This window comes from Pseudarthrobacter sp. MDT3-1 (genome assembly GCF_054510755.1).
This window is the reverse complement of sequence record NZ_JBTNDX010000009.1, coordinates 56,798-113,775: the sequence shown is the minus strand read 5'-3', so window position 1 is coordinate 113,775 and position 56,978 is coordinate 56,798. Positions and strand designations below refer to the sequence as shown.

The 56,978-nt window shown below is 65.8% G+C and carries 48 protein-coding genes and 2 pseudogenes (2 of these 50 running past the window's edge); 15 read left to right on the top strand and 35 right to left on the bottom strand.

Annotation, left to right across the window (positions count from 1 at the left end; translation table 11 throughout):
• Positions 1-400, top strand: partial view of a gluconokinase gene (locus tag ACX80X_RS09230; RefSeq protein WP_252601241.1) — the 3' portion only. 164 nt of this gene lie to the left of the window's left edge; only the last 400 of its 564 coding nucleotides appear in the window; its start codon lies beyond the left edge, outside the window; it ends in the stop codon at positions 398-400.
• Between the two features lie 81 nt (positions 401-481).
• Positions 482-1,885: a GntP family permease gene (locus ACX80X_RS09225; protein ID WP_252601239.1), complete on the top strand. Its 1,404-nt coding sequence runs from the start codon at positions 482-484 to the stop codon at positions 1,883-1,885.
• 94 nt (positions 1,886-1,979) lie between these two features.
• Here ACX80X_RS09225 and ACX80X_RS09220 read toward each other — a convergent pair whose 3' ends face one another.
• Positions 1,980-2,357: a TfoX/Sxy family protein gene (locus tag ACX80X_RS09220; RefSeq protein WP_252601236.1), complete on the bottom strand. Its 378-nt coding sequence runs from the start codon at positions 2,355-2,357 to the stop codon at positions 1,980-1,982.
• 140 nt (positions 2,358-2,497) lie between these two features.
• Between ACX80X_RS09220 and ACX80X_RS09215 the strand changes: the two genes are divergently transcribed.
• A complete protein-coding gene (locus ACX80X_RS09215; RefSeq protein ID WP_252613118.1) occupies positions 2,498-3,316 on the top strand; it encodes an SDR family NAD(P)-dependent oxidoreductase in 819 nt (272 codons plus the stop codon).
• Between the two features lie 111 nt (positions 3,317-3,427).
• Here ACX80X_RS09215 and ACX80X_RS09210 read toward each other — a convergent pair whose 3' ends face one another.
• Positions 3,428-4,045 carry an FMN-binding negative transcriptional regulator gene (locus tag ACX80X_RS09210; protein ID WP_252613116.1) on the bottom strand — a complete coding sequence of 206 codons (618 nt, stop codon included), beginning with the start codon at positions 4,043-4,045 and terminating at the stop codon, positions 3,428-3,430.
• A gap of 4 nt (positions 4,046-4,049) precedes the next feature.
• Positions 4,050-5,042: a DMT family transporter gene (locus ACX80X_RS09205; protein ID WP_252613114.1), complete on the bottom strand. Its 993-nt coding sequence runs from the start codon at positions 5,040-5,042 to the stop codon at positions 4,050-4,052.
• Here ACX80X_RS09205 and ACX80X_RS09200 point away from each other — a divergent pair.
• Positions 5,041-6,453 (top strand): aminotransferase-like domain-containing protein, encoded by a 1,413-nt coding sequence (locus ACX80X_RS09200; protein WP_252607772.1) that lies wholly within the window; start codon positions 5,041-5,043, stop codon positions 6,451-6,453. The two genes, ACX80X_RS09205 and ACX80X_RS09200, sit on opposite strands and share 2 nt — an antisense overlap.
• Positions 6,454-6,456: 3 nt before the next feature.
• Here the strand turns inward: ACX80X_RS09200 and ACX80X_RS09195 are convergent, their stop codons facing one another.
• Entirely contained in the window at positions 6,457-6,984 is a 528-nt protein-coding gene (locus ACX80X_RS09195) for a hypothetical protein (protein WP_252601221.1), read from the bottom strand.
• Between the two features lie 254 nt (positions 6,985-7,238).
• On the opposite strand from ACX80X_RS09195, the gene ACX80X_RS09190 reads away from it, so the two are divergent.
• Entirely contained in the window at positions 7,239-10,208 is a 2,970-nt protein-coding gene (locus ACX80X_RS09190) for an AfsR/SARP family transcriptional regulator (protein ID WP_459311801.1), read from the top strand.
• Positions 10,209-10,223: 15 nt separating this feature from the next.
• Here the strand turns inward: ACX80X_RS09190 and ACX80X_RS09185 are convergent.
• Positions 10,224-10,752, bottom strand: a pseudogene (locus ACX80X_RS09185) (dihydrofolate reductase family protein).
• A gap of 244 nt (positions 10,753-10,996) precedes the next feature.
• Here ACX80X_RS09185 and ACX80X_RS09180 point away from each other — a divergent pair.
• On the top strand, positions 10,997-11,503 hold the full coding sequence (locus ACX80X_RS09180; RefSeq protein WP_252613104.1) for a hypothetical protein: 507 nt from the start codon (positions 10,997-10,999) through the stop codon (positions 11,501-11,503).
• Positions 11,504-11,533: 30 nt separating this feature from the next.
• Here ACX80X_RS09180 and ACX80X_RS09175 read toward each other — a convergent pair whose 3' ends face one another.
• The 11 genes and pseudogenes from ACX80X_RS09175 to ACX80X_RS09125 form a co-directional block, all read right to left on the bottom strand.
• Positions 11,534-12,442 (bottom strand): GGDEF domain-containing protein, encoded by a 909-nt coding sequence (locus ACX80X_RS09175; protein ID WP_252613101.1) that lies wholly within the window; start codon positions 12,440-12,442, stop codon positions 11,534-11,536.
• Entirely contained in the window at positions 12,439-15,945 is a 3,507-nt protein-coding gene (locus tag ACX80X_RS09170; protein ID WP_252613098.1) for a response regulator, read from the bottom strand. Before ACX80X_RS09170 ends, ACX80X_RS09175 begins: the two co-directional genes overlap by 4 nt.
• Before the next feature lie 102 nt (positions 15,946-16,047).
• Positions 16,048-17,373, bottom strand: coding sequence for an MBL fold metallo-hydrolase (locus ACX80X_RS09165; protein WP_459311799.1), 1,326 nt, complete (start codon positions 17,371-17,373; stop codon positions 16,048-16,050).
• 58 nt (positions 17,374-17,431) lie between these two features.
• Positions 17,432-17,959, bottom strand: a complete 528-nt coding sequence (locus tag ACX80X_RS09160; RefSeq protein ID WP_308293065.1) for an EAL domain-containing protein — start codon at positions 17,957-17,959, stop codon at positions 17,432-17,434.
• A 176-nt stretch (positions 17,960-18,135) separates the two neighbouring features.
• Positions 18,136-19,509, bottom strand: coding sequence for a UDP-glucose dehydrogenase family protein (locus ACX80X_RS09155; protein ID WP_252601203.1), 1,374 nt, complete (start codon positions 19,507-19,509; stop codon positions 18,136-18,138).
• Entirely contained in the window at positions 19,506-20,711 is a 1,206-nt protein-coding gene (locus tag ACX80X_RS09150) for a glycosyltransferase family 4 protein (protein ID WP_252601201.1), read from the bottom strand. Before ACX80X_RS09150 ends, ACX80X_RS09155 begins: the two co-directional genes overlap by 4 nt.
• 88 nt (positions 20,712-20,799) lie before the next feature.
• Positions 20,800-21,048 carry a hypothetical protein gene (locus ACX80X_RS09145; RefSeq protein WP_252601198.1) on the bottom strand — a complete coding sequence of 83 codons (249 nt, stop codon included), beginning with the start codon at positions 21,046-21,048 and terminating at the stop codon, positions 20,800-20,802.
• Positions 21,049-21,087: 39 nt separating this feature from the next.
• A complete protein-coding gene (locus ACX80X_RS09140; protein ID WP_252607894.1) occupies positions 21,088-21,336 on the bottom strand; it encodes a flotillin domain-containing protein in 249 nt (82 codons plus the stop codon).
• Between the two features lie 542 nt (positions 21,337-21,878).
• A pseudogene (locus ACX80X_RS09135) lies at positions 21,879-22,382 on the bottom strand (flotillin family protein); the annotation flags it as partial.
• 296 nt (positions 22,383-22,678) lie between these two features.
• Positions 22,679-23,536 carry an HNH endonuclease gene (locus tag ACX80X_RS09130; RefSeq protein WP_252613095.1) on the bottom strand — a complete coding sequence of 286 codons (858 nt, stop codon included), beginning with the start codon at positions 23,534-23,536 and terminating at the stop codon, positions 22,679-22,681.
• Positions 23,537-23,901: 365 nt separating this feature from the next.
• Positions 23,902-24,360, bottom strand: coding sequence for a DUF4383 domain-containing protein (locus ACX80X_RS09125; RefSeq protein WP_374209870.1), 459 nt, complete (start codon positions 24,358-24,360; stop codon positions 23,902-23,904).
• A 427-nt stretch (positions 24,361-24,787) separates the two neighbouring features.
• Here ACX80X_RS09125 and ACX80X_RS09120 point away from each other — a divergent pair, with 427 nt between their 5' ends.
• Positions 24,788-26,104, top strand: a complete 1,317-nt coding sequence (locus ACX80X_RS09120) for a cell division protein PerM (protein WP_252607895.1) — start codon at positions 24,788-24,790, stop codon at positions 26,102-26,104.
• A gap of 42 nt (positions 26,105-26,146) precedes the next feature.
• Here ACX80X_RS09120 and ACX80X_RS09115 read toward each other — a convergent pair whose 3' ends face one another.
• Positions 26,147-26,575 (bottom strand): hypothetical protein, encoded by a 429-nt coding sequence (locus tag ACX80X_RS09115; protein WP_252613090.1) that lies wholly within the window; start codon positions 26,573-26,575, stop codon positions 26,147-26,149.
• Between the two features lie 39 nt (positions 26,576-26,614).
• Here ACX80X_RS09115 and purN point away from each other — a divergent pair, with 39 nt between their 5' ends.
• Complete coding sequence (purN, locus tag ACX80X_RS09110; protein WP_252607779.1) at positions 26,615-27,181, top strand: phosphoribosylglycinamide formyltransferase; 567 nt, start codon at positions 26,615-26,617, stop codon at positions 27,179-27,181.
• 149 nt (positions 27,182-27,330) lie between these two features.
• Positions 27,331-28,272, top strand: a complete 942-nt coding sequence (locus ACX80X_RS09105) for a DUF559 domain-containing protein (RefSeq protein WP_459311795.1) — start codon at positions 27,331-27,333, stop codon at positions 28,270-28,272.
• Positions 28,273-28,346: 74 nt separating this feature from the next.
• Here the strand turns inward: ACX80X_RS09105 and ACX80X_RS09100 are convergent, their stop codons facing one another.
• On the bottom strand, positions 28,347-29,699 hold the full coding sequence (locus tag ACX80X_RS09100; RefSeq protein WP_252601184.1) for an MFS transporter: 1,353 nt from the start codon (positions 29,697-29,699) through the stop codon (positions 28,347-28,349).
• Between the two features lie 142 nt (positions 29,700-29,841).
• Between ACX80X_RS09100 and purH the strand changes: the two genes are divergently transcribed.
• Positions 29,842-31,536: a bifunctional phosphoribosylaminoimidazolecarboxamide formyltransferase/IMP cyclohydrolase gene (gene purH, locus ACX80X_RS09095; RefSeq protein WP_252601181.1), complete on the top strand. Its 1,695-nt coding sequence runs from the start codon at positions 29,842-29,844 to the stop codon at positions 31,534-31,536.
• A 259-nt stretch (positions 31,537-31,795) separates the two neighbouring features.
• On the opposite strand, the gene ACX80X_RS09090 is transcribed toward purH, so the two are convergent.
• Positions 31,796-32,758, bottom strand: coding sequence for a trypsin-like serine peptidase (locus tag ACX80X_RS09090; RefSeq protein WP_252601178.1), 963 nt, complete (start codon positions 32,756-32,758; stop codon positions 31,796-31,798).
• A 145-nt stretch (positions 32,759-32,903) separates the two neighbouring features.
• On the opposite strand from ACX80X_RS09090, the gene ACX80X_RS09085 reads away from it, so the two are divergent.
• On the top strand, positions 32,904-33,230 hold the full coding sequence (locus ACX80X_RS09085; RefSeq protein WP_252601175.1) for a hypothetical protein: 327 nt from the start codon (positions 32,904-32,906) through the stop codon (positions 33,228-33,230).
• A 228-nt stretch (positions 33,231-33,458) separates the two neighbouring features.
• On the top strand, positions 33,459-35,678 hold the full coding sequence (locus ACX80X_RS09080; protein WP_252613087.1) for an NADP-dependent isocitrate dehydrogenase: 2,220 nt from the start codon (positions 33,459-33,461) through the stop codon (positions 35,676-35,678).
• A 120-nt stretch (positions 35,679-35,798) separates the two neighbouring features.
• Here ACX80X_RS09080 and ACX80X_RS09075 read toward each other — a convergent pair whose 3' ends face one another.
• The 11 genes from ACX80X_RS09075 to ACX80X_RS09025 form a co-directional block, all read right to left on the bottom strand.
• Positions 35,799-36,284 (bottom strand): hypothetical protein, encoded by a 486-nt coding sequence (locus ACX80X_RS09075; RefSeq protein ID WP_252601170.1) that lies wholly within the window; start codon positions 36,282-36,284, stop codon positions 35,799-35,801.
• The gene (locus ACX80X_RS09070; protein ID WP_252607896.1) at positions 36,281-37,495 is read right to left on the bottom strand and encodes a serine/threonine-protein kinase; all 1,215 of its coding nucleotides are present in this window, start codon (positions 37,493-37,495) and stop codon (positions 36,281-36,283) included. Before ACX80X_RS09070 ends, ACX80X_RS09075 begins: the two co-directional genes overlap by 4 nt.
• 267 nt (positions 37,496-37,762) lie before the next feature.
• Positions 37,763-38,458: an LPXTG cell wall anchor domain-containing protein gene (locus ACX80X_RS09065; RefSeq protein ID WP_252607783.1), complete on the bottom strand. Its 696-nt coding sequence runs from the start codon at positions 38,456-38,458 to the stop codon at positions 37,763-37,765.
• A gap of 123 nt (positions 38,459-38,581) precedes the next feature.
• Positions 38,582-39,247 (bottom strand): hypothetical protein, encoded by a 666-nt coding sequence (locus ACX80X_RS09060; protein ID WP_459311792.1) that lies wholly within the window; start codon positions 39,245-39,247, stop codon positions 38,582-38,584.
• Between the two features lie 380 nt (positions 39,248-39,627).
• Positions 39,628-40,698 carry a Gfo/Idh/MocA family protein gene (locus tag ACX80X_RS09055; protein ID WP_252607785.1) on the bottom strand — a complete coding sequence of 357 codons (1,071 nt, stop codon included), beginning with the start codon at positions 40,696-40,698 and terminating at the stop codon, positions 39,628-39,630.
• Between the two features lie 34 nt (positions 40,699-40,732).
• Positions 40,733-41,422 (bottom strand): ABC transporter ATP-binding protein, encoded by a 690-nt coding sequence (locus ACX80X_RS09050; protein ID WP_252613081.1) that lies wholly within the window; start codon positions 41,420-41,422, stop codon positions 40,733-40,735.
• A gap of 2 nt (positions 41,423-41,424) precedes the next feature.
• Complete coding sequence (locus ACX80X_RS09045) at positions 41,425-42,729, bottom strand: ABC transporter permease (protein ID WP_252613079.1); 1,305 nt, start codon at positions 42,727-42,729, stop codon at positions 41,425-41,427.
• Positions 42,730-42,978: 249 nt separating this feature from the next.
• The gene (locus tag ACX80X_RS09040; RefSeq protein WP_252603689.1) at positions 42,979-44,073 is read right to left on the bottom strand and encodes a substrate-binding domain-containing protein; all 1,095 of its coding nucleotides are present in this window, start codon (positions 44,071-44,073) and stop codon (positions 42,979-42,981) included.
• A gap of 50 nt (positions 44,074-44,123) precedes the next feature.
• Positions 44,124-45,407, bottom strand: a complete 1,284-nt coding sequence (gene mmsB, locus ACX80X_RS09035; RefSeq protein ID WP_252607787.1) for a multiple monosaccharide ABC transporter permease — start codon at positions 45,405-45,407, stop codon at positions 44,124-44,126.
• 45 nt (positions 45,408-45,452) lie between these two features.
• The gene (gene mmsA / locus ACX80X_RS09030; RefSeq protein WP_252603695.1) at positions 45,453-47,009 is read right to left on the bottom strand and encodes a multiple monosaccharide ABC transporter ATP-binding protein; all 1,557 of its coding nucleotides are present in this window, start codon (positions 47,007-47,009) and stop codon (positions 45,453-45,455) included.
• Positions 47,010-47,139: 130 nt separating this feature from the next.
• Positions 47,140-48,330 carry an ROK family transcriptional regulator gene (locus ACX80X_RS09025; protein WP_252607788.1) on the bottom strand — a complete coding sequence of 397 codons (1,191 nt, stop codon included), beginning with the start codon at positions 48,328-48,330 and terminating at the stop codon, positions 47,140-47,142.
• A 207-nt stretch (positions 48,331-48,537) separates the two neighbouring features.
• On the opposite strand from ACX80X_RS09025, the gene ACX80X_RS09020 reads away from it, so the two are divergent.
• Positions 48,538-49,332, top strand: coding sequence for a carbon-nitrogen hydrolase family protein (locus ACX80X_RS09020; RefSeq protein WP_252603698.1), 795 nt, complete (start codon positions 48,538-48,540; stop codon positions 49,330-49,332).
• Here ACX80X_RS09020 and ACX80X_RS09015 read toward each other — a convergent pair.
• Positions 49,311-50,960, bottom strand: coding sequence for a PucR family transcriptional regulator (locus tag ACX80X_RS09015; protein ID WP_459311789.1), 1,650 nt, complete (start codon positions 50,958-50,960; stop codon positions 49,311-49,313). The genes ACX80X_RS09020 and ACX80X_RS09015 overlap by 22 nt on opposite strands.
• Positions 50,950-52,164: an alanine racemase gene (gene alr / locus ACX80X_RS09010; RefSeq protein WP_252613074.1), complete on the bottom strand. Its 1,215-nt coding sequence runs from the start codon at positions 52,162-52,164 to the stop codon at positions 50,950-50,952. The genes ACX80X_RS09015 and alr overlap by 11 nt, the downstream gene beginning before the upstream one ends.
• Before the next feature lie 100 nt (positions 52,165-52,264).
• On the opposite strand from alr, the gene ACX80X_RS09005 reads away from it, so the two are divergent.
• Both ACX80X_RS09005 and ACX80X_RS09000 read left to right on the top strand, forming a co-directional pair.
• Positions 52,265-53,803 (top strand): amino acid permease, encoded by a 1,539-nt coding sequence (locus ACX80X_RS09005; RefSeq protein WP_252603704.1) that lies wholly within the window; start codon positions 52,265-52,267, stop codon positions 53,801-53,803.
• Complete coding sequence (locus tag ACX80X_RS09000) at positions 53,800-55,494, top strand: flavin monoamine oxidase family protein (RefSeq protein WP_252603706.1); 1,695 nt, start codon at positions 53,800-53,802, stop codon at positions 55,492-55,494. Before ACX80X_RS09005 ends, ACX80X_RS09000 begins: the two co-directional genes overlap by 4 nt.
• On the opposite strand, the gene ACX80X_RS08995 is transcribed toward ACX80X_RS09000, so the two are convergent.
• The 3 genes from ACX80X_RS08995 to purU all read right to left on the bottom strand — a co-directional run.
• Complete coding sequence (locus ACX80X_RS08995) at positions 55,491-56,009, bottom strand: gamma carbonic anhydrase family protein (RefSeq protein WP_252603621.1); 519 nt, start codon at positions 56,007-56,009, stop codon at positions 55,491-55,493. The two genes, ACX80X_RS09000 and ACX80X_RS08995, sit on opposite strands and share 4 nt — an antisense overlap.
• Before the next feature lie 83 nt (positions 56,010-56,092).
• Positions 56,093-56,770 carry a class I SAM-dependent methyltransferase gene (locus ACX80X_RS08990; RefSeq protein WP_252603624.1) on the bottom strand — a complete coding sequence of 226 codons (678 nt, stop codon included), beginning with the start codon at positions 56,768-56,770 and terminating at the stop codon, positions 56,093-56,095.
• 26 nt (positions 56,771-56,796) lie between these two features.
• Positions 56,797-56,978: the 3' portion of a formyltetrahydrofolate deformylase gene (gene purU / locus ACX80X_RS08985; protein WP_252603627.1), read on the bottom strand. Its footprint extends 679 nt past the window's final position; only the last 182 of its 861 coding nucleotides appear in the window; its start codon lies beyond the right edge, outside the window; its stop codon occupies positions 56,797-56,799.

The window sequence follows — 56,978 nt, the reverse complement described above, 5'->3', positions numbered from 1 at the left end:
GGACGGGGACCGCTGGCCCTGGCTGCGGGAAATCCAGGGCTGGATGACCGCCCATGCCGCTGCCGGGAAGAGCACCGTGCTCACCTGCTCCGCCCTTAAGCAGAGCTACCGTGAGCTGCTCTCCGACGCGCAGGGACGGGTCCTGTTCATCCACCTCGACGGCGGGGCCGACCTGATCGGCCAGCGCATGCAGGGCCGCGAAGGCCACTTTATGCCGCCCACGCTCCTGCCCAGCCAGCTGGCCACCCTGGAACCGCTGACCGGCAACGAACTTGCCGCCGGCAGCCAACGCCTGGACATCTCCAATTCCCCGGAGGAGATCGTCACCGCCGTTCTGGCTGGCCTCGAGCTTCCCGCGGGCCTGGCGACGGGTGCTCACCTGGAGCTCAGCGCCAGCTGAGCTCAGCGCCTGCTGAGCCGGGCCGCTGAGCCCGCCCGATTTTCCCCCAATATTTCATTAGTTCTGTTTCAAAGGAGAACCATGGTCATCGAAGGATGGACCCAAACGCTGGGCGCAGGACCTCTGCTGCTCATCGCCGCGGCATCGATTGTTGTGCTGCTGTTCCTGATCATCAAGCTGCGGATGCACGCACTCGTCGCCCTGATCGTGATCAGCCTCGCCACCGCATTCGCCACCGGAATCCCCGCCAACCAGGTAGTTCCTGTGCTGATCAACGGGTTCGGCACAACCTTGGGCACCGTGGCCCTCCTTGTGGGCCTGGGCGCCATGCTCGGCCGCATCGTTGAGACCAGCGGCGGCGCCAAGGTGCTGGCCGACTACCTGATCGGCGTGTTCGGCGAAAAGCGTGCCCCGTTCGCCCTGGGCCTCGCCTCCCTGATCTTCGGCTTCCCCATCTTCTTCGACGCCGGCCTGGTGGTCATGCTGCCCGTCGTCTTCGCCGTGGCCCACCGCCTGGGCGGGGGAGTGCTGCGCTACGGCCTCCCGGCCGCCGGTGCGTTCTCCGTGATGCACATCTTCCTCCCGCCGCACCCTGGCCCGGTCTCCGCTGCTGCCTTCTTTGATGCCAACATCGGCCTGGTCCTGATCGCCGGCCTCATCACCGCCATCCCCACCTGGTACGTCACCGCCTACCTGTTCGGCCTCTGGACCGGCAAGAAGCTGGTCCTCCCGGTGCCGGAAATCCTGGGCCACGCCAGCGCTGAAGCCGAGTCCCACCCGCCGCGCTTCCGCACCATCATCGGCCTGCTGCTCCTGCCGCTCGTCCTGATCTTCATCAACACCGGCCTGAACACCCTTGCGTCCTCCGGCGTGCTGTCCGACTCGGTCAAGAGCGAGCAGTGGTTCCAGGTCCTGCGCACCATCGGTGAAACCCCGGTGGCCCTGCTGATCGCCGTACTGGTGGCCGTGTTTGTCCTGGGCGCCCGCCGCGGCAAGGACGCTGGCGCCATCGAGAAGCTGCTCGAATCCTCGCTGGGGCCGGTCTGCTCCGTCATCCTGATCACCGGCGCCGGCGGCATGTTCGGCGGCGTCCTCCGTGCCTCCGGCATTGGCGACGCACTGGCCGATGTCCTGGGCAACCTGGGCATCCCGCTGATCCTGGCCGGCTTCCTGATCGCCGCCATCCTGCGCATCGCCCAGGGTTCCGCCACCGTGGCCCTGACCACCACCGCTGGCCTGATCGCCCCGGCAGTGGCCACCGCCGGACTGACCGGCATGCAGATCGCCGCCCTGGTTATTGCCGTGGCAGCAGGCTCCGTGGTGGTCTCCCACGTCAACGACTCCGGCTTCTGGCTGGTGGGCCGCTTCTTCGGCATGGACGTCAAGACCACCCTGCGGACCTGGACCGTCATGGAAACCCTCATCGGTGTGATGGGCTTCGCCATCGCCGCGGTCCTCTTCCTGCTCGCTGGCGTGGCGGGTTAGCGCTCTGATTCCAGCCACGGCTGACTGAAGTACGGCGGCGGGGCGTCCAGAGAAATTCTGGGCGCCCCGCCGTCGTCGTACTCCTGGTCCGCCGCTACTTGCGCGGTTTGGCCGCCTTGGGCGCTTTCGGCGGGAGCTGCGCGACGTACTCGAAGGCCTTCTCCAGCCAGGCGCTTGCCCGCGCGTCGTCGCCGTCGCCCTCGGCGTTCCAGACCTCCGGCAGTCCGGTGTAGCCGCCCATCGGCCGCTCCGCCGGGCCGAACGGGACGGTCCGCTCCGTGCTTTCGAGCACCTGCCTGTCGGCGTCGGAGAGCTTCACCCCGATGGTGGAACCGAACAGTCCGGCGAACATGTTGCCGTTGACGAAGGCGCCCAGGTTGCCGAACATCGGCTTGACGACCACCTCGGGGTTGTCCGGCACTACTGAGCGGAACCGCTCCTTGGCTTCGTCGGACGCTTTGGCCATCTCCATGGTGCTTCTCCCAGGGTTGCGGTGTGATTCTTTGTGCAGCTTATGCCCGCTCAGTCGACTGGGACAGAATTTCCGTACCGCTAGGCTTGCAGGAGTCCGCACTCACCTCCCAGGTTCCCACCTCAACCAAAGGACACCCCTTGACCCAACGCACCATCGTGATCACCGGCGCCAGCGACGGCATCGGCGCGGCAGCCGCGCGGACGCTGACGCAGGCAGGCGACCGGGTGGTCGTCGTCGGCCGTTCCGAGGAGAAGACGCAGGCCATCGCGAAGGAGCTCAATGCCGACTATTTCGTCAGCGACTTCGCCGACCTGGATCAGGTCCGCACGCTCGCCGCGCAGCTGAAGGACGACTACGAGCGGATCGACGTCCTGGCCAACAACGCCGGCGGCATCATGGGCAAGCACCAGCTCACCGTGGACGGCAACGAGTCCACCTTCCAGATCAACCACCTGGCGCCGTTCCTGCTCACCACCGAGCTGATGGACGTCCTCACCGCCAGCAACGCCAAGGTCATCAACACCGCCAGCGCGGCCAACGGCTTCGGCAAAATGGACCTCTTCGACCTCAAATCGGAGCACACCTACTCCACCAACCGCGCCTACGGCACCGCCAAACTCGCCAACATCCTCTTCACCAGCGAGCTGCACCGCCGCTTCGGCGAGCAGGGAATCACGACGGCGGCGTTCCACCCGGGCGTGGTCCGCACCAACTTCGCGGCAGAGTCCACCAGCCCCATGCGGCACGCCTACAAGACGCTCCTCAACCGCTTTATGCTCACCCCGGACCAGGGCGCCGACACCCTCCTCTGGCTCAGCAACGGCACCGCCGGCACCGACTGGATCTCCGGCGCCTACTACGCCAAGCGCGCCCTGGCCAAGGCCAACGCCCAGGCGTACGACGCCGAGCTGGCGCAGGGTTTGTGGGAGGCCAGCGAGGCGCTCGTCGCCCGCTAGGTTCTGGCGTGCCGGGTTCAGGATCCCAACTAGGTAGCGCTAACTGTCGTTATGGGGCCTCAAAACGACAGTTAGCGCTACCTAGTTGGGCTGGACCGGGCCTGAACCGAGTCAGCGTGCCCGCTCGACGTCGGCGGCGCTTTCTGTCTCCCCGCGTTCGCTGAGCCCGGCCACGACGCCTTCCACATCCGCCGCGGACCGGTTCTGGCTCAGCTTGGTCTTCGCCTCAATCCTGGTGATGACCAGTTCAATGCCCACAATGGCGCGCAGCTGGCCCGAGATATAGCGCTCCGGCGCGTCATCCACGCTCCACGGGTGCTCGAAGTCTGCTTCGTTGATGTTGGTCAGCCGCCTGACCTGGCCGGCGAGCCAGGCCGGGTCGTCATGGATCACGAGCTGGCCGTACACGTGTGCCGTGGAGTAGTTCCACGTGGGCACAACGCGTCCGTGCTCGGCCTTGGACGCGTACCAGGACGGCGAAATGTAGGCGTCCGCGCCCTGGACGATCATGAGGGATTCCCCGATGGCCGGTTCGGACCACTGGGGGTTGTTCCTGGCGACGTGCGTGTGCAGCGCGCCGTGTTCGCCCACCGAGGGGTCGTAAACAAACGGCAGCAGCGTGGCGAGCAGGCCTCCCGGCGTCATGGTGACCAGGTTCGCTGCGCCGGGCCTCGTGAGTAGTTCCTGGATGGCGTCGGGGCCGGCTTCGAAATGGGCTGGCGTGTACATGGTGCTAATCCTTTGCAGGTTCGAGGGTTCTTGTGGCGAGAGGCTCGGCAGGGTGAGGGACGGCGGGCTGCGAGGATGCCGGCTTGAGCCGGACCCGGACCGCGGCGCCCGCGCAGAGGATGACAGCCAGGCCGCCGACGATCGTGCTCCACGTCAGCGACTCGCCGAGCAGTAGGCCCGCCCAGCAGATGCTCAGCACGGGCTGGACAAGCTGGATCTGGCTGACCTGCGCCATGGGGCCGATGGCCAGGCCGCTGTACCAGGCGAAGAAGCCGAGGAACATGCTGACCACGCCGAGGTACGCAAAGGCCAGCCACTGGACCGGTGTGCCCGACGGCGGCTGCTGCGCCACGGACACCGCCACCAGGAACAGCATCAGCGGCGACGCCAGCACCAGCGCCCACGACACCGTCTGCCAGGCGCCCAGCTCGCGGGCCAGCAGGCCGCCCTCCGCGTAGCCGATGGCCGCGGCCACCACCGCGCCCAGGAGCAGCAGGTCCGCCGAGTGCAGCTGCCCGAATCCGCCGGACTGCATGGAGGCGAAGGCGATGGCCGCCAGCGCTCCCACGCCGGTGATGAGCCAGAACGCCAGGCGTGGACGCTCGCGCCCCCGAAGAACTGCAGCTACTGCCGTCGCGGCGGGCAACAGGGCGATCACGACGGCGCCGTGGCTGGCCGGTGTGGTGGTGAGTGCAAAGGAGGTCAGCAGGGGAAACCCGACGACGATGCCGCCGGCCACCACGGCGAGGCGGACCCACTGCGTGCCGCGGGGGAGCCGCTGCCGGGTGAGGGCGAGTGCGAAGGCGGCGAGAATGGCGGCTACGACTGCACGGCCTGACCCGATAAACAGCGGGGACAGGGACTCGACGGCCACCTTCGTGAAAGGAACCGTGAAGGAGAAGGCCGCTACTCCGGCGAGGCCCCACCAGAGGCCGGTGGGCTGGCCGGGCGGTATCACTGGCCGAATAAGTGTAGTAGCGCTACTATTGTCTCTCATGAACAACGATAGCAGTTCCCGGATTGTGGCGCACCTGAAGAAATGGATTTCTTCGGCCGCGCCCGGTGCGAAGCTGCCCTCCACGCGCTCGTTGGTGGCCGAGTACCAGGCCAGTCCCGTCACGGTGCAGAAGGCGCTGCAGACGCTCACGGCACAGGGACTGATCGAGAGCCGGCCCGGCGTCGGGACCTTTGTGCGCGCCGTCCGGAGCGCCCGTCCCTCCGACTACGGCTGGCAGACGGCGGCCCTCCGTTCCCCGCTGGCGCCCCCGCCCCCGGCGTCCAGCACCATGCGCAACGTGGCCAACGATGCCATCTCCTTCCACTCCGGCTATCCGGACCGCGAACTCCTGCCCGAGCGGCTGGTGCGGGCCGCTATTGCCCGGGCAGCCCGCGGTGACGCTGCCTTGTTCCGTCCGCCCGCGGCCGGAATGCCCGAACTGCAGTCGTGGTTCGCGCACGAACTCGGTGCCTCCACACCGGCCGGGACCACCCCGCCGAACCCGAGCGACGTCGTCGTACTCCCGGGAAGCCAAAGCGGGCTGAGCTCCATCTTCAGCGCGCTCGCCGGCCGCGGACAGCCGCTGCTCATGGAATCGCCGTCCTATTGGGGCGCCATCCTGGCCGCAGCGCAGGCCGGCGTGCGCGTTGTCCCGGTGCCCAGCGGACCGGACGGACCGGACCCGGCGGAGCTGGCCCGCGCCTTTGACGAGTCCGGGGCGCGGCTGTTCTACGCGCAGCCCAACTACGCCAACCCCACGGGCGCGCAGTGGTCTGCCGAACGGCGTGAACAGGTCCTGGACGTGGTCCGCGCGAAGGGGGCGTTCCTTGTGGAGGACGACTGGGCGCACGATTTCGGCATCACCTCCAACCCCGTGCCCGTCGCCTCCCGCGACGACTCCGGCCACGTGGTCTACCTGCGCTCGCTGACCAAGAGCGTGTCACCGTCGATCCGCGTCGCCGCGGTCATCGCCCGCGGCCCGGCGCGGGAGCGCATCCTGGCGGACCGGGCGGCCGAATCGATGTACGTCAGCGGGCTGCTCCAGGCGGCAGCGCTCGACGTCGTGACGCAGCCCGGGTGGCAGACGCACCTTCGCAGCCTCCGCCACCAGCTCGAATCACGCCGGGACCTGCTGGTCACCAGCCTGCGCCAGCACGCCCCGCAGGCGCATATCGAGCAGGTGCCCAAGGGCGGCCTGAACCTGTGGGCGCGGCTGCCCGACGGGACCGACCTCGAACGGCTGACCCGCGATTGTGAAACCGCCGGGGTGATCATCGCCGGGGGAAACGAATGGTTCCCGGCCGAACCGGCAGGCCCGTTCATCCGGCTTAACTACTCGGGGACAAATCCGGGCGCCTTTCCCGAGGGCGCCCGGATTATTGGCCAGGCGATTGAACGCAACGGGGCCTAGGCCTCAGCTGGCCAGTTTGGCGCAGACATCAACCGCCGATCCCTTGGTACTCACCAACGTGAATATTCCTGTAACAAGGTCGACGTTGAAGACGATCCTTCCGACATACTGAGTGGTGGACGGTCCGGCTGGCACGTCACCTGGGAACATGACGAGCCCTTGATGACCCGTGGCCGTGTAGGTCAGGGTATCGTCCGGGTTGACCTTGATTGACGTCACTGATCCATCGGTCCGGAACGTGACTGACTTGCCCGCAACCGGATTCCCTAGGTCCGTTCCATAGTTGGTGTAGGTGAGGAGGACGCCCTTGCCTGCCGTGAGGATTCGAACGATGTTGCCGTCCTTGTCGAAGAATTCCTTGGTGTGAAGTTTGCCTCCCGTCCCACTCACCCCGAGGTTGAAGTCGGCACATCCGACTCCGACCGGGAGGATTAACGGTTCGTCGGCCAAGGCCGGCTGCGCGGGTGCCACAAGGGCTGCTGCTGCAAAGGCCGACAACGCCAGTCCGCGAGTAATGCTGTTTGTTTTCATGGGATTTCCTTTCGAACGTATATCGGGTGGGTGAATCAAGCGTGGCTCCCGGGCCTTAACCGGTCCTTAATCGCGGACGGGACTCCCCGAGGACTCTGGACCCTCTGCCCGCCGCAGGAGCATGATGGGGTTGATGTGGCTCCTCGGGGCCATCTCGTGTCAGGGCGGGCATATGGGCTCGCTGGTCGATGAGCTCCGCGGTACCGGGCCGACCAGGTCCGGGCCAGCGGCCGGTCGGTGAGGGGTGCTTGGCGATGGGCGCACTGTGGATCAGGACCCTGGGCCCTCTGGAAGTTGTTGCCGACGGGGCGCCGGTCATTGTGGGCAGCGGGAAGCTGCGGATCGTCCTGGAATGCCTGGCCCTGCGGGCAAACTCGGTGGTCTCCACTGACTTCCTGACTGAAGCCGTCTGGGACGGCCGCCCGCCCGCGCAGCCGGGCCCGCAGCTGCAGGTGTACGTGGCCAACCTGCGGCGCCTGCTCCAACCGGACCGGTCCAAGGGGATTGCTTCCCAGCGCCTGGCAAGCCGGCCGGGCGGTTACCTGCTGACAGTCACCGAGGACGAGCTCGACCTCCTGCAGTTCCGTGAACACGTCACCGCCGGTGAACTGGCCGTGCAGGCAGGAGATTTGGCCGGAGGCACCGAATATCTGCGCCAGGCTGTAGAGCTCTTCAAAGGGGCCGCCTTCCCGGACCTTGCCGACGTCGAGCTTCTGCGCCCGGACCTGGACGCACTGGAGGAAGCCCAGCTGGACGCGCACCAAGACCTCATCGACGTCGAGCTCGCTTTGGGCCGACACGGCACTTTGGTGGGGGAACTGCAGCGGCTCGTGTCCCGGCATCCATACCGGGAACGCCTGTGGGCCTCACTTGCGCTCGCCTTGTACCGCTCTGACCGGCAGGCCGATGCTTTGGCGGCATGCCGTAAAGCGCGGAGCATCTTCGTCGAGGAACTGGGTATTGATCCCGGTGCACGCCTGCAGGAACTGGAAGGCCAGGTCCTTCGGCAGGAAGCCTTGCTTGCGGCCCCCGCCGCTGACGGACACCGCAGGATCAGGCAACGGCTGGACAACCTCCCGGCCGAACTCACCCCGCTGGTCGGGCGGGCGGCAGAAATAAGAGAGCTGTGCTCAATGTATGCCGCGGAGGGGTGCAGGCTGGTTACCGTAACGGGCGCCGGCGGGACCGGCAAGACCAGGTTGGCCTTGGCAGCAGCGGCCCAGCTCGGTGAGCGAATGGCCGACGGCGTGGGCTGGGTCAATCTCGCCCCGCTCACCCAGACTCAACAAGTGCCGGCCGCCATAGTTGCTGCGCTCGGCTTGCAGGACCGGGCCGGAGAAGACCCGCTGAAGGTCGCGGCTCGCTTCTTACACTCGCGCCGGCTGTTGTTGGTCCTGGACAATTTCGAACATCTGGAGGAGGCGTGGCCGGTGGTGCTTGGCATGCTCACCGCCGCCCCCGACCTGCGGATTATGACCACCAGCCGACGAAGACTGGGACTGCGCGCCGAATACGAATATGAGCTCGCACCGTTGGCCCTGCCCCCGATTGACCAGCCCCTCCCGCCGACACTGCTACGGGAGGTGCCGGCCGTGAAGCTGCTCCTGGCCCGTGGCCGGGCAGTCCGTCCGCATTTCGATCTTAACCACGGCAACGCGGCTGTTCTCACCCGTCTGTGCCACCGCCTGGACGGCCTTCCGCTGGCAATCGAACTGGCAGCCGCCCAGTTGCGGGATCACAGTGAGGCTGAGCTCCTGGACGACTTGGAGGTCAGCCTTGCCGCGCTGCCGGCAGCCTTCCGCGACCTTCCGGACCGCCAGCGGACCGTCACGGCCACGATCGAGTGGAGCCACCAACTGTTGCGTAAGGCTGAGCGGCGGCTGTTCGATCAGCTCGGCGTCTTCGCTGCTGATCCGACTATGGCGGCAGTCAATAGCATCTGTGGTCAGCCTCCGGGCACGGAAACGATGCCTGAAGACTTGCTCATCTCCCTAGCCCGCCATAGCCTGCTGCATCGCTATACCGATCCCGCGGGACAAAGCCGCGTGTCGATGCTGCATTCGATTCGCGAGTTTGCCCGTGACCGGCTCCGGGTGCTCAACGATGGGTCGGCCGTTCGGCGCCGGCATGCCGAGTACTACCTCGGCCTCGCTGAGTCTGTCGGCCCACAGCTGTGGGGGCGCGAGCAAGTGGACGCCTTCCGGCTGCTGAATGCTGATACACCGGATTTACGCGCCGCACTGTTGTGGGCAACGGGGCCGGATGGCTCCACGGACCTGGCGCTTCGAATGGTCGGGCAACTCTGGCATTACTGGGAGCTCACCGAGGACGTGGCCGAGCAATGCGAGATCGCTCTCAAGCTGGTCGCGGGCACACCCGACGCTCCACCTTCGCTCCAAGCCCCTGCACTCAGTGGAGCAGCGACTCTGTGTTGGCTCCTCGGTCGCAACGACGCGGCGGCCGACCTTCACCACCGCGCGCTTGAGGCATTCCAGAGCGCTGGCAACGACGAAGGCGCCGCCTGGACCACGATGTGCCTGGCAGTGCAGGCGATGGAGATCAACGACACTATCACCGCCCACCGACTCGCTGCAGAAGCATTGGCCATACCTCATGCCAGCCCCCGGACTCGCGCTGCCGCATTCGTTGTTCTGGAGCGGTTAGCCTTCTACGCCGGTGACCACGCGCGAGCCCTTGACCTGAGCCGCGAGAGCGTCAGGCTTGTACGACCGCTCGGCGATCGATGGGCCCTCGGGGTAGTTTTGACTAACCTGGCCGAAAACGCAGAGCGGGCCGGCGACTACGACGCCGCGGAACGGCTGCTCCTCGAGGCGGTCGACGCTGGATTCGAGTTGGGTGCACAGGGCAACCTTGTGGGTTTCCTCGAGTCATTGGCCGGCGTCTACGTGGCCGGGCATGGCGTCGAGCTTGCCATTCGCGTGCTGGCGGCCGCCGACTCCTACCGTACCGACCGGGGCATTCCGCTCTACCCCGCAGAACAGCACCGCATCGAATCGATCATCACCAGGGCGCGCTCCGAGGCCGGTGCGATCCGTTTCGGCCTGGCCTGGACGGCCGGGCAGGCTCTGACCCTCACCCAGATCGTCAAGGACGTGCTCCGCACTAGGCAGGAGGGTAAGCAGCAGGAATTCGTTGCCGACCAGCACATTTATTCATCTTCAGACCAATCTGCAGAAAGTGCCCTGAGCGCGGCGCCGTGGTGACCGCCGCTTTGCCCGTTATTCGCCCAGCAGTCCGTAGGTGCTGACGACGTTGCCCTTCGTGGTCCGGTACTGGCCCTTGAGGCCGAGCCGCGTCACGGGGCCGCCGTCCTGGAACAGCTTCCGGCCGCTGCCGGCCACCACGGGGTGTGTGATCAGGGTCAGCTCATCCAGCAGCCCGGCGAACAGCAATTGGCGCACCACGGAAATGCTGCCGGTGACGGCGATCTCGCCGCCGTCGCGCTCCTTCAGGCCCGCCACGAAGGTGGGAGTTCTGCCACTCGAGCGGCTCCGTCAGCGTCCGGGAGGCCACAAACTTCTCCACCGGGTTGATGAAGCCGGCGAAGTCCTCGTCCACCGACGCTGTGGGCCAGTACCCAGCCCATTCCTGGTAGCTCACCCGGCCAAGCACCACGGTGTCCACGCTTTCCATCATGCGGGTCAGGGCCTTGCCGAGGTCGTCGTCGAAGCTGTCGAATTGTCAGAGGAACGGGTCCGAGACCACGCCGTCAACGGAGTGGAACAGGCCGGACGTAACTTTGCGCATGAGGACCTCCAAGATCAGGGCGGGTGTCATCCACGGTATTGGCAATGCCCGCAGCTCGGAAGCCCCCGCCGGTGGTTGAGCCGGGCGAAACCTGGATCTCGACGGGCTCGATCACCGCTCTCGAGCGGGCCGCAGTTAGGTTCGTCACCACCGCCTGCGTGTTGCGCGAATCCGCGGGCCTGCAGCCGCATACTGGTGTTCATGCGGCCTCTCACCGCACCCCGGCCAGGCAGGAGGAAAATGCATGGAAACCCTGAAGAAAATCGTACGCAACCAGTACTTCCCCGCGGCCGCGGTGTTGACGGCAGTATTGCTTTTCTGGATCATCGCCATGTTCGGCGGGCTCTCCCTGTTGAACAACAACCAACCTCCCATGGCCACCCTGACGTGGATGCTGTTCGTCTATGCCGCGGCTGTCCTGACGCCGCTGGCAGGCATCCTTGCCGGTGTGGACCTGGTCCGCCGCTGGCGCCGCAACCGGATGTATGCGTTGATTGAGCTGGAGCAGGACGGGACCGCCCAGTACGAAGCCGCGCAGGATGAACGGGTGCAGGACGAGGAAGCTGAGGCCCCGGTGCAGCCCGCCGAGCCCGAAGCCCGAAGGCAGTCCGCCCCGAAACAGCCCGCACAGCACCGCCCGGTAACCCAGCAGCAGCCCGCCAAGCGCCATCCGGTGCAGCAGCAGCCTGCTCAGCAGCAGACCGCGAAGAAGCAGCCGGGTCAGACCAAGCAGCGCAAAAAAGCCGCGTAGCCACCGGCCAATACAGGCCAAGGCTAAACGCTACAGCGCCAGCTCCACCCGGTTCCGGCCGGCCGCCTTCGCGGTGTAGAGGGCGGCGTCGGCTTCACCCAGGAGGGTGTCGGCGTCTGCCCGGTGCTCGGCCGTGAACGCGGAAATCCCGGCGCTCAGCGTCAGCTGCCCCAGCGGATCCCCGGAGTGGACAATTTCCAGCTCGCGCACGGTATCCAGCGCCCGCTCCATAAAGGCCTTTGCGCTCAGCTGTGACTGGTTCGGCAGGACCAGCAGGAACTCCTCGCCGCCGTACCGGTACACGCCGTCGGTTTTCCGCGCCGCACTCACCAGCGCCCCCGCCACGGCACGCAGCGCGAGATCGCCTGCCTGGTGCCCGTAGATGTCGTTGTAGCTCTTGAAGTTGTCCACGTCGCACATGGCCACGCAATACCCCTCCGTGTACCGCTGGCTGCGCGCATGCAGCTGCTCGAGGTCCTCGGAGAGCTTGAGCCGGTTGTGGAGGCCGGTCAGTGGATCGGTCCGCGCCTGCTGCGAGAGCACCTTCCGGTAATGGGCCAGATCAGCGTGCAGCGTGGTCACGCGGAGCGCCACCAGCAGCCGGGCATGCAGGACAAACGGATCCAGCGGCTTGGTGACGTAGTCGTCCGCCCCGGCTGCGAGCCCGGCGAGCACATCGTCCCGGGATCCTTGCGACGTCAGCAGCACGATGTACGTGTACAGGTCCGCCTCGCGCGCCCGGATGGCCCGGCACAGCGCCAGCCCGTCCATCCCGGGCATCATCCAGTCCGTGACCACCACATCGGGCTGGTGTTCCAGGTACAGGGCCCACGCCTCGTCACCGTCGGCCGCCGTCAGGCAGTCATGCCCGGAGCGTTTGACGGCGGCGCGGGCCACCAGGAGCGAGCCCGGATCGTCATCTGCCACCAGGACTTTCACTGTGCCACCTCCAGTGCTAGATCGAGTTCAAAGTCCACACGCACCAGCTCAGCTTCCAGCCGGCTGACCAGCTGCCGGCCGCCGTCGAGCTTTCCGCTGCGTCCCATGTCCTCCAGCTCGCCGCTCAGACTTGCGACGGCGGTAGCTCCGATGTTGGCCGCCGCACCCTTCAGGGCGTGCGCGGCCTGCGCCAGAGCCGGCCCGCCGCCGTTGGTCACCGCTTCGCGCAGTGCCGCGAGCCGCGCGGGAACGTCCTTCCGGAACGCCTCCGTCGTTGCGGGCAGCAGGCCCAGGCCGTCCTCGGGGCCGAGGTCGCGCAGCATGGCCAGCCGGTCCGCATCCAGCGCCGGCGGACGTCCACCGGTGACGGCCAGCAGCTGGGGAGCCTCCTCCCGCTGAGGAGCCGTCGGCTCCGGCGGCGCAGAACGCTCCGTGGCCTGCTCGGGGACCCAGCGGGCCAGGGCGGCTTCAAGCTCGGCGGCATCCACCGGTTTGGAGAGGTAATCGTCCATGCCGGCGGCGAGGCAGCGTTCCCGGTCCCCGTCCAGGGCGCCGGCGGTCATGGCGATGATGGGAAGGTGGCTGGCCCCGCCGTCGCGCCGACGGATGATGCGCGTGGCCTCGAACCCGTCCATCACCGGCATGTGGCAGTCCATCAGGACGGCGGCGTACCGCGTGCTGGCGGTGGCGGCCACGGCTTCGGCGCCGTCGGCAACCACGTCCACCGCGTAGCCGAACTTGGTCACCGTGGCGCGGGCCACCAGCTGGTTCACCTCGTTGTCCTCCACCACCAGGATGCGGCCCCGCAATGCGCCCCGAAGGGAGGACTCAGGCGACGACGCATCGGACGACTCCGGGGAGGACTCGGGCGACGAACCGGACGACTCAGCCGACGGCTCAGCGTCGGAAGGCCGGCCGGACCCAGAAGCCGCCGGGGCATGGTGTTCACTCGTGGACATCAGCCGGATCAGGCGGTTGTAGAACTCGGAGCTGCGGACCGGTTTCATGAGCCATTCGCGGACTCCCGCGTCGGCGATCTCGGCGGCGTTGACCTGCATGGTGGACGTGAGCATGATCAGCTCGATGTCCGCCAGAGCGGCGTCGGCCTTGAGTTCGCGGGCCAGCTCCAGGCCATCGGTATCCGGCATGCAGAGGTCCAGTACAGCCAGGTGGAAGGGCACTCCGGCCGTTGCGGCTTCGTGGGCGCGGGCCAGCGCGGCGCGGGCATCCGGCACGGCCTCCGGCTGCAGCTTCCAGCCGCGCAGCTGGGATTCCAGCACCAGACGGTTGGTGGCGTTGTCGTCCACCACCAGGACGCGCAGCCCGGTAAGGAAACCGGCGGCCGGCACGGGATCCGTGGACGGCGGTGCCACAGGCACGGGGATGCGGAACCAGAACGTGCTGCCCTCCTCCGGGACGCTTTCGAGCCCGATCTCACCGTCCATGGCCTCAGTGAGCCGGCTGCAGATGGCCAGGCCCAGCCCGGTGCCGCCGTAGCGCCGGGTGGTGGAAGCATCAGCCTGCGAGAAGGATTCGAACAGCCGCGCGTGGTGCGAAGGGTCGATCCCGATTCCCGTATCGCGGACCTCGAAGCAGACCATGGCGGTGGCCCCGGGTTTCGCGTCAGGCGTCTCCGTCGTCACCCGGATGGACACCTCACCGGCCGCCGTGAACTTCACGGCGTTGGAGGCGAGGTTGAGCAGGATCTGGCGGATCCGGCCGGAATCACCCTGCAGCCTGGCCGGAACGTCCGGTTCGCAGTAGGCGATCAGCTCCAGGTTTTTGGCCTGCGCGGGCTCGGTCAGCAGGCCCGCCACTTCCTCCACGAGGACGCGGGGATCGAAGGCGCGGATATCCAGGTCAACCTTGCCGGCTTCCAGTTTGGAGAAGTCCAGGATGTCGTTAATGAGGGACAGCAGCGCCTCGCCGGCGCCTTTGACGCCCTGGGCGTACTGCTTCTGCGTCTGGTCCAGAGGCGTCGTCTCAAGCAGCAGTGCGGTCAGCCCCACTACGCCGTTCATGGGGGTGCGGATTTCATGGCTCATGGTGGCCAGGAACTCGGACTTGAGCCGGCTGGATTCCAGCGCCGCTTCCCTGGCCGCCTTCAGCTCCAGTTCGGCGGCCCGGCGCAGCGTGATGTCCCTGGCGATAACGGCGATCCCGCGGACTGTCGCTCCTTCACGGATGGGGGAAATGGTCAAGGACACGGGGATGATGGCGCCGTCCTTGCGCAGGTGCTCCGTTTCGAAGCTCATGGCCTCGCCGCCGTCGCGGAGCTGCTCGAAAACCTCGTCGCCGCCGTCCGTACTGCCCGGCGGCAGGAGGAAACGCGCGTCCCGGCCGATCGCTTCCGCGGCCGTGTAGCCGTACTGGTGCTGCGCTCCCGGGTTCCAGCTGGTGATGATGCCGTCGGGCGTGGTGCTCAGGATGGCGTCCGTGGAGGAGTTCACGATCGCGCCCAAGCCCTCCAGCTCAGCCGTCCTGGCCGCCACTTCCTGCTCCAGCCCGGTGGTCAGGGTCAGGTTCTCGATGACGATCAGCACCTGGCGGACCAGGACGAGAGCCATGGTGACTCTTGCCACCACCAAGAGGAAAGTACTCATTTCCTGCACATGCGGGGCCGCGAGCACCACCACAGCCACCAGGATGGGTGCGTAGGGGAGCAGCTCCAGGGCCAGCGCAAACGCCCTGCGGTCCGGCCGCGGGTTTTCCGCATAGGGGACCAGCGGTGCCAGCGCAATCAGGAGGAAGGCGATAATCCAGCCCAAGGCGAGCGGTGAACCGGTGACTCCCGTGACGCCGTCGGACGTCAACCGCACGTAGCTGCTGTCCGTGACAGTGAGGACCAGCAGGCCGCCGCCGAAGCACAGCCAAGGCAGCCGTTCGCCGGGCTGCCGGCGCATCCCCAGGACCAGCACCAGCGACGTGATGATCACGTCCACCACAGGGTAGGCCATGGTGGTGAGCCGGGTCAGGAGGTTGCCCTCGGCGCTGAGGGCCGGGCCCAGCGTCACGTACCAGCTGATCGCCAGGACCGAGCCTGCGATGACCGCTGCGTCCAGCACTGGCCGGAGCAGTCCCACGCGGGTGGTGCCGCCTGGGCGCTTAAAGCTGAAAAGCGCGACGGCGGCCGGCACCGAATGCGCGAGGAACAGGGCATCGGCCAGGGAGGGGAACGGGTACACGTGGTTGTTGGCGAGCCCGAAGTAGGTCCAGACCGCCTGGCCGGCGGCCCAGACATAGGCGGCCACCGACATCAGGGTCCATGCGCGCGCGTTCACCCCACCGCGGCGAGCGGCCCGGGCGCAGCTGCGACCTGCCAGCGCGGCGGCCACGAGGATGGCGAAGTCGCCCGCCACCATCGCCGCCGGAGTGCCGCTGTTGGCAGCAAGAAACAGTCCGAGCACGCCCAGCACCACGGCAGAAAACACTATGAGCCAACCCCAGATGGCCATTCTCTTGCCGATGGCGGGACGTTGATTCAGAAGACCGGTCTGAGACACGCGGATCCTTCCCCATAGGTGCGCCCGTCACCCACAAAAAACCGAGACCTGGGCCCGCCCGAGACCTGGGCGGAGACGCATCCTTATGCTATCCCTCACAACTCAAGAAGGACCGTACTTCGCGTCCACATGAACTACCCGCCGGCCCGCGCGCTGCAACAGGCTTGCAGCCACCCCGGAGCGGTATCCGGTGGCGCAGTGCACCCACACCGTGCCCGCCGGAATCTCGGCCATCCGCGTCAGCAGCTCATGCAGCGGGATGTTCACCGCCCCGGCGACGTGGCCGGCGTCGTACTCTTCCGTCCGGCGGACATCGAGCACCACGTCCCCGGCGCTTCGCCCGTGCAGCAGATCTTCCCAGCCCACACGCGGATAGTGCACGACGGCGGTGCCAGGCGCGAGTGCCGACGGCTCCGCTCCGAGGGCGGCGTCGGGGGAGTCGATGCCGATGCGGCAGAGGTCCCGGATGGCCTTTTCGACGTCGTCCTCTGCACCGACCAAGGTGAGCTGCTGGTTCCACGGCAGGACCCAGCCCAGGTAGGCGGTGAAACTGGAGCCGCGGCCGTACTCGAAGCTCACCGAGCCCTGGAGGTGGCTGCTGGCGAACGCCACCCGGTGGCGCAGGTCAACCACCCATTCGCCGTCCGCGAGCCGGCGCGAGAGCTCTGTTGCGTCCAGTGATTCGGGCAAGGTGAGGTCCGCCGGGCCTGGCCCCTGCCGGTTCGCCGGGGCCATGTGCGCGTAGTAGGACGGGTAGGCGGTCAGGTTGTTGATGAGCTCCTGCACAAAGTGGTCCTCATCGGCGTCGGTGAACGCGTGGTTGGTTTCCTGCTGCTCGGCGATGGTGGACCATCGGGCGCTCGACGCCGGCCCCGACGAGCAGAACGAGCCGAACCCGTGCGTGGGGTACAGGGCAGCGTCCGGATTGGCCCCGGCGGCCAGGCGGCGGACCGAGGAGTACTGGTCGTGGGTGAGCTGTTCGGTGTCCTCGTCGCTGACCAAATCAGTCCGGCCCACTGACCCGTAGAGCAAGCTTCCGCCCGAGAACACGGCCTGCTCCTCGCCGTCGCTGACAACGTAGCTGAGGTGGTGGTGGGTGTGGCCGGGCGTGGCCACCGCCTTCACGGTGAGCCGGCCCACATGGACCGTGCCGCCGTCGGCTATTGGCGTGCGTTCAAACGCGACGTCGTCGTTTGCGCTCACCAGGTACAGGGCACCGTGCGCACGGGCGAGGATGAGGCCGCCACTGAGGTAGTCGTTGTGCAGGTGGGTTTCGGCAACATGGGTGATCCGGACGTTGGCTGCCGCCGCCGCAGCCTCCACCCGGTCCATGTCCCGCTGCGGATCGATGACCAGCGCCACCTCGCCGTCGTGGACCAGGTAGCTGCGGTCCCCGAGCGGGCGGGTTTCGATGACAACGACGTCCATAGATCCATTGTCCTCGCCTTGCCGGACGCGTGCCCGGATTCCCATTTGGCAAAGATGCTTAGCCTGGGCCGGAGCGGCTCGCCAACGCATAGAGCGCATGTCCGGCGTTCTTCAGCGCGTGCTCGAAGCGGTCGGCCGGTTCCGGGTGCGAGAACAGGTAGCCCTGCAGCGAATCGCATTCGAGTGCGATGAGGTAATTCGCCTGCTCGTCGGTTTCGATGCCTTCTGCTGTGACGGTCAGTCCCAGGCTGTGCGCCATATTGATCATGGAGTTCAGGATGGGCAGGCGTTCCGTGCCGGTGCGAATCATGGAGACAAACGTCTTGTCGATTTTGACGATGTCCACCGGCAGCTCCTGCAGCCGTCCCAGCGAGGAGTAGCCCGTACCGAAATCGTCCAGCGCCACCCGGGCACCGGCCTCCCGCAACCGGCTGAGCTGTTCGATCACGTTGCAGTCGGCGTCGAAGAACACGCTCTCGGTTACCTCGAAAACCAGCTGGTAAATGCCCACGCCGCACGATTCCGAAAGGTCCAGGACTTTCTCGGCAAAGTCGAGTTCCTGCAGCTGGACCCCCGAGACGTTCATGGACAGCGCCTGGATCCCCCCATGCGTTACCACCCCCAAGGACATCATAAAGTGCACGTGCGGATCGTGGAGCGAAAATGCGTGACCTTCGCGCGGCCGCCGGAATTGGAGGTCCGGGAATTGGCGCTTCTGCTGGTGCGCGGTGCGCGAATCCGGCTAAGAGTTACGCACTTCTGTCAGGCCCGCGTCGGCAATGTGATGGGAGCCGCCCCCGCAGGCCTACCCAGCCCGCGGACCACCCAGCCTTCCGCCTGCCAGGCAGCGGCGTCGAGCACGTTCCTGGCGTCCAGGATCATCCGCCGCCGCACCAAAGCGCCCGCAGCGGCAGGGCTCAGGCGCAGGTACTCGTCCCACTCAGTGAGGAGGAGCACCAGCTCCGCACCCTCCAAGGCCCGTGTTGCCGGGGTCTCGAACCGCAGTTGCGGATACCGCAGCCAGGCGTGGTTCACGGCCTTGGGATCGGTCACTGTCACGTGTGCGCCGGCGGCTGCCAGCCGGGCCGCGACGTCCAGGGCGGGGGAGTCGCGGATGTCATCGGTCTCGGGCTTGAAGGAGGCTCCGAGGATGGTGATCGCGCGTCCGGCGAGCCCGCCCCCGCACAGTTCCGCGGCAAGCGACACAGTCCGGGTCCGCTGGCGGACGTTGATGGCATCCACCACACCCATCCAGTCGTTCACCGGATCCACGCCCAGAGAGGCGGCCTGGCTGCGAAGGCTGCGGATGTCCTTGGGCAGGCACCCGCCGCCGAAGCCCAGCCCGGCATGCATGTAGCGGTTGCCGATTCTCGGGTCCATGCCCATGGCCTCGCTGAGTTCGGCCACGTCCGCGCCGGACGCGTCGCACAGTTCGGAAATGGCGTTGATGAAGCTGACCTTAGTGGCCAGGAACGCGTTGGCGGCCGACTTGATCAGTTCAGCCGTGGCAAAGTTGCACACCAGGCGCGGAATCCCGGCGTTCAGCAGCGGCTCATAAACGGCATCCAGCGCGGCCGTCACGGCACGCGGCGCCCCGGTCTTGGGGTTGAAGGCCGCGGCGCGTCCGCCCGCCACACCGTAGACCAGCCGGTCCGGGACCAGCGAGTCCTTCACCGCTGTGCCCTGCCGCAGGAACTCCGGGTTCCACCCCACCTGCACGTCCGGCCGCCCCGCGAGGACGCCCTGGAGCATGTCCACCGTGCCCACGGGCACGGTTGATTTACCGACGACGACGGCGCCCCTCGCCAGGTGCGGGAGCAGCGCCTCGGTGGCGGAAACGAGGAAGGTGAGGTCGGCGCCGTCGGACGTCTTGGACTGCGGCGTCCCGACGCACAGGAAGTGGACCTGGGCGCCGGCGGCAGCGGCGACGTCGGTGGAGAACGTGAGGCGGCCGGTGCTGCGTCCGTCGCGGAGCAGTTCGTCCAGGCCGGGTTCGAAGAAGGGGGCCTGGCCACGGCCCAGCTGGTCCACTTTGGTGGCGTCCACGTCGATGCCCACCACGGTGTGGCCCATGGACGCGAGCGTGGCGGCGTGCACGGCGCCGAGGTAGCCGCAGCCGATCACCGATATTTTCACAGGGACGCTCCACTTTTGGTTTGGGCAGGCTCAACCACCGGGCGGCGGCTCTTGGTTTCGACGGTTTCAGCCAACGGTTCTCCGGCGATTACTGATTGGTACTGACGCACCAGCTCGGCGCTGAGCACCGGCCACGTCCGCGGCTGTACCGAGGCGTGCGCTGTCCTGGCGAACGCGCGGCGCTTGGCGTCGTCGCCCATCAGGTCCATCACCCGGGCCCGGAAACCGGCCAGGTCGCCGGGCTGGTACAGCCAGCCCGTACGGGAGTTTTCCACCAGGTCCAGAGGCCCGCCGCGGCCCGTGGCCACCACCGGCACCCCCGATGCCATGGCCTCCTGGATGGTCTGGCAGAACGTCTCGAACTCGCCGGGATGGACAAAAAGGTCGAAGGACGCCACCGCCTTCGCCAGCTCCTCACCGCCGAGGAACCCGGTGAACACCGCGTCCGGCAGGGCTTCCTGCAGGGCGGACTTTTGGGGTCCGTCGCCCACAATCACCAGCTTGGTGTTCGGGACGTTGGCGAGCGCGGCGAGGTCCTCCACCTGTTTTTCGATGGCCAGCCGGCCGACGTAGCCGATGATCCGCTCACCGCCGGGGGCAACCCTTGCCCGCCACCCGGCGTCGCGCTTTTCCGGCGAAAACCGCGCGGTATCCACACCGCGCCGCCACATGCCCACCCGCGGAATCCCGCGGCCGCGCAACTGGTTCAGCGCGAAGGTGGACGGCACCAGGGTGCGGGTGGCCAGCAGGTGGATGTTCTCCACCCGGTTCCATGCCCAGTTCTCCAGGAACGGCACACCATAGCGGGCGGCGTAGCTGGGAACCTCGGTCTGGTAGATGGCTATGGTGGGGATCCCCAACTGATGCGCGGCCTGCACTGCCCGCCACCCGAGGATAAACGGCGATGCGAGGTGGACAACGTCGGGTGCGTAGTCGGCAAGGATTCGCTTGACCCGGTACACACCGCCCATCGCCACTCGAACGTTGGTGTAGCCGGCCAGCGGAACCGCGGGAACCCGGTGCACCGTCGCGCCGTGAACCACCTCGGCCGGTCCCACGAACTCGGAGACAGCATAGGTGGAAGGGGCGATGACCAGGACGTCGTGGCCCTGGTCCTCCAGGTGTTCAAGCACCCTCAGGATGGAGTGGGTCACTCCGTTCATCAGCGGCAGGAATGACTCGGCAACAATTGCGATCCTCACCCCTCCACGGTGGGCGCGTCGCCTGTCGGGGCGGGGTCACCTGGGTTGAGTAGAGGGAAAGGTTGGGTTAACAGATCAGCGCTTGGGGTCAGCCGCCTTCGCCGTGCCGCAGCACGTCCGGGAGTTCGTCCACATAGACCGTTTGCGGCGGCTCGAAGTAGATGACCAGCACTTCGTCGCCCACCGCGAAGATGCTCGTCTTGTCGAATGGGTGGGCGTGGAACGCGTTGGTGCCGCCCAGGTAGGGCAGCATGACCTCGCCGAGGGTTCCGGGCCCAATGCGCCCGGTCACGCGGCCGATCTTGCCGGTAAGGCTCCGGTCAACGTTTCTATGCATCGGGGCCTTTCGCGGGGCGCTTGCCTTCCCGGCTGTTCTTCAGTGCCGAGGACAAGGCAGGAAGGTAGTCACCCACTGAGCCAGGATGCCGCCCAGCATCTTGTTGACGCCCTCGCCGCCGTTCAGCACGGTCATCTGGCCCACGTGGGAGAAAGGCTCGGCCGCTGCGGCGATGATGGCCGGCATGTTTTCGGCCAGCTGCTGCGAAATGACGGCGTCCTGGTTGGTCCCGAGTGCTTCGGCCCGCGCCTTGATGCCGTCTGCCTCGGCCAGCGCCTTGGCCTTGATGGCGGAGGCCGCGGCGTCACCGCGGGCCCTGGTGGCAGCGGCTTCGGCCTCGCCGGTACCTTCGTGGCTCCGGCCGCGGCCGCCGCGGCAGTGGCGTTCGCCTGGGCCTGCAGCTCCGTCCGGCGGGCGTTGGCCTGGGCCTCAAGTTCCGTGCGGCGGGCCAGCGCTTCGGCGGCGCTGATGTCCGCCGCTTTCTGGCCCTCCGCGTCTGTGCGCTTGGCATACGCCCTGGCGTCGGCGGGCTTCCGGACCGTGGTCTGGAGCTTCTGCTCCTCCCGGTCCGCCTCAAGCTTGGCCACTTCCGTTTCCTGAACGACGACGTGCTGCCGCGCGGTCGCATCCGCCAGCGGTCCCGCCTGGGCGGCCTCGGCTTTGGCCCGCTCGGCGTTCGCCTGCGCCACCGACTGCCGGATGGCCGAAACGCTCTGCGCGTCCGCGATCATTGCAGCCGCCTCGGCCTCCTTCTCGGCCGCCTCACGGTTCCGCGTGGCCTCCGCGATCCGGGCCTCCATTTTGACCTGGGCGATGTGGGGCTTGGCGATGTTCTGGATGTACCCCGTGGGGTCCTGCAGGTCCTTGATCTGCAGCGAATCCACCACCAGCCCCAGCTTCTCCATTTCCACTCCGCTGGCGCTGCGGACCTGGGACCCCATCTTGTCCCGTTCGCGGATGATCTCTTCAACGGTCATGCTTCCGATGATGGACCGCAGGTGGCCCTCAAAGACGTTGTAGACCTGGCTTTCCATTTTGGGCTGCTGGCCCAGGAAACGCCTGGCCGCATTTGCGATAAACGGCGGGGCGTCACCGATTTTGTAAATTACCACGCCTTCCACAATCACCTGGATGCCCTGCCAGGTCACGCAGGAAACCTTAAGCTCCGTTTCATTCAGCGTCAGGGAAAGCGTGCGGACGGTCTGCAGGCCCGGAAATACCAGGGCGCCCTTTCCGGTGACAATCTTGAAGTCCATCCCGGCCCGGGTTTCCAGGGTTCCGCGGGTCAGGCCGGAGATGATCAGGGCCTCATTGGGCTCCGCCACTTTCCACATCAGTTTGATGGCCCCCCAGACAAAGCCGACCACCAGCATTGCCCCGATAATCGCGGCAAGAAGCGGGAAGAATGCTGACAGATCCGGCATGACGAGGTCCTTTCGCGCGTGCGGAACAGGCCTCCCAGGAAAGCCCCAATAATGGCAGCTGCTCAGTCCCTGCCGGTATTGCGTGTCTCCAATTCCGGCCAGCCGGCCAGCTGTTGTAGACAGTCTGGTTGGCGCCCGCCCAAGAGTCCAGGGCGCGGGCTGTTGCGTGGGGGTTTCAACAGGCTGGATCTCGACCGGCCAGGCTCCTATTTGCCGAGGATCTCGCGGGCAACGCGCTGGGCCTCAATCTCCTCAGGGGCAACGGTGGTTCCGCGGAGGTATCCGGCGGTGGCCATGATTTGCCGCAGCTCGGCCTGCGTGCGCGGCGTGCTGACTCCGTGGTGGGCCATGCCATGGCAATTGGCACAGAGCGGAACCAGATCCGTGAGCGGATCCAGCTGGTAGCCGCCGCCGAGTTGGGCCGCCGGCACCACATGGTGGACGTCGATGAAGTCCTTGCCGAGCTCCCCGTACGCCAGTTCGAAGGAGAACCCGCAAGCCGCGCAGCTGTTGCCGCGGTGCGCGATACACGCCCGCCGGGCCTCGGGGTCACGCTCGTAGCGGTTGGCGGCGACGCGCACGACGGCGGTCTCGGGGTATGTGCCGGGCACAGGTTGGGTTGGGTCGGGTCCTTGTGCCGGTCCGTGAGTGGCCCAGAGCGCAAGGACCGCGGCTTCGTCGCCGGACTCCAGCGCCATGCCCCCGGTTTCGGCGCTGTCCCAGACGACGCCGGGCACCGCTGCGTCGAGGACCGCCGCAGGCACGTGGTCGCCCAGCGGCAGGAGCGCATCGAACGCCACCTGCGCGGTGAACTCAGGCTGGCCCGACGACGTGGCCGCTTGATCCGGGTGCCCGGGCTGCCCCGACAGGACAACGCCATGGCCGATCAGGCCGGGGCCGTGCGCTCCCAGCAGGAGCAGCCACACGCCGGTGCCGGGGGCAACGCTCTGGCCCACGCTCCAAGGCTCCAGGTGCAGCCCTGTCACGGCGACGTGTTCAGTAACAGCCGCGTAGTTCCAGCGGTTCCAGCCGGCCGGGTCCCAGCCCAGGATGATGGCGCTCATGGGGCCATTGTTGCAGGCTCCATGGCCCGTGCCGCCTTTGGCGCGAACGGACACTTGGGGGCCCTGACTTCCAAGCGCGAACTTGCAGGTAATACCGTCAAAACCGAGTTTTGAGGGTATTACCTGCCGGTTCGCGCCACGGCGGGCAACAAGTGACCGTTCGCGCTGGACCCATTGCGGGGCACTAAGTTGCCACGCGATCAGAACGTGGCCACGCGCCGCCGTCGGCCGCTAAGAAGCCCACAAAGAAGCCGGTGCAGCTGTTCGCGGAACGCGGCAACTGCACCGGCGAGTAGGACGAAAATTCAGAACTTATTGATCATTTCTCATTCGCGGCTCCTGTATCCCGGCCTGTCATTTCCGGGCTATTTCCTCTCGCCGGACATGTTCCTGGAGAACAGCCAGCCAGCAGCTACCATCGCTACGCCCAGCACCAGGTGGGTCCAGTTGTCAGCCATGTTGAACGACAGGAAGTTGGCCGCCGAGTCAACGCCGACACTGAGCCCGAAAATGCTGAGGATGATGTACAGCGCGCCTGCTCCGATGAGGAAGTTCCGTGCGCCGTGTTCGGTCCGGGACATCGCCCAGCCCGTTGCGCCAATGACCAGCTGCACAATATTGAGCAGCATGGACACCTGGAACAGCCCAAGGAACATTGCATGGGAATCAGGTCCCAGGAACATCAATTCGCTGTACTGGGTGGTGACGCCGGGGATAAAGCCCAGGGCACCCACCACCAACAACAGGATACCTACTCCCATGCCCGCATTCTGGACGTCTGCGCGCCCAAAATGAACGTGTGCATGTGGGGATGCGGTAGTCATTTTTTCTGCCTCCAACCACTGATTGCGGACATTCCAATCTTACGGCGGACCCGCGGAAAAAGCGCCGAATCAGGCCCGGATGGGGACATCTGCCCAGCGTCATGAGCGACCCGGACGAGGCGCCCCGACACTCTGAACGCCCGACGACGGCGCCATCACCGGCGGCGGCCGTCCCGCCGTCGTCGTCCGGTTCTTCGCCTGCCACGGGCCCCGCCGGCCGGTGATGGGGCAGTCGGTGAACAAGGACAGGCAGCGCAACATCGTGTGCTCGCGGGAGCCGGGCCGGATGGCCTGCGCCCACCTCCGGACCGGTCACGGGTTCACGATCAGCGCGGCGGACTACAAACTCTGGTGAGGCGCGTCTCGCATGGAGAATGAGCCTGTCGAAGCCCGGTCCGAAGCCCCGGCCGTGACACCATGGGACACGATGAAACTGCGCGCTGATCAGACCGGAGACCGAGGCCTTCCCATGCCCTTGTGGCTGCAGGGAGGCCTCGAAACGGCGCAGGCTGCCATCATCTCCGCGCTCCTGGCGGTGGTTCCCATTGTGGCCGTGTGGGCCACCGCGGGCTTCCAGAACACCGCCTTTGATGCCCTGGCCCGACTCGCCGGCCAAGGCTGGCTGCTGATTCACGGGGTGCCGCTGCAGCTCGCCGTGGTCTCCGGCGAGGCTGGTGCGGCCGGCAGTCCAGGCTCCGGCCTGCTGACCCTGGTGCCCCTCGGCCTGACCCTGATCCCGTTTTTGCTCGCCTGGCGTGCGGGGCGGCGCCTGGCCCGGGCCTCCTATACGGACCAGCTGTGGCAGGCGCTGCTCGGGTCCTGGGTGGTCTACTCGGCGTTCGGCGCTGCCACCGGCTTTGTGTGCCGCACGGCCGACGTCGTCATTAACATCTGGTTGGCAATGCTCATCCCGCTCATCCCGTTCGCCCTCGGCATGGTGATCGGTGCCCGCCGCGAGGCAGGCTCATGGAGCCGGCTGATCGGCGTCGACGCCGTCGACTGGATCTCGCGCACCAGCCAGCATTCCCGCTGGGCCGGCTCCTATCTGGGCTCCGCGGCGAAGGCGGGCTGTGTGGCCCTTCTAGCGGCGTTTGCGCTCGCCGGTGTGCTCCTGGCCGTGGACCTTTTTATCCACTGGAACCTGGTGATTGCTGTCTATGAAGCGCTCGACGCCGGCGCGGTAGGGGGTGCCGCCCTCACCATCGCGCAGCTTGGGTATCTGCCCAACCTTGTGGTTTTTGCGCTGGCCTGGGTCTCGGGCTCGGGCCTCGCCCTGGGCGTGGGCTCGCAGGTGGGGCCGCTTGGTACAGCCACCGGGCCGCTGCCGTCCATCCCGGTCTTCGCCGCTATCCCTTCGGGTCCGCTGGACTACGGGTTCATGGCGCTGGTGCTGCCCGTTCTGGCGGGGATCCTGGCCGGCTGGTGGTTCCTGCGCGAAGGCGAAAACCACTTCGACGAGTGGCTCTCCATCAAGATTGACGCGCGCTGGTTCACGGCCACGGTGTCCACCCTTGCCCTCGGCGCGCTGGTGGGCGTTGTGTCCGGGCTGCTGGCCGCGGGCCTGGCCTGGCTGGCCCGCGGCTCGGCCGGGCTGGGCCGCCTCACGGCCATCGGACCCGACCCCTTGTGGATGGGACTCTGGATTGCCGCAGAGGTGGGCATCGGCGTAGTGATCGGTTACGCAGCCGGACCGTGGCTGGAACGCCAGCAGCACGTGGATGAGGAAGCGGAACTGGCCCGCTGACTTTCGTGGCTGTTGCTGGCGTGGCTGTTGCTGGCGTGGCTGCTACCGGAGACCCGGCAGCGAGCTTTCCAACTGGACCCGGCAATTGGAGAGCGCCTGGTCAGTGAGGGCCTCGCGTGAGCAAGTCTGGAAGTCCTGGACCTGGCGGAAAAACAGCGCCGTGGCCAGGATGACCAGCAGGATGATCAGGGAGACCACCAGCCCCGAGATGGTGCCGAACAGGACCAGCTTGGACTCCTTGAGCCGAGCCGACCGGACCAGCAGAAGGATACCCAGCACAAAGCTCGCGGCGGTCAGGATGCCGGTGAGCCAGAGGTAGCTGACGTCGAGCTGGTAGACGAAGAAGGCGCCCAGCACGGTGACAATGAAGATTCGGAACAGGTTGCGGGTTTTGGTGAGCGAGTCCTTGGCGGCGTCGCTGAGCGGCTGTTTGGTCCGTTGCTGGCCAGCCGGTTCCGGGGTGTTGTTCATGTTTTCCAGCCTACGCGAGCGTGCCCATAAGCTAGACCCATGCGCATCGTAGTCCTCGTTTCCGGCACCGGGTCCAATCTCCAGTCAGTCATCGACGCCGTCAAGGCAGGGGAGCTGGACGTGGAAATCGCCGCGGTGGGTGCCGACCGGGAGGGGACCTACGGCGTCGAACGATCCTCGGAAGCCGGGCTGGAGACGTTTGTGGTCAACTTCAACTCCTTCCCCACCCGCGACGAATGGGATGCCGCGCTGACCGCCCGCGTGGCGTCCTACGCCCCGGACGTGGTGGTCTCCTCCGGCTTTATGCGCATTGTCAGCGCCGACTTCATCGCTGCATTCCACGGCAAGTACCTCAACACCCACCCGGCCCTGCTGCCCGCCTTCCCCGGCGCTCACGGCGTCCGCGATGCCATGGCCTACGGCGTGAAGGTCACCGGCTGCACGGTGCACTGGGCCGACGCCGGTGTGGACACCGGGCCCATCATCGCCCAGGAAGCGGTCACGATTGAACCGGGCGACACCGAGGAATCCCTGCACGAACGCATCAAGGTGGTGGAGCGCCGCCTCCTCGTCAACACCCTGGCAGCCCTCGCCGCCGCTTCCTAACCCCAACAACCCCAACCCTCCCCCAACTAAGTAGCGCTATCTGTCGTTTTGACCGCCAAAACGACAGATAGCGCTACTTAGTTTGGCAGGTGGGCAGGAACCTGTGGATAACTTCAGCGGCGTTTTCGCGGGGCTGCCAACATGGGCACATGAAAGTCCCCCGTTCTCTGCCGGAGCCGCTGGCTGTGCTGCCGTTCACCTTGAAAGAAGCGGCCGACGCCGGGATCACCGAACGGCAGTTACGTCACCAAGGTCTGGGGCGGCCCACCCGTGGAGTCCGGGTGCCAAGGGCGGACGACGTGGCCGTGTACGGCCTGGCGCCCAACATTCGGCCGTACACCCAGGTCACGGAGTTCGCGGCAGCTTCGCACGCCTCTGCGTTCTTGCTGTGGCAATTCCCCGGGTTCCTGCCGGGGAGCGATGATCCACTGATTCATATCTCGCGCCCGGACACGGTAGCCATCATGCGCCGACCAGGGGTGAAAGGTCACAGGGGTCAGTTCTTTGCCGACGAAATTGTCACCCTCAACGGCCTGTTGATCACGTCCCGGGCGCGGACGTGGCTGGATTGCGCCCGGAAGATGAGCATTGACGAGCTAACTGTGGTTGCCGATCACATGCTGAGGATTCCCAGGCCTGATTTCGAGGGCAGATCCGAGCCTTATGCCACGCCGGCGGATCTGGCGGGAATGCTCGACCGGCACAAAGGAACGCCCGGCATTCAAAAGGCGCGCCTTGCCCTTGAGCAGGCCCGGATCGGGTCCGACTCTGCCCCGGAAACCAAACTTAGGCTGGCCCTGGAGAACCGCGGGCTGCCAGAACCGCGACTGAACGTTCCCGTGTTACTGGGCGCCGGCGTCGTACGTCAACCGGATCTCGCCTACCCGGAACAAAAAGTTGCAGTGGAGTACGACGGCGAAGGCCATTCCGAGACGGCGCAGATCGTCCGTGACATTGCCCGCGAAGAGGACTTTGCCAGGGCGGGGTGGTTGCTGGTCCGGATCTCGAAACGGCACATGGAGAACGAAGCCCGGGCCGCCGTCGCCAAAGTCCGCTCAGCGCTGATGAACCGCGGCTGGTCGCCCAACTAAGTAGCGCTAACTGTCGTTCTGAGCGCTCAAAACGACAGTTAGCGCTACTTAGTTGGGTGGGGCGACGCCGGGGGCTACTCGAGGCGGCGCTGCTTGGTTTCGGGGGAGAAGAACGCCATCCACAGGACGGCCACCAGCACCAGCCCGCCGGCCAGGGCGAAGGACGTGGCCAGGCCGAGCTCGGGCCAGAAGTAGTTCGCAAATATCAGGGGCCCAAAACCAGCCCCCAGCCGCGAAAATGTTGACGCCCAGCCGAAACCCGTGCCGCGGAGCTCGGTGGGGTACAGCTCAGACACATAGGCGTAGAGCACCGGAATCGCTATCTGCACCACAAATCCGAACACCAGCAGCCAGAACACCGCCGCCGTGGGGATGTCGACCACAATCGCCACGATCACCAGGGTCAGCGCGGACAACGGGCCGGTGATGGCCAGGATCCATTTGCGGCCCACACGCTCCACCAGCAGCGCGGCCACAACCACACCCAAGAGCCCAACCGCGGCCATGGACGCCGTGGTCACAAACGCCTTGTACTCGGCGAAACCAGCGCCGATCAGGATCCGCGGCATCCACGTCAGGGACAGGTAGTAGACCAGCAGGATGCTGAAGAACAGGGCCCAGGCCGTGGCCGTGATCTTCCAGTTGAACTGCCACACCAGCCGCAGCTGGTGCCACGCGCTGCCGGCGGAGAGCCGCGGAACTTCCTGCGCGTCGGGCAGGCTGTAGGCGCGGGGTTCGGCGCCGGTTGCCGCCACGAGGTCGTCGATGACCTTGGCAGCTTCCTCGCGGCGCCCCTTGCGGATGAGGAACAGCGGCGACTCCGGAACGCTGCGCCGGACCCAGAACACCAGGAGCGCAGGCAGCACCATCACCAGCATGGTCAGCCGCCAGTCGCCGAACACCGCCACGAGGCCGGCGGACACAAAACCGGCAAGGGCCGCGCCCACCGGCCACCAGCCGTCCATCGCGGTGAGGACCTTCCCGCGCTGCTTGCGTGGTGTGAACTCACCCACCAGCGCGTAGTCCACGGGAATGCAGCCGCCCAGACCGAAGCCGGCCATAAAGCGGAACGCGCAGAACCAGATGAAGTCGGGGGAGAAGGCGCCCAGGACCGTGAAGAGCGAGAAGATCAGCAGCGTGGCCGTAAACGCCTTCTTCCGCCCGATCGTGTCCGCGATGGTTCCCCACACAAACGCGCCCAGGGCCATGCCGATCAGGTTGGACGTACCCACCCAGGCCACCTCGCCGGGAGCCAGGGCCCAGTGCGTCGAGAGCAGCGGGATGAGGATGCCATTAAGCGTCACGTCCCAGGCATCGAACATAAAGCCGAGGCCGCCGATCACGAAGATCCTGCCCTGGACTTTCCAACGCCAGGGCAGTTCCTGGACCACTTGTTCGCCGCTGGGCACAGTGGTGTAAGTATTCATCGCAGCCTCCTGTGAAAACTCTAACCGTGCCCACTGACGTTCACACTGCCGCCGGCAAGCGGGGCAAACCGCACAACACGATAAACTGGGCCCATCCCCACCAACCGCGGCACTGTTCCGCGAGATCAGACGGAGACTTTTTGTGAGCGTCACGCAGCCTGACCGTGTATCCATCGACCGTGTTCCCATCCGCCGGGCGCTGATCTCGGTCTACGACAAGACCGGTCTGGAGGATCTCGCCAAGGGCCTGCACGCAGCCGGCGTGAAGATCGTCTCCACCGGTTCCACGGCCAAGAAGATCGCCGCGGCCGGTATCCCGGTGCAGGAAGTCGAAGAAGTCACAGGGTCTCCGGAAATGCTGGACGGCCGCGTCAAGACGCTGCACCCGCGCGTCCACGGCGGCATCCTGGCGGACCGCCGCGTCCCCGCGCACATGGAAACCCTCGCCGGCATGGAAATTGAAACCTTCGACCTGGTGGTGGTGAACCTCTACCCGTTCGTTGAGACCGTGAAGTCCGGCGCCGCGCAGGACGATGTCGTTGAACAGATCGACATCGGCGGCCCCGCCATGGTCCGTTCGGCAGCGAAGAACCACGCCGCCGTCGCCATTGTTGTGGACCCCACGTACTACGGCTCCGTGGTCACCGCCGCCGCTGAGGGCGGCTTTGACCTGAAGACCCGACGGCGGCTGGCCGCCAAGGCGTTCGCCCACACCGCGTCCTATGACAACGCCGTGGCCACCTGGACTGCCAGCCAGTTCCTGGATGAAGACGGCGACGGCGTCATCGACTGGCCTGCCTACGCCGGCCTCTCGCTGGAGCGCTCCGAGGTTCTCCGCTACGGCGAAAACCCGCACCAGCAGGCCGCGCTCTACGTGGACAAGGCCGCCCCGGCCGGAATCGCGCAGGCGGACCAGCTGCACGGCAAGGCCATGAGCTACAACAACTTTGTCGACGCCGACGCCGCCCTCCGTGCCGCGTTCGACTTCGCCGAGCCCGCCGTCGCCATCATCAAGCACGCCAACCCGTGCGGTGTCGCCGTTGGTTCCGCTGATGCTGCAGACCCGATCGCCGACGCCCACGCCAAGGCCCACGCCTGCGACCCCGTCTCCGCTTTCGGCGGCGTCATCGCTGCCAACCGCACGGTCACCGCCGCCATGGCGCAGACCGTTGCCGGCATCTTCACCGAGGTTGTCATTGCCCCGGACTTCGAGCCGGAAGCCGTGGAGATCCTCGCCAAGAAGAAGAACATCCGCCTGCTGGCCCTGCCCGAAGGCTACGACCGCTACCCGGCAGAAATGCGCCAGGTTTCCGGCGGTGTCCTGGTACAGATGAGCGACAAGGTGGACGCCGACGGCGACAACCCCGCCAACTGGACCCTCGCCGCCGGCGAAGCCGCTGACGAAAAGACGCTCGCGGACCTCGCCTTCGCCTGGACTGCCTGCCGTGCCGCCAAATCCAATGCCATCCTGATCGCCGATCACGGCGCAGCCGTGGGCATCGGCATGGGCCAGGTCAACCGGCTGGACTCCTGCCGCCTGGCCGTCGAGCGTGCCAACACGCTGGGCGTTTCGGTGGAGTCCGACGTCGAAGGTGCTGGCGGCGCGGCTGGTCCGTCGACGACGGAGGCGAGCGTTGCACCCGAGCGTGCCCGCGGCGCCGTCGCAGCCTCCGACGCGTTCTTCCCGTTCGCTGACGGCCTGCAGATCCTGATCGACGCCGGCGTCCGCGCCGTGGTCCAGCCGGGCGGTTCCGTCCGGGATGAGGAAGTGGTCGCCGCGGCCAGCGCGGCCGGCATCACCATGTACTTCACGGGTGCCCGCCACTTCTTCCACTAAGCGGCTAAACGTCGACGGCGCCTGTCCCCGCTGAGGGGACAGGCGCCGTCGGGCCTTAACGGGCAGCTAGGAAGGACGTGGTGCCGGGTCCGCGCCCCGCTGCATGAGGCGCGGACCCCCTTCCGGAAGCCGAAGCTCCCGGGGCTTGGCATCGGCCATTCGCGGTTTGGTCCAGTACTCGAGGATCTCCCCGTGGGTCTGGTCCGATTCGCTGTGGCTGACGGATCTGCTCCCGGATTCCGCGACAGGTGAGGATTTCCTAAGCTCGTGCGGCACGGACATAGGTCTCCTGGATGGCCGCGCCCCAGTACGGGCCGTACATCACGGGTTTCTGGCTATAGCCGTAACTGTTGACGGAGTTCTGGAAGCCGTCGGGGCCGCTGCCGATGAACCACGGGCCACCGGAAGAGCCACCGTTCATGTCGCATGGGATGCCCTGGGTATTGAACTGCGGGTTGTTGGTGTCTTTGGTGGCCGTGCCAGTGCAGCTCCAGAGCCGTTCGCCGCTGAAGGGCTTGGCGGCAGGGTAGCCGTAGGAGGTGTACTGAAGGCCGCGGTCTTCATTGAATGCCACGCCGGAGCCCCCGACGACGTCGGTCAGGAACGCGCGGCCAAGCTGATTCATGACCGCAAAGCCGGTGTCGTAGCTGATGTCCCCGGAGCCCTCCCACTGGGCCGTGGTGTAAAGCGCCTTGGCTGTCCAGGTACCGTAAGGCCTGGCGCCATTCTCGTAGGCCGGTACAAAGACGAAGTTAGTGGCATGCGAGTTGGGGCCATCACTGACGCAGTGCCCGGCGGTGGCCACGGTGCTCTTGTTCGTCGCCGCAACGGCGTTTCCGGAACAGACGTAGTTCGCGCCGCCAAGGGTGAAGAACACCTTGCCGATGTGGGCTACCGGGTTCGCAGGCTGAGCGAGTGAGGGCTTTCCCGTGGTGCCCGCCACCTTGGTTTTGGGTCCCTTCAGCACACTGGCCGCACTGGATGATTTACCGCGTTCCAGCGCCTTGCCGGCCAGGACATCACCGGGAATCGCGGCGCGCATGCGGTCTGACGTCCAGTAGTCCGCCGCCCCAGTGCTGTCTACGATTGCGCTGGCCACCGAAGGAGCTGCTTTATCGCTCGACGACGAGGCAGCATGGGCACTTCCGGCGCCAACCAGCGCCAGGACGGCAGCCGCCGAAAGGCTCAGGAGGGTGGCAGCCAAGGACCTGGTACGCGTCATTATCGTCCTGTCTAAACGTGTGAAGGCGTGCCCGGGAGAGCCAGCCGCGTGACCCATGTAACCTATCGAGACATGACAAATTTGTAAATAGTAGTGACGCCAAAAGTATGGTCCGCAAACGTGTCCTGGATTCGCTGGAACTAGTGTGCCGCTCTGGTCAAAACCGTTGCCGAAGGGTATTTTTCTCCTATACAGTGGCACGTCCGATCTGGGCTCCGGACTCTATGCGAATTGGGGCCCCATCGTGATTGCTTTCTGGAAGTCCGCCAAGAAGTCGGCCGTACATGGCCGGCATTTTGCAGCCGAAGGGAGCGCCCAGGGCGCTTCGCCGGAAATTGAGGCCTACGCCGCAGCCGTGCAATTGCGCGACGTCGACCCTATCCATTCGTTTACGGCGACGGAGGAGCTGCGCCGTCAGGACACCAAATACGTGCAGCTCTGGCCCAGTGATATTCCCCACAAGCGGCGCTGACCGGATCCTTACCTGCGCCGGTGGCTCCCGGAGGTAAAGCGCTACGGCGGCTGGCCGCCCCGGGTGCGCACCGCCGTCGGGCGTTATTGCATGCCCCAATCCGCTGTAATGCGGGACCGTCCGGCCGCCCCGGTACGGTTCAAAGCCGTGTCCTCAGGTAAGTTAGGGGGTGGTGAAATAGAACAAAATTTCCAAAAAATCAGCCGACCTCCAGGGAGACGCCCGCGCATGTCCAAGATTATCTATACCCACACCGACGAAGCGCCGATGCTGGCTACGTATTCGTTCTTGCCGATCATCGAAGCATTTGCTTCGACCGCAGGTGTGGAGGTGGAGACCCGTGACATTTCGCTCGCAGGCCGCATCATCTCCGTGTTCGGTGACTACCTCACCCCGGAACAGCAGATCGGCGACGCCCTTGCTGAACTGGGTGAGCTGGCAAAGACGCCGGAAGCCAACATCATCAAACTGCCCAACATCAGCGCTTCCATCCCGCAGCTGAAGGCCGCCGTCGCCGAGCTTCAGGGCCAGGGCTACAACCTGCCGGATTACCCGGACAACCCCTCCTCGGACGAGGAAACGGCCGTCCGCTCCCGCTACGACAAGATCAAGGGCTCCGCTGTGAACCCGGTCCTGCGCGAGGGAAACTCGGACCGCCGTGCACCGCTGTCCGTCAAGAACTACGCCCGCCAGAACCCGCACTCCATGGGTGCCTGGTCCGCGGATTCGAAGACCAACGTTGCATACATGACGGCTGACGACTTCCGCGCGAACGAGAAGTCCGTGGTCATCGAGTCCGACGGCACCATCGCCATCCAGCTAGTCCGCGAAGACGGCTCGGTCAAGGTCCTGAAGAAGGCCTTCCCCGTGCTGGCCGGCGAAGTCATCGACGGCACTGTTATGCGCGCCGCAGCACTGGACGAGTTCCTGGCAGCCCAGGTAGTCCGCGCCAAGGAAGAGGGCGTCCTGTTCTCAGCGCACCTGAAGGCCACCATGATGAAGGTCTCGGACCCCATCATCTTCGGCCACGTGGTGAAGGCCTACTTCTCCGAACTGTTCGAGACCTACGGCAAGCAGCTCAAGGCCGCCGGCCTGAGCCCCAACAACGGCCTGGCCGCCATCCTGAGCGGCCTCGAGGAGCTGCCGGAGGACGTCCGTGAAGGCGTGAAGGCACTGATCCAGAAGGGCCTCGACGACGGCCCGGCACTGGCCATGGTGGACTCGGACAAGGGCATCACCAGCCTCAATGTGCCCTCCGACATCATCGTGGACGCATCCATGCCCGCCATGATCCGTTCCTCCGGCCACATGTGGGGCCCGGACGGCAAGGAAGCCGACACTCTGGCGGTCCTTCCGGACAGCTCCTACGCCGGCATCTACCAGGTTGTTTTGGACGACTGCCGCGCCCATGGCGCCTTCGACCCCACCACCATGGGCACAGTCCCGAACGTAGGCCTCATGGCCCAGGCCGCCGAGGAATACGGCAGCCACGACAAGACGTTCGAGATCCAGGAAGCCGGCACGGTACAGATCGTTGACGGTTCCGGCGCCGTGCTGATCGAACACGAAGTTGCTCCCGGTGACATCTGGCGCGCCTGCCAGGCCAAGGACGCCCCCATCCGCGACTGGGTCAAGCTCGCCGTCACCCGCGCCCGCGCTTCCAAGACGCCCGCCGTCTTCTGGCTGGACGAGACCCGCGCCCACGACCGCAACCTCATCGCCAAGGTGCGCGAGTACCTCAAGGACCACGACACCGAGGGCCTCCAGATCGAAATCATGTCCCCGGAGAAGGCAACGGCCTTCACCCTGGAACGCATCCGCAAGGGCGAGGACACCATCTCCGTCTCCGGCAACGTGCTCCGCGACTACCTCACGGACCTGTTCCCCATCCTGGAACTGGGCACCAGTGCCAAGATGCTTTCTGTGGTTCCGCTGATGAACGGCGGCGGACTCTTCGAGACCGGCGCCGGCGGATCTGCCCCCAAACACGTCCAGCAGCTGCTTAACGAAAACCACCTGCGCTGGGACAGCCTGGGCGAATTCCTCGCTCTGGCCGTCAGCTTCGAGCACCTGGCCACCACCACGAACAACGCCCGCGCGCAGGTCCTGGCAGACACCCTGGACAAGGCGACGGGAACTTTCCTGCTGGAAAACAAGTCCCCGAGCCGCCGCGCGGGCGAACTGGACAACCGTGGCAGCCACTACTTCCTCGCCCGCTACTGGGCTGAGGAACTGGCCAAGCAGACCGAGGATGCGGAGCTGGCGGCATCGTTCGCGGCTGTGGCCAAGGAGCTTTCCGCCAACGAGGACACTATCGTGGGCGAGCTGGCCGCGGTGCAGGGCTCAGCGGTGGACGTCGGCGGTTACTACCGTCCGGACGAGGCCAAGGCCTCGGCCGTGATGCGTCCGTCCGCCACGCTGAACAATGTCATTGCGACGCTGAACTAAGCGGAAACGAACGTTAGGAGGCGGCGCCCCGGGAAACCGGGACGCCGCCTTTCTCGTATGGCCGACGGGAGCGGATGAAGCACGGGTGAGTTAATACACAACGGGCCGTCCGTCTGCCCGTCAGTCGTCGTCCTTGCCTTTGCCTCTATTTCCCTTGTCGTCTGTGGGCGCGGGAGCTACCGGCGCGGTGGCTGCTTTTTGGGCCGCATCGGCGTCCGCCTGCCTTTGCGCTGCGGCCGCGTCCTCCGCAGCCTTCGCTGCTGCGGCGTCGGCTACGGCCTTGGCCGCCGTCAGGTCTGCCCGGACGGCAGTGGCGGCCGTCGTGATGCTGCGCCGGCGTTCCTCGGAAACCTGCCCGGTCCGCGCAGCGGACGCGAGGTCGGCCTCGAGGCTATCCAAAGCTGCCAATCCGCCAGCGGGGTCATTATTCGCTGAGGCCTGGGTGACGCCGAGGACTCGTTCCTGGAGTTGGCGGGCGGCATCACGTTGAAGGCTGGCCTCAGCCGGACCGCACGCTGCCAGTGAACCGGCGAGCAGAAATGCTGCTGCAGCTGTCAGGCATTTGGCAGTGGCCGAACGCCCGCGGTGCTTCGGTGCAGGGCTCATGGTTCCACGCTCTCCTGAAGTTCCTTGAGGTGGTCGCCCAAGGTGCCGGTGACGGCGGGGTAAGGAACGACGTCGGGCGTTGGCTGAGGTGCCAGGCCCAAGGTCAGCGCCGCCGCGGCTGCTCCAGCGGCGAGCATGCCCAGTGCGGTGACCGTCCAGAACCGCCTTCCGGCGTGGCGGAGACGAGACAAGTCCGGGACCCAGCCCCGCGCGTCAGGACCGCGGGTGATGTCCAACTGGCCCTTGCTGGACCGGACTACAGGCAGATCTGATTCCGCGGTGATGGCGATGGACGGCGGCCTGAACGGCATGGCCGGGAGTACACGGGTTGTCTCCGCCGCGAGCTCGCCCGGTGCGGACACGGGTGACACCAGGGCCTGACGCAGAGCGGATTCAACATCGGACGCCACGGGACGTTCCAGCGGTTCGATGGCAGTCATTGAACGGATCAGATCAGCCCACTCCGCCGGAAGGTCAGCGGGGATCTCGGGTGCCCGGTGCAACCTGGCCACTGCGGATTCCACGGCGCTGCCCGGGAACTCAACGGTTTGCTTGACGCATTCCAGCAGTACCAGACCCAGCGAGTAGATATCCGTGGCGGGCGACAGGGGAGAACCCATGGCCTGCTCCGGACTGAGATATGCGGCCGTCCCCACCATGGTTCCCGTGGCGGTCAGCCGGGCTGAATCCGCCATCCTGGCGATGCCAAAATCCGTGAGTTTTGGTCGTAAAGGTTCGCCCGGACGGATCTTCACGAGCAAGATGTTCCCGGGCTTGATGTCGCGGTGGATGATGCCCAGGCTGTGCACGTAGGCCAGCGCGTCAGCTACGCCTGCCCCGATGACTGCAAGCTCGTCCAAGGGAACTGCACTGTGCCTGATCCGGCTGCGGAGGTCCTGGCCCTCCACGAGCTCCATGGTCAGGAACGGCCGAGGTTCGTCCAGGACACGGGTATCGATGCCTGCATCGAACAGCGTGACCAGGCTGGGATGGTTGAGCGTTGCCAGCAGTTGGATTTCGGCTTCCTGGCGCCTGAGCTCATTGGCATCCGGTGCCTGTGGGGCGAAGAGCTTCAGAGCGACATCCCTGCCGAGGTTTTCGTCCCGGGCGCGGTAGACGGATGACATGCCGCCGCGGCCGATTACGTCCGCCAGCCGATAGCGTTCGCCGAGCACTTCATTCTTAATGGAGCTAGGCGAATCCGCCACCATGACCAGTTCCTCCCGGTGCGCTGCGGCACTATTCCTGCTCAATAATACCGGCTGGCAGGGCATCCCTTAAGCCGTCTGCCGGCACGCCGGCGGCCCGGCTAAGAAGTGATTGGGACTTTCTCAGCCGGACCTCCGGTCACAAGGACAAGTGCTGGTAGTTGAGCTCTCTGGTTGCCACCTCCTATCCGAACAGTTGGCTAGGCCCCGAACGGCGGAGCCGGTGCGTTGACGGTCTTAGCCGTCGCAGTCCGCTGAGTGCGGAGGCCGCTAGGCCTTCCGACGCCGCTTGAGCATCAGCAGTCCGGCAAGCAGCAGGATGACGACTAGAGGGATCAGTGAAGCATCCATGCCCGTCTTGGCTAGGGCGGCCGTGCCGCCTTGGCCTGAGGTGTTGCCCATGGTGTTTGCTGCGGAAGATACCGAACCGGTGGTGGTGCCGGCGGGAACAACAGTGATACCGGTCGTGCCACCTCCCGTGGTGCCGGTCGTTCCGGTTCCCGGATCGGTGGTGCCGGTGGTTCCGGTTCCTGGGTCCGTTGTGTCCGTGTCACCCGTCGTGCCGGTTCCTGGGTCCGTTGTGTCCGTACCGGGCATTTCCGTACCGGGGGTTTCAGTACCTGGGGTTCCACAGCCATCGCCGCCGCCGAAGATGACGCATGCATCAATAACAACATTCGAGCCGTCAAGAACGCCGGACGTGCCCAGGCCGAGGTTTATGTCGGCTGCTGCGGCAACGTCGGCGGTGGTTCCGCTCCCGTCGGTGCCGCCGAGACCGAGGTTGACGTCGACCACAGCGGCGACGTCAGCAGTGTCCGACTGCGTTGAGCCACCCAGCAGGCCCAACGACGTCGAATCTGCGGACGTCGCCGCTGAGACCAGTGCGGAGGCCGTGAGGTCCGGTCCGCTGGTTGTGTCCGCGGCGCTGGCCGCGGTGGCGCCGAAGGCTAGTAGCCCGCCGGGCAAAGAGGGTGCTAAGCAGCCCCCTACGAAGGTTGCAATTCATGGTGATGTCTCCTGAAGAGTTGATTTGGGGCGCTGTTCAGCGCCTTGAGGCCGTGTTCTGCCCATGAAGGGCAGGGGGCTCAACTAGTCAGGAGAGGAACCGGGGTCGAATGACACCGGCGAAGGGACATGCTGAGGTGATCCGCTGACCGGGAAGGATCCCGGGAGCGGCAGGTAAAAACCGAACTCATTCAGCCAGGCAGCAGAGCCTGAGGGGCCGGATGGCGAGGCGCCACCCCCTGCCCCCGATGCAGGTCCTGCCGGGGCTGGAGCCGGAGGCATGGACGGGTCGACTGTCCACGTAATTCCGGGCGCAGCCGGGAGCGTTCGTGCGCTGGTCTTAGCCAGCGCGGACGACGTGCCAGTGGCGGCCCGAAAGTGGTCTGCAGTGTTGGTGGAGCGGCCCGGCGCATCATCGGCGCTGTGCTCAGCACCTGCAGTTGGTCCCGCGGCGGCATCCGTGCTGGTGGAGGCCTCACCGGCGACGGCAATCCCGTCAACGATCAGGTCGGGCAGCGTGACCGGCACGGCCGCCACGGTTGCATCCACCAGATCGACCAGGGGCTGCAGCGCGGGTTCAAGAACGGGGACCGCTTCGGCGAGTGGCGGAGCGACGGTCTCGATCAGGTCATCGGCAGCCGTATCGACCACTCCGGCAACCGGGACGGCCACGGAAGTGACGGTGCCAGCCGGAACCACGCTGTTCACTACGGGTAATGGGGCTATCAGGTGGTCCGCTGTGCCCGCCACGCTTCCCACAACGGGCTGCAGGAGTCCGTTGGGAGAAGGAGCCGGGGACGCGGCCGATGAAGAGAGGCCGCCCAGAAGGGATCCTGAATCTCTCGAGGAGTCAGCTGTTGCGGCTGAAGCGGAAAGTGTCAGCCAAGTGGCAGTCACTGCACCTGCGAGGAGAAGCGGCCGGAGCGCACGCCATGGCGAACGGAATTTAGCCATGCGTACCACCCCCAGCATCGTTGAGACCTACGATTTCATCAGCGTAAGACTCTCGCGTGCAGGAAGTCTAGGGAAACTGAAAATAAATCCAGCAAGCTTACTAATTTGTCACTCAGTCATCGATAACCGAAAGATGATTGTCAAGCCTGTTACAAAAAAATCATAGGCCATAACGATCAGTGGGCATCGTTCGGGTAGCTGACGCCCAGCTGCCCGCGCACTCCGTCAAAGAGCCGCATGGTTTTGATGGAATCCTCCAGCGGCATGACCGGGCTCTCGGTCAGGCCCTGTTGGATGCAGCGGGTCACCTCGCGCAGTTCGTAGGTATAGCCGATGCCGACGACGTCGAACGCCTCCGTGCGCAGGCCCTCCCGTCCGACGCCGATCACCAACTCCCGCGGATTGTTGATGGAACCGACACTCTGGAGGTAGCCCAGGCTGCCGGCCACGGTGGCAGTCCGCGGACCGTACGCCAGGAGCGAGGACGTCAGCTGGGCCTGGGCACCATGGTTGTAGCCGAGCGTCAGCGCATTCTGGGCGTCCACGCCGTCGTCATTAATGAAGCCGGTGGCACTGACGGTCTGCGGGAACCCCAGCGTTCCCACTGCCCACAGCAGGGGGTAGACCGAGATGTCCAGGAGGGCACCGCCACCGTCCTGCCTGGCCCACAGCCTGGACGTAGGGGAATACGGTGCGGGAAAACCCAGGTCAGCGGTCACCCAGTGCACGTCCCCGAGCTCCCCGGACGCGGCAATCTCGAACGCCCGCTGCATGCCCGGGAGGAAGCGGGACCACACTGCCTCCATGAGGAAGAGCTTCCGTTCCCGGGCAAGCGCGACGAGTTCGCTCGCTTCCCTGCCGTTGATGGTGAACGCCTTTTCGCACAGGACGTGCTTGCCCGCATTAAGCGCAGCGAGCACAATCTGGTGGTGCTGGGCGTGCGGTGTTGCGACGTAGACAACGTCCACCGAGTCATCGGCGAGCAGCCGCTGGTAGCCGGGCACGCCGTCGTCGTCCCCGTAGGCCTTGGCGAAACCGTAGTCCGCCGCGAAACTCTCCGCAGTGCCCGGTGAGCGGGAACTGACGGCATAGAGCTCGGCGTCTGGGAGCAGTGCCAGGTCCTGCGACACTGACCGCGCGATCCCGCCGGTGGCTATGACGCCCCACCGCAGGCGTCTTCCGGTGGCAGACCGGGGATCCGGGTCGGACTGGGTGGACAGCCACGGTGTGGCAATGGGCGCGCTCATGGTGCCCATCCTCTCATTCAGACCAGTGCGGGCGTCAGACCAAGGCGCGCGCCGGTTCTTCCGTCAGTCTGCCCTGCTGGAGCCTGAAGCGGCGGTCCGTCTTGTTGGCCAACGCCTTGTCGTGGGTGACCACAAGGATGGTGGTGTTGTGGTCACGCCTGAGCGAGCTGAGCAGTTCGATGATGTGGTCACCGGTCTGCTCGTCCAGGTTGCCGGTGGGCTCGTCAGCGAGGATCAGCTTGGGTTCGTTGGCCAGCGCCCGGGCAATCGCCACGCGCTGCTGCTCGCCGCCGGACAGCCGGTTGATGCGGCGCACCTGCTTCTCCGGGTCCAGCTGCACCTGCTCCAGAAGGTCCGTTGCCCGCTGCCGACGCTCGGTCCTGCGCACGCCCGCGAACTCCATGGGCAGCATGACGTTGTCCATCGCCGAAAGATTCGGGATCAGGTTGAACTGCTGGAAAACGAACCCGATATCCCGGCGCCGGTACTCGGTCAGCTTGCCGTCCGGCATCCCGGCCAGGCTCACGCCGTTGACGACGACGTCTCCGCTGGTCGGTTTGTCCAACGCACCCAGGAGGGACAACAGTGTGCTCTTGCCGCTGCCGCTCTTGCCGACAATGGACGCCAGCGTGCCCTGCTCCAGAACAAAACTGACGTCGTTGACCGGCTTGATGGTGTGGTCACCGGAGTTGAAAGTGCGGACCAGGTTCTTGACTTCAATCATGGCTATTCTCCTCGCAGGACTTCGATGGGACGGATGCGTGCCGTGAGCAGTGCAGGGACCAGCGCGCCGATGATGGCCACGCCGAACACCGCTGCGATGCCGGCGGCGATGACGCCGGGGGAGGCGCTGGCGGTGACCGATGTCAGCAGCTGGGAAGCGCCACCAAGGGGGTTCCCGGAGGGAAGGCCAGCGCCGCCGGGGAAGCCAGCACCGCCGCCCGGCATTCCGGCGCCGCCTGCAGCGCCGGCCATGGCGGCCCCGCGACCGGTGGTGGTGGCCGCCGTCGTGGTGGTGTTGGTGCTGATCAGCGCGGAAGCGATGCCGCCGCTGGCAAAGGAGGCGACGGCGGCGCCCACCGCGCTGCCCATGGCCACGAGGACCAGTGCCTCCAGCACGAACTGCAGGCCGATGGTGCGGTTGGGTGCTCCGATCGCCTTCAGAACACCGATTTCCCGGCGGCGTTCGCGGACCAGCATGACCATGATCAGCAGGATGATCAGTCCGGCGGTGCCCAGGGCAGCTACGAAGGCGATGAAGGAGATGTTCTTGACGCTGCCGAGCGAGCTGACCGCCGACTCCAGGTTCTGGCCCTGCGTGACGTCGGCTTTGTCGGTGCCGAGGGCGGACTCAAGCGCGGCCTTGGCGGCCTCGAGGTTTTCCATGCCGTCCACCGTGACAATCATCGAGGACAGCTCGCCCGGCAGTTCCGCGACGGTCTGGGCCGTGGGGAGGGTCAGGTAAAGGGCGTTGTTGCCGAACGTAGTGCCGGAGTCGAAGAGGCCGGCCACAGTGAACGTCTGCCCGTTGATGGTGAACGTGGAGCCGATGGTCAGGTTGTTCTTCTCGGCCAGAGTGGTTCCCAGGAGGGCGTTGGCGGATTCAGCCGTGTAGTCGCCGAGCCCGGTGCCTTCGGTGATGGTCAGGCTCTTGCCGATGGTGTCCACTTCGCCGCCGATTCCGGTTGCAGTGATCGGGAGGGAGCGTACCGGCTGCGCGGTGGTGGTTCCGGTGGTGCCGTTTGCGGGCTGGTTCCGTCCACCGAGGGTGCCAGCGTCGATGGCTGCGGTAAGGCTGGTGGTCAACGTGGTGGCGTTCTGTCCGGCGGGACCGCACTGGCCGCCGGCCGGGTTGACGGTCAGGACGGTCCCGACGGACGCGTTCAGCTCCTGGACTTTGGCTCCGACGGCCTGGTTGGCCACCAGCATGGCCAGTGCAAGTCCGATCGCGACGGCCAGGAGTGCCACCACCGCGGCTGTTCGGACCTTGTTTCTGAAGGCATTGCCAACACTCCGGGCAAGGACGCTCACTATACTCCTAGGATCTGGGGCCGGCGGAAGGCCGGCATCTGCTCCTACCCTCGCTTCGGGGCCTGTGCAGGAAGGCGGCCGAAGCTGTGTTTGGGCTGTGAAAGGCGGCGGGCAGTGAGAGAGCGCTAGTGAAAAGCGTGCATTAAGTGAGAGAGCGTTGGAATGCGGAATGCCCCGGCTCCCTGTGGGGGAGCCGGGGCATTCTATGTAAACCGGTGGTGACCGGCGGACCGCGTTACTTAGACCGCGTTACTTGGTCAGCGGGCCCAGTACCGGATCGTCCACGTAGGCCGTCTTCACGTTGGCGGCGGTCACGATGACCGGCGGCAGCAGGAAAGCGGGTACGGTCTTCACCGTGTTGTTGTAGGACTTGTCGTCGTTGATCTCAGGCGTCTTGCCTGCCTGGAGATCCTTGACCATCACGATTGCGTGCTCAACGAGCTTGCGGGTGTCCTTGTTGATGGTGGAGTACTGCTCGCCGGCAAGGATGGACTTGACGGATTCAACTTCCGAGTCCTGGCCGGTGATGATGGGCAGCGGCTTACCGGCGGCCTTGACAGAAGTCAGGACAGCGCGGGCCAAAGTGTCGTTCGGTGAGAGGACACCGTCCAGGGCAGCGGTCCCGTAGGAGCCGGTCAGCAGGGTGTCGGCGCGGCGCTGGGCGTTCTCTGCCTTCCAGCCCTGGGTGACTGCCTGTTCGAAGGTGGTCTGGCCGGAGACAACTTTGAGCGTTCCGTCGTCGATCTTGGGCTTCAGGATGCTCATGGCCCCGTCGAAGAAGACCTTCGCGTTGGCATCATCCGGCGACCCGGCGAAGAGCTCGACGTTGTAGGGGCCGGTCGGCTTCTTGGCCTTCATGCCGTCCAGCAGCGCCTGGCCCTGCAGCACGCCCACCTTGAAGTTGTCGTAGGCCACGTAGTAGTCCACGTTCTCCGTGTTGAGCAGGAGCCGGTCATAAGCAATGATCGTCGCGCCGGAGTCCTTCGCCTGCTTCAGCTGTGTACCCAGCTGGGCACCGTCGATGGCACCGACAATGATGACCTTGGCGCCCTTGGTGATCATGGCGCTGATCTGGTTCTGCTGCTCGGAGACGCCGCCGTTGGCGAACTGCACGTCCGGCTTGAAGCCGGCGCCGGAGAGCCCATCGTTGAACAGCTTCTCCGCCAGCACCCAGTTTTCGCTGGTCTTCTGGGGAAGCGCGACGCCGATGGAGGAGTTCTGCTCGAAGCCGCCGGCTCCGGTGGTGCTGGTGGTGCCGGGTTCGGCCCGTCCGCAGGCCGTCATCGCCAGTGCTGCGATTGCAGCTATCGCTGCTGCCTTTCCTGCTTTACCAATCATTCGCATTTCTTGGTCCACTTTCTCTTTGAGGGTATTGGTTCCGGAACCTGCATCGCTCAGGCTTCCCTGGCGATCGTTTCCTTGGTGGAGGTGGTTTCGTCGGGCTGCAGGGGTGTGCCGGGCCCGCCGGTTGGGCGGTTGAAGTTGTTCATCATCAGTCCGATGATGGACCGCTTGCCCTGAGACTTGTTGTAGACGTCGAACGCCACTGCGATCAGCAGGACCAGGCCCTTAATGATTTGGGTGAGGTCGGCGCCGACGCCGAGGAGCTGCAAGCCGTTGTTCAGGACTGCCATGACCAGGCCACCGATGATGGAACCGATCACGGTGCCCACGCCGCCCGTCACGGCCGCGCCGCCGATGAAGACTGCGGCGATGGCATCCAGTTCCCAGCCGACGCCGTCGAACGGGCCCGAAGCGGTGGAGCGCCCCACGAAGATCATGCCCGCGAGGCCAGCCAGGATGGACATGTTCATCATGACCAGGAAGTTGACCTTCTTGGACTGGACGCCGGAGAGTTCGGCTGCATGCCGGTTGCCGCCCACGGCGTAAATGTGGCGACCCACCACGGTCTTGGAAGAGACGAAGCCGTAAATCAGGACCAGGACGGCGAGGATCAGGCCGGGGATGGGGAAGGACGTGCCCGGACGGCCGGTGGCGAAGAGGTACGTGGCGTACAGGATGGCCGCGCAGACCAGGACAAGCTTCAGGACGACCACCCAGGTCTCTGCCACTTCGGCGCCCAGCACCTTCGCGGTCCGGCGGCGGCGGATTTCGCTGAAGATCACAAAGGCGACTGCAGCGAGGCCGATCAGCAGGGTGAGGTTGTTGTAGCCGGTGCTGGGCCCAACCTCAGGAAGGTAGCCGGAACCCAGGTACTGGAAGTCATTGGGTACCGGGATGGTGTTGGACTTGCCCACGAACTGGTTGAAGCCACGGAACAGGAGCATGCCGGCCAAGGTGACGATGAAGGCGGGGATCCCTACGTACGCCGTCCAAAGTCCTTGCCACGCACCGATCAGGGCACCCAGGAGCAGGCCCAGCAGCACGCCGGCGTACCAGGGGATACCCCAGTCGCGGATGGCCAGGGCCACTGTCACGCCCACAAACGCGGCCACGGATCCTACGGAGAGGTCGATGTGACCGGCGATGATGACCAGCACCATGCCGATGGCGAGGATGAGGATGTACGAGTTGCCATTGAAGAGGTTGATGACATTGCCCGGAGTGAGAGTGCGGCCCTCTGTGGTGATCTGGAAAAAGACGATCAGTGCGACCAGGGCGAAGATCATCCCGAATTGGCGGGTATTGCCGCCAAACAGCTTCTTGAGCGCGTTCATTGTTTCAGTCCTTGTATCTGGAAGGATCTGGAGGATTCCAGAGGGTCAGGCGGCCTTACGGGCGGAGGTCATGAGTTTCATCAGGCTTTCCTGGCTCGCTTCCTCCTTATTCAGGACCCCGGTGATGGCGCCCTCGAAGATGGTGTAGATGCGGTCGGAAAGACCCAGCAGCTCGGGCAGCTCGGATGAGATGACCACCACGCCTTTGCCCTGGTTGGCCAGTTGCTGGATGATGCCGTAGATCTCGTACTTGGCGCCCACATCGATGCCACGCGTCGGTTCATCCAGAATGAGGAGGTCCGGGTCCGTGAACATCCACTTCGCCAGAACCACCTTCTGCTGGTTGCCGCCCGACAGCTTGGCGACGCCTTCCTCCACAGAGGGCGTCTTGGTACGCAGCGCCTTGCGGTACTGCTCGGCAACTTCGAATTCCTTGGCAGTGTCCACCACGCTGTTTCGGCTGATCTTCTTGAGGTTCGCTGAAACGGTGGTGGCCTTGATGTCATCGAGCAGGTTCAGGCCCAGGGACTTTCGGTCCTCGGTCACATAACCCAGTCCGGCGTCAATCGCCTGCCGGACGTTTTTGAGGACAACTTCCTTGCCGTCCTTATATACATGGCCGTTGATGAACCGGCCATAGGAGCGGCCGAAGACGGAGCGGGCCAGTTCGGTACGGCCGGCACCCATCAGCCCGGCGAATCCCACAATCTCGCCGCGCCGCACAAAGAAGTTTGAGCTCTTGCAGACCAGCCTGTCCTGGATGGCGGGGTGGCCAACGGACCAGTCCTTCACTTCGAAGAACACTTCGCCGATCTTGGGGGTGTGGTCGGGGAAGCGGGACTCCAGGGCCCGGCCCACCATGCCCTTGATGATGCGGTCCTCGTCGACGCCGTCGGCCTTGACGTCGAGCGTTTCGATCGACTTGCCGTCCCGGATGATGGTGATGGAATCGGCGATCTGCTCGATCTCGTTGAGCTTGTGGGAAATGATGATCGAGGTGATGCCTTTGGCCTTGAGGCCCAGCATCAGGTCCAGGAGGTGCTGGGAATCGGATTCGTTCAGCGCCGCGGTCGGCTCGTCCAGAATGAGGATCTTGACTGACTTGTTCAGGGCCTTGGCGATCTCCACGAGCTGCTGCTTGCCGACGCCGATCTCCTTGATGGGGGTGTCCGGGTCTTCCCTGAGTCCCACCCGGGCCAGCAGCTCCGTGGACCGCTGCCGGGCCTCCGCCCAGTTGATGACGCCGCGTTTGGTCGGTTCGTTGCCCAGGAAGATGTTCTCCATGATGGACAGTTCCGGGATCAGGGCCAGCTCCTGGTGGATGATCACAATGCCGGCGTGCTCGCTGGCGCGGATGTCCTTGAACTGCTGGACCTCGGTCTGGTATACGATGTCGCCGTCGTAGCTGCCGTACGGGTAGACGCCCGAAAGCACCTTCATCAGCGTGGATTTGCCGGCGCCGTTTTCGCCGCAGATAGCGTGAATCTCGCCGGCTTTGACCCGGAGGCTCACTTCCGACAATGCCTTGACGCCGGGAAATTCCTTGGTGATGGAACGCATCTCCAGGATGACCGGGTCAGTGTGCGTGGTCTGGGACGTCATTTGCCCTTACGCCTCCAATGCATGACTTCTTTGTCCGCCCCGCAAAGCGCAGGGGCGTCTGATGAAAAAGTAAACTGGATCACACCCGTTGTCGTCAAGTCTTTAACGCAATTGCCGGATAACAAAACGGCTACGTTCGCCGGATCCCGGCATGCTGGAACACCAACGCGGCAGCCCCCAGGGCCTCCGCGCGGTCCCCAAGTGAGGACATCGTCAGCTTGGTGGTCTCGCCGATCACCGGCACTGCATGCCGGATAAGCCCCCTCCGAATGGGGTCGAGCAGCAGGTCGCCCAGCCCCGCGAGGGGACCGCCCACCACGATCACTTCAGGGTTGATCAGATTGGCCACATTGCCCAGGGCGCGTCCCACTGCCAGGCCTGCATCATCCACCACCCTGAGCGTGGCGGAGTCGCGCGCCAGGGCTTTGCGCACGATGTCCGCCGGCGTCAGGGGCGGGTCTTCGCCGCGGCCCAGCAGCTCCATCATGGTGGTAGTGGAGGCGATGGTCTCCAGACAGCCACGGTTACCGCAGCGGCACACCAGCCCGTGCTCGTGGATCGTTGCATGGCCGATTTCGCCCGTAATGCCGACGTTGCCGTAGTACGGCGCGCCGTTGAGGATCAGGCCCGCGCCGATGCCCGATCCGATCTTGAGGAACATCAGGTTGCTCACGCCCGAATGCGGCCCCCAAGTGACCTCGGACCAAGCGCCAAGATTGGCGTCGTTGTCAACGAATACGGGGATATTGAGCTTTTCCTCCAGATGCTGGAGGATGTTGATGCCCACCCATTCGGGGAGGATAGCGCCCTGCGCCACGGTGCCGGTCCGGCGGTCGATGGGGCCGGGAATTCCGACGCCGGCGCCCACCACCAGGGTCCGGTCCACGCCGCTTTGCTGCAGCAGTTTGTCCAGTAGTCCGACGGCTGCCCGGATGCCTTCCTCGGCCTGGTGGCCGAGCGACAGCAGGACGGATTCCTCGGCGATCACGTGGTAGCTCAGGGATGCCAGGACCACTCGGAGATGCCGCCGGCCGAAATCGATTCCCACTGCCACCGCGCCGTTGCTGTTTAGTCTTACGTTGAGTGCCCTGCGGCCGGAACTGGTGATCGGCTCGGTTGACGCCAGGCCCGCGTCCTGCATGATTTTGACGATGTTGGACACCGTGGCGGTGGAGAGGCCGGTCTGGCGCGCAAGCTCGGCCTGGGTGGACGGGCCGCTCATGAGGGTCTCGATGATCCGTTGCTGGTTCAGTTGCCGGAGGGCTGACTGGGATCCCGGATTTTTTGGCTTGCTCCTCGTCGAGCGCGGTGTGGCGGACATGAAAAGAAGACTGCCCTACATTGACGGTTGCAGTCAAGAAGTTAACGCAAGGAGTCTGCCGGATGAGAAAAAAAGATAGGACGATCCGTCCCTCCTGTGGCTTCGGCCGGTGCAATTGGCCCCGGATGCCGTTCAGGCCCGGTGGCTAGGCTGGAAAAAGCGGACGCATACTTCCTGTGGCCGTCCCGATCATGTGAGGTGGAAACGGTGCTGCTGGCCCTGATGCAGGCAAACGCCCGCGTACTCGATGTGGATGCAAACTGTGCCGCCCTGGATGCGGCTGCCCGGGCGGCCGCCGGGGAGGGCGCAGCAGTCCTGGTCACCCCGGAGCTGTTTCCCGTGGGCTACGCGCCGCTGCGGCTCCGCGCGGAGCTGGACCCTGCCGGGCTTCCCGCCATCCGGGAGGCGCTGGAAGGGATCGCGCGGCGCCACGGGATCGGACTGGTCTACAGCCTGCCGTCAGTCACAGACGGGGGCAGCTGGCACATCACCTCCACGCTCGTGGACGCCACGGGGGGTGAGCTTCTCACCTACGCAAAAGTGCACCTCTTTGGCGATGACGAACGCGCGGCGTTCAGCCCCGCGGAGGCGGGTCCCGCCGTCGTCGATTTCAACGGATTCCGGACCTCAATGGTGATCTGCTACGACGTGGAATTTCCGGAATCGGTCAGGGCCGCCGCGCTGGGCGGGGCAGAGCTGCTCCTGGTGCCGACCGCTCTGGCGCACGGCTTCGAGGCGGTTCCCCAAGTGCTGCTCCGGGCCCGCGCGCTGGAAAGCCAGCTGACCATCGCCTATGCCAACCACTCAGGAACCGAGGACGGCTGCGAATTCCTCGGCGGCAGTGTCATTGCCGGACCGGATGGTTCGCTGCTGGCCACGGCGGGACCGGGGGCCGAACTCCTGTTCGCCGAGGTGGATCCGGACGCCGCCCGGATTACCCGTGACGTGATGCCCTATCTCCGGGAACGCCGCCCGGAGCTCTACCGGTCCTGGGGCATCTGAACCATCCGGTCCTCCAGGCCGTCCACATACTGCAGGGCAATCCACAGCTCCGCCCGCACGTGGGCGGAACCAAGGTCCATGGCCAGCAGCTCGGCCAGTGCATTGATCTGGCGCCGCACGCTGTTCCGGTGCATCCCCAGGACTTTGGCAGTGGCATCCCAGTTGCCGTTTTCGCCCAGCCACGACTTCAGGACACTGAGTTGGGAGCTGATTCGGTCAGGCTCCTGCGCCAGGATCGGTTCCAGCAACCGGGCGGCAAGCATGGTGCCGGCGCTGCGGCCCAAGAGCCCCGTGACCGACCACGTGACGTCATCCACGCGCACACTTTGTCCGCTGGCCTGGACGCGGGGCCGCAGCGACGCCGCACGCTGGTACGCGGCAGGAAGTCCGGCCATTTCCGTCGGATCGCCCACCACCAGGCGCCAGCCCAGCTCCTCCACCTCATGCAGCAGCGTGTCGTCCACCTTGAGCCGGGTGACGGCGGCAAACCCGTAGTCCGTCAGTTCCACCATCTTCGTGTCGAACAGCCTGCGCCACTGCAGCAGTTCCCTGACAGGGCCATCGGCCGGCGCGGGCGCCGACGCGTCCGCCCGCACGCCCTGAACCACCCGGAGGGCACCGGACCGGGTTCCGGAAACGCTTTGCGCCAGGAGGTCCCTGAGGACGTTCAGCTGCCGGGTTGAGCCGGCGGCCAGGCTCTCCGGATGCAGCAGCAGCGCCGTTGCCAGCTGGCTGGGGGCGAGCGAGCCGCTGGTGCGTTGTCGCACCAGCAGTTCCAGCAGCCCCACTACCGAGGACACCACACTGTTCTGCGCCGGGGTCAGCGCCCTGTCCGTCCCGAGGATCAAAGCGCCGAGGGTGGCGTCCCGCGTGCTGCGCAGCGGATGCCCGAACACCAGGGCAGAGCCGGGAATGTCGAAGGATTCCATTTCCACCCGGGGGCCGCTGCCGCTGAGCAGCCGGTCGAGGATCTGCTGCAGGGCGGGAAGTTCGACGCCGGTGCCCGCCCGGGCGCGGACCCTTCCGTCCGCGCCGACCAGCACCGCCCACACGGGAACCCGCTGGGCCAGTGCGGCCAGGAGTTCATGCTCGGGGCGGGCGGAGAGGACTGCGCGCATCAGCTGCCGGTTGATGTCCGCCAGCTGCCTGAAGGCTTTGGCGTTATCCGATTCGAGCAGCTGCGAAAATTCCAGCCCGATGGCAGCGAACGGCACAGTGCTTGGTACCTGAACCAGAGTCAGGTTATGCCGGACGCAGGCCTTCACCAGTGCCTCCGGCGCTGCGTCGAAGTAGGGTTCCAGCCCGAAGCCCAGGGCCCCCACCCCGGCTCCCACCAGACGCCGCACGTACGCGTCGACCCGGACCTGGTTGCCTGCCTCGCCCACAAACGGCAGACCCGCCGTGAGGAGGAACTCACCGTCGAGCAGGTACGGCGTGGGGTCCTCCAGCTCGCTGGGCTCTACCCAGCGCAGCAGGCCGGAACCGTTGCCGCCGTCGTGCAGGATCGTTAACTCCGGCGGCAACTTTTCCAGGAACTGCTCCAACGTGACAGCGCTGATCGGCTCGGCGCCGGTCCCTCTTCCCGTTACGGCTCTGGTGCCCGCTCCCGCGGCAGCTTCAGGCGACATGCGGCACGCTGACTTCAGGATCCTGGTAGTCGGGGCACTCGTAGGCCCTGGGCAGCCGCGGCGCTATCCGGTTGATGATTTCGTCGCCGTGGCTGCCGATGGCCGAGCCCCATTCGTCCGCGCTCGCCGCACCGGTGTCCGGATCGCCGAACAGCACGGCCGTGTCGCCGACGGAAACTCCGCAGGCTTCCAGGCCGAGGTCCACCATGAACTGGTCCATGCACACCTTGCCGATCACGGGCACCCGCCTGCCGCCCAGTTGGACAATGCTGCGCCCTGAGATGCCTTTCGGGATGCCGTCCGCATAGCCGAGGGGGATCAGCCCCAGATACCTTGCCTCGTGGGTGATGGCCTGGTGTTCGTAGCTCACGCCGGTGCCGGCCGGAACCTTCTTCACGAGCACAACGGGAGCCGTGACAGTCAGGGCCGGGCGCAGCCCGAAATCCGCGGGGTCAAGATGGTCGGCGGGCGCCAGGCCATAAATGGCCAGCCCGGCCCGCACCATGTCGAAGGCAAACTCAGGGCGGTCCAGGATGTTGGCAGAGCTGGACACATGCCTCAGCTCCGGTTCCAGGCCGCCTTCCCTGGCCTGCCGTACGGCTTCCCCGAAGGCGTCCACCGCTGCGGCGTTCCCGGGGTGGGCCGGTACGTCGGCCCAGGCCAGGTGGGTCCAGATGCCCCGGACAGTGAGGGTCCCCTCGAGCTCGGCGTTGCGTGCAGCGGCCACAAGGTTAACCCAGTCTTCCGCGCGGGCGCCGCCGCGACTCAACCCGCTGTCCAGCTCAAGGTGGACCGCGGCCGGCCTTCCGAGCGTGCGGGCGATGCCGGCCACAACGTCGAGTTGGGCGGGGCTGCCCAAGGACATGTCGACGTCGTTTTCCACAGCTTCGCGAATGATCTCGCTGGACGCTGTGGCGAGGTACAGCCAGGACAGCACCGGCGCCGTGATGCCTGCGCGGCGTAGCGCAAGAGCCTCCGTGAGCTGTGCCGTTCCGAGCCAGTCAGCGCCGGCAGACAGGGCAGCCTGCGCCACCTCGACAAGCCCGTGGCCATAGGCGTTGCCTTTCACCACCGCCATGAAGTGCGGTGCGGGAGTGAGTTTCCGGAGGGCGCGGACATTATCGGAAATCGCGGCCAGATCAACGCTGACCCGGCCGGAAAGCACTGCCGAAGGCGTGCTGGTCTGTTGTGCATTACGTCTCATGCCAGAACACTATAGGTCATTTTGCACACTCATGAGAGGTGGCTCACATGCCTAAGCTGGGCGAGGGGAAACGACAACTACTCACGAACGGACGTCAACGATGACTGTGCCCACCTACACAGAACGCCGGCCGGCACCGCCTGCCGGCAGGCCCGGCCTGGCCGCGCAGCTGCTGCGCCGCAAGCCGATCGGACAGATGGTCAATGAAGCCGAAACAGGCCATGGCGGCACCCGCCTGATCCGCAGCTTCGGCGTTTTCCAGTTGACCATGATCAGCGTCGGCGCGACCCTGGGAACCGGAATTCTGGTGATCCTGGGCGAATCGGTTCCGCTGGCCGGGCCGGCCATCTGGATCTCCTTTGCCATCGCTGGACTCGCCGCCCTGCTGTCCGCGGTGTCCTACGCCGAAATGGCCGGCCTGGTTCCGGTGGCAGGTTCCAGCTATTCCTACAGCTACGCCACTTTGGGCGAGGGCATGGCCTGGATCTGTGGCTGGTGCCTCGTGCTCGAATACGCAGTCTCGGTCGCGGCGGTGGCAGTTGGGGCCGGCCAGTACGTGAACGAGTCCCTGGCGGTCTTCGGCCAGTTCCTGCCCGACGCAATCTCCCAGCCACCCGGAGACGGCGGAGTGGTGAACGTCCCGGCGATGGTCATCGTTCTGCTCGCCATGATCCTGCTGGTTCGCGGCGCCAAGGAAAGCGCCTGGATTAACACCGCCATCGTGGTGGTCAAGGTGGGAATCCTGATCTTCTTCTGCGCCGTGGCTTTCACCGCCTTCAGCGCCGGCAACTTCGAGCCTCTCCTGCCCATGGGCGCTGCTGGTGTCTCAGCCGCCGCGTCCAGCGTCTTCTTCTCCTACATCGGCTTCGACGCGGCGTCCACGGCCGGTGAGGAAGCCCGCAATCCCAAGCGCGACTTGCCGCGGGCCATCATGCTCTCCATGCTGATCGTCACCACCATCTATGTCCTGGTTGCCGTCGCCGCCGTCGGCGCCCGTCCCTGGGGCTGGTTCGACGGTAATGAAGCAGCACTCGTGAAGATCCTTGAGGAAACCACCGGACAGCCGTGGATCGCCCTGGTCTTCGCCGTCGGCGCGGTCCTTGCCATCGCCAGCATCGTGCTGACTGTCCTTTACGGACAGACCCGCATTCTTCTCTCCATGGCCCGCGACGGACTCATTCCAAAAATCTTCGGCCGGGTCTCCGCGAGGACCGGCACACCGGTTGCCGGCACCCTGATCGTGGGCCTCCTCGTGGCAGTCACGGCCGGCCTGGTTCCACTCGGCGCCCTGGCTGACGCCACGAGCATAGGCACCCTCTTCGCCTTCGCGCTGGTGAACGTTGCCGTCATCTACCTGCGCCGTGTGCGGCCTGAACTCAAGCGGACCTTCCGGGTCCCGCTATTTCCGCTCACGCCCATCCTCGGAGCGCTCATGTGCGCCTACCTCATGGCCAACCTGGGCGCCGACACCTGGGTGACCTTCGGCATCTGGATGATGGTGGGTATCGCGGCGTACTTCGGCTATGGCCGGCGCAATTCAAGGGTGGCTTCCATGAGCCACGAGGAATACCGTGAGCTGAGCAGGCCGGAATCTTCAACGCTGTCCACCCCCGAACAAACAAAGGCAGAGCTTTCATGACCGTCGCCACCGAACTCCCGGCCTCTGACCCATCCAGCACCCAGGCTGGCCCCATCACCATGCTGAACCCCGATTTTCCGTTCAGCTACGACCACTACCTCGCCCATCCGGCAGGGCTCGGCGCGGTTCCGCCGGAGCTGTACGGCACCGAGGTGGCAGTTGTAGGGGCGGGCCTTTCGGGCCTCGTCACGGCCTACGAACTGATGAAGCTGGGCCTGCGCCCTGTCATCTATGAAGCGGACCAGATCGGCGGCCGCCTGCGGACGGCCGGTTTTCCGTCCGCTCCCGGCGTGGTGGCCGATCTGGGCGGCATGCGGTTCCCCGTGTCGGGCAGGGCTTTCTACCACTACGTGGACCTGCTAGGGCTGGACACCCAGGATTTCCCCAACCCGCTGGCACCCGTCACGTCCAGCACCGTGATCGAACTGGCCGGCCAGAAGTACTACGCCGAGACCGCCCAGGACCTGCCGCCGTTCTTCCGCGAGGTGGCCGATGCCTGGAAGGCCGCGGTGAACGACGGCGCGAGGTTCGTCGAAATGCAGGAGGCCATCCGGGCCCGGGACACGGGCCGGATCAAGGAGCTCTGGAATGAGCTGCTGCCGCTCATGGACGAGCAGACCTTCTATGGGTTCATCGCCGGGAGCGAGTCATTCAAGGAAGCCGGCTTTGCCCACCGGGAGGCCTTTGGCCAGGTGGGCTTCGGCACAGGCGGCTGGGACACCGACTTCCCCAACTCCATCCTGGAAATCCTCCGCGTGGTCTACACCGACGCCGATGACCAGCACCGGCTCATCAGCGGGGGAGCCCAACGGCTGCCCGAGGCACTGTGGCAGCACGCGCCGTCGGGCATGGCCCACTGGCCGGACGGAACATCCCTGGCGTCGCTCCACTCCGGCACGCCCCGCGGCGCCGTGGACAAGATCAGCCGCGATGCCGACGGCGACCTCCGGATCCGGGAGCGCTGGGGCCGCGAAGCCAGCTACCCCGCCGTGGTCACCACGTGCCAGTCCTGGCTGCTGTCCACGCGCATCCACACCGAGGAGGCACTGTTCCCGGCCGAACTGTGGACTGCGATCGAGCGTTCGCACTACATGCAGTCATCCAAGACGTTTGTGATGGTGGACCGGCCGTTCTGGAAGGACATCGATCGGGACACCGGCCGTGAGGTCCTGTCCATGACCCTCACGGACCGGTTGAACAGGGCCACCTACCTCCTGGATGACGGCCCGGACAAGCCCGCCGTGATCCTGCTGTCCTACACGTGGAACGATGACGCGCTCAAATGGCTGGCGCTGGACGCCGACGAACGCGTTGAGCTGATGCTGCACTCGCTCGAGCAGATTTACCCGGGCGTGGACATCGCCAGCCACATCGTGGGCCAGCCGATCACCGTTTCCTGGGAAGCGGACCCCAACTTCATGGGTGCCTTCAAAGCGAACCTGCCGGGGCACTACCGCTACCAGCAGCGCCTCTTCACGCACTTCAAGCAGGACAAGCTGCCCGAATCCCAGCGCGGGATCTTCCTTGCCGGTGATGATGTGTCCTTCACGGCGGGCTGGGCCGAAGGCGCCGTAACCACCGGCCTGAACGCGGTGTGGGGTGTGGTGAAACACCTGGGCGGGACGTCGGCGCCGGGCAACCCCGGTCCGGGCGAACTCCTGGACGCCATCGGGCCCATCAGCCTCGACTAGCCGTGCAGCTCCCGGTGCGCGCGCGCCAGCTCGACGTAGCGCACGGCGTTCTGCTTCACGCCGTCGAACTCCTCATCGGTGAGTTCCCGCCGTACCTTCGCCGGGACGCCGGCAACCAGCGAGCGGGGCGGCACAATAGTCCCTTCCAGGACAACGGCGCCGGCTGCCACGAGCGAGCCGGTGCCGATCACCGCGCCGTTAAGCACAGTGGCGCCCATGCCGATCAGGCAGTCGTCCTCTACAGTGCAGCCATGGACGACGGCGGCATGTCCCACACTGACCCCGGCCCCGACTGTGCAGGGGAAGCCCGGATCGGCGTGCAGCACCACGTTGTCCTGCAGGTTGCTGCCGGCGCCGACGCTGATGGCCGCTGTGTCGGCCCGGACCGACACACCATAGAAGGCGCTTGAATCCTCAGCGAGCGTGGCCTTGCCGATGATCGACGCCGTCGGGGCGATGAAGGCGGATTCGTGGACGGCCGGGGTGTTCCCGGCGAAAGTGTGAAGAGGAGCCATGGGCCAAGCCTAGGACATCCGCCCACCCCAACTGAGTAGCGCTATCTGTTGTTATGAGCCCTCATAACGACAGATAGCGCTACTCAGTTGGGAGAGGCGGGGGTGCGGAGGATCAGGAACTGGTAGTGCTGTGTCCAGTTCCCGGCGCCCGGGCCGGATTCCTCGCCGTTGCCTTCCGGCCAGGTGACAAAGTCCTCGATGGCACCGTGCCGGCCAAAGACCTGCCGCACCGTCGCGTCGCTGCGCCGGCTGAAGAACCGGGGTTCTACGTCGTCCTCGGGGTTCAGGACCTCTTCATCCTCACCGGACCAGAGGCCGACGGCGATGGGCGCGCCGCGTGCCGTGACGCGCACCAGTTCGCGCAGGACGCCGTCGATATCGGTGGCAGGGACGTGTAGCAGCGTGCTCATGGTCCAGAGGGCCGGGAAGGTCCCGTCCGGGAAGGGCAGCTGCCGGGCGCTGGCCACGGAGACGTCCAGGCCCTTCGTCCGGGACCTGCGGACGTGCTCCTCGGAGAGGTCAACGCCGGTGTAATGGATGCCGGCCCGGACGAACTCCAGGCCGTCGAGCCCCATGCCGGAGCCGATCTCCAGGACGTTGTGCCGGCCCTCGGCCTTGAGCAGCGAGATGAACCGCTCACGCTGTTCTACCCGCTGGGGCGCAAGCGGATGTTCCGTGCCGGACGCCGCGCGGCGGTTATAGAACTCGGCGAGGCGCTGTTCGCGGCCGGGTTCCTCCACTGCATTCTCAACTGCGTCCATGGACCACGACCTAGATAAGAGACTGCCTAGTTAAAGACCACTGTCCGGTTGCCGTCCAGCAGCACCCGGTGTTCTGCATGCCATTGGACGGCCTGCGTCAGGGTGCGGCCCTCCACGTCCCGGCCCATCTGCACGAACTGCTCCGGAGTGCGGGCGTGGTCCACGCGGATGACTTCCTGCTCGATGATGGGGCCCTCGTCCAGCGCGG

What these genes read in the sequence shown, in the direction of transcription:
- ACX80X_RS09225 (WP_252601239.1), top strand. Translation starts at nt 482, where the DNA reads ATGGTCATCGAAGGATGGACCCAAACGCTGGGCGCAGGACCTCTGCTG.
- ACX80X_RS09220 (WP_252601236.1), bottom strand. Translation starts at nt 2,357, where the DNA reads ATGGAGATGGCCAAAGCGTCCGACGAAGCCAAGGAGCGGTTCCGCTCA.
- ACX80X_RS09210 (WP_252613116.1), bottom strand. Translation starts at nt 4,045, where the DNA reads ATGTACACGCCAGCCCATTTCGAAGCCGGCCCCGACGCCATCCAGGAA.
- ACX80X_RS09200 (WP_252607772.1), top strand. Translation starts at nt 5,041, where the DNA reads ATGAACAACGATAGCAGTTCCCGGATTGTGGCGCACCTGAAGAAATGG.
- ACX80X_RS09205 (WP_252613114.1), bottom strand. Translation starts at nt 5,042, where the DNA reads ATGAGAGACAATAGTAGCGCTACTACACTTATTCGGCCAGTGATACCG.
- ACX80X_RS09195 (WP_252601221.1), bottom strand. Translation starts at nt 6,984, where the DNA reads ATGAAAACAAACAGCATTACTCGCGGACTGGCGTTGTCGGCCTTTGCA.
- ACX80X_RS09190 (WP_459311801.1), top strand. Translation starts at nt 7,239, where the DNA reads ATGGGCGCACTGTGGATCAGGACCCTGGGCCCTCTGGAAGTTGTTGCC.
- ACX80X_RS09180 (WP_252613104.1), top strand. Translation starts at nt 10,997, where the DNA reads ATGGAAACCCTGAAGAAAATCGTACGCAACCAGTACTTCCCCGCGGCC.
- ACX80X_RS09165 (WP_459311799.1), bottom strand. Translation starts at nt 17,373, where the DNA reads ATGGACGTCGTTGTCATCGAAACCCGCCCGCTCGGGGACCGCAGCTAC.
- ACX80X_RS09160 (WP_308293065.1), bottom strand. Translation starts at nt 17,959, where the DNA reads ATGAACGTCTCGGGGGTCCAGCTGCAGGAACTCGACTTTGCCGAGAAA.
- ACX80X_RS09145 (WP_252601198.1), bottom strand. Translation starts at nt 21,048, where the DNA reads ATGCATAGAAACGTTGACCGGAGCCTTACCGGCAAGATCGGCCGCGTG.
- ACX80X_RS09130 (WP_252613095.1), bottom strand. Translation starts at nt 23,536, where the DNA reads ATGAGCGCCATCATCCTGGGCTGGGACCCGGCCGGCTGGAACCGCTGG.
- ACX80X_RS09125 (WP_374209870.1), bottom strand. Translation starts at nt 24,360, where the DNA reads ATGACTACCGCATCCCCACATGCACACGTTCATTTTGGGCGCGCAGAC.
- ACX80X_RS09120 (WP_252607895.1), top strand. Translation starts at nt 24,788, where the DNA reads ATGAAACTGCGCGCTGATCAGACCGGAGACCGAGGCCTTCCCATGCCC.
- ACX80X_RS09115 (WP_252613090.1), bottom strand. Translation starts at nt 26,575, where the DNA reads ATGAACAACACCCCGGAACCGGCTGGCCAGCAACGGACCAAACAGCCG.
- purN (WP_252607779.1), top strand. Translation starts at nt 26,615, where the DNA reads ATGCGCATCGTAGTCCTCGTTTCCGGCACCGGGTCCAATCTCCAGTCA.
- ACX80X_RS09105 (WP_459311795.1), top strand. Translation starts at nt 27,331, where the DNA reads ATGAAAGTCCCCCGTTCTCTGCCGGAGCCGCTGGCTGTGCTGCCGTTC.
- ACX80X_RS09100 (WP_252601184.1), bottom strand. Translation starts at nt 29,699, where the DNA reads ATGAATACTTACACCACTGTGCCCAGCGGCGAACAAGTGGTCCAGGAA.
- ACX80X_RS09090 (WP_252601178.1), bottom strand. Translation starts at nt 32,758, where the DNA reads ATGACGCGTACCAGGTCCTTGGCTGCCACCCTCCTGAGCCTTTCGGCG.
- ACX80X_RS09080 (WP_252613087.1), top strand. Translation starts at nt 33,459, where the DNA reads ATGTCCAAGATTATCTATACCCACACCGACGAAGCGCCGATGCTGGCT.
- ACX80X_RS09075 (WP_252601170.1), bottom strand. Translation starts at nt 36,284, where the DNA reads ATGAGCCCTGCACCGAAGCACCGCGGGCGTTCGGCCACTGCCAAATGC.
- ACX80X_RS09070 (WP_252607896.1), bottom strand. Translation starts at nt 37,495, where the DNA reads ATGGTGGCGGATTCGCCTAGCTCCATTAAGAATGAAGTGCTCGGCGAA.
- ACX80X_RS09055 (WP_252607785.1), bottom strand. Translation starts at nt 40,698, where the DNA reads ATGAGCGCGCCCATTGCCACACCGTGGCTGTCCACCCAGTCCGACCCG.
- ACX80X_RS09050 (WP_252613081.1), bottom strand. Translation starts at nt 41,422, where the DNA reads ATGATTGAAGTCAAGAACCTGGTCCGCACTTTCAACTCCGGTGACCAC.
- ACX80X_RS09040 (WP_252603689.1), bottom strand. Translation starts at nt 44,073, where the DNA reads ATGCGAATGATTGGTAAAGCAGGAAAGGCAGCAGCGATAGCTGCAATC.
- mmsB (WP_252607787.1), bottom strand. Translation starts at nt 45,407, where the DNA reads ATGAACGCGCTCAAGAAGCTGTTTGGCGGCAATACCCGCCAATTCGGG.
- mmsA (WP_252603695.1), bottom strand. Translation starts at nt 47,009, where the DNA reads ATGACGTCCCAGACCACGCACACTGACCCGGTCATCCTGGAGATGCGT.
- ACX80X_RS09025 (WP_252607788.1), bottom strand. Translation starts at nt 48,330, where the DNA reads ATGTCCGCCACACCGCGCTCGACGAGGAGCAAGCCAAAAAATCCGGGA.
- ACX80X_RS09015 (WP_459311789.1), bottom strand. Translation starts at nt 50,960, where the DNA reads ATGTCGCCTGAAGCTGCCGCGGGAGCGGGCACCAGAGCCGTAACGGGA.
- alr (WP_252613074.1), bottom strand. Translation starts at nt 52,164, where the DNA reads ATGAGACGTAATGCACAACAGACCAGCACGCCTTCGGCAGTGCTTTCC.
- ACX80X_RS09005 (WP_252603704.1), top strand. Translation starts at nt 52,265, where the DNA reads ATGACTGTGCCCACCTACACAGAACGCCGGCCGGCACCGCCTGCCGGC.
- ACX80X_RS09000 (WP_252603706.1), top strand. Translation starts at nt 53,800, where the DNA reads ATGACCGTCGCCACCGAACTCCCGGCCTCTGACCCATCCAGCACCCAG.
- ACX80X_RS08995 (WP_252603621.1), bottom strand. Translation starts at nt 56,009, where the DNA reads ATGGCTCCTCTTCACACTTTCGCCGGGAACACCCCGGCCGTCCACGAA.
- ACX80X_RS08990 (WP_252603624.1), bottom strand. Translation starts at nt 56,770, where the DNA reads ATGGACGCAGTTGAGAATGCAGTGGAGGAACCCGGCCGCGAACAGCGC.